Source organism: Serratia sp. CY29653 (assembly GCF_052169255.1).
GTDB classification, from domain to species: Bacteria; Pseudomonadota; Gammaproteobacteria; order Enterobacterales; family Enterobacteriaceae; genus Serratia; species Serratia sarumanii.
The window spans coordinates 1-56011 of sequence record NZ_JBJNLC010000001.1 but is presented as its reverse complement, the minus strand read 5'-3'; the positions used below and the strand labels follow the sequence as shown (position 1 = coordinate 56011).

General features: G+C 61.3%; 54 protein-coding genes and 1 pseudogene. 20 read left to right on the top strand and 35 right to left on the bottom strand.

Annotated features, from left to right (window positions below; translation table 11 throughout):
- Window positions 1-103: 103 nt before the first annotated feature.
- Both alsS and budA read right to left on the bottom strand, forming a co-directional pair.
- Window positions 104-1789: an acetolactate synthase AlsS gene (alsS, locus tag ACJ8HN_RS00275; RefSeq protein WP_033635442.1), complete on the bottom strand. Its 1686-nt coding sequence runs from the start codon at window positions 1787-1789 to the stop codon at window positions 104-106.
- A 32-nt stretch (window positions 1790-1821) separates the two neighbouring features.
- Entirely contained in the window at window positions 1822-2601 is a 780-nt protein-coding gene (gene budA / locus ACJ8HN_RS00270) for an acetolactate decarboxylase (RefSeq protein ID WP_033635443.1), read from the bottom strand.
- 451 nt (window positions 2602-3052) lie between these two features.
- On the opposite strand from budA, the gene ACJ8HN_RS00265 reads away from it, so the two are divergent.
- Entirely contained in the window at window positions 3053-3955 is a 903-nt protein-coding gene (locus tag ACJ8HN_RS00265) for a LysR family transcriptional regulator (RefSeq protein WP_033635445.1), read from the top strand.
- Here ACJ8HN_RS00265 and eutC read toward each other — a convergent pair.
- Complete coding sequence (gene eutC, locus ACJ8HN_RS00260; RefSeq protein WP_442522923.1) at window positions 3934-4725, bottom strand: ethanolamine ammonia-lyase subunit EutC; 792 nt, start codon at window positions 4723-4725, stop codon at window positions 3934-3936. The genes ACJ8HN_RS00265 and eutC overlap by 22 nt on opposite strands.
- Complete coding sequence (locus ACJ8HN_RS00255) at window positions 4722-6107, bottom strand: ethanolamine ammonia-lyase subunit EutB (protein WP_442522922.1); 1386 nt, start codon at window positions 6105-6107, stop codon at window positions 4722-4724. Before ACJ8HN_RS00255 ends, eutC begins: the two co-directional genes overlap by 4 nt.
- A 160-nt stretch (window positions 6108-6267) precedes the next feature.
- On the opposite strand from ACJ8HN_RS00255, the gene ACJ8HN_RS00250 reads away from it, so the two are divergent.
- Complete coding sequence (locus ACJ8HN_RS00250) at window positions 6268-6816, top strand: nucleotidyltransferase family protein (protein WP_033654985.1); 549 nt, start codon at window positions 6268-6270, stop codon at window positions 6814-6816.
- Between the two features lie 52 nt (window positions 6817-6868).
- Window positions 6869-7336, top strand: coding sequence for a FlxA-like family protein (locus ACJ8HN_RS00245; protein ID WP_033649835.1), 468 nt, complete (start codon window positions 6869-6871; stop codon window positions 7334-7336).
- 1 nt (window position 7337) lies between these two features.
- Here the strand turns inward: ACJ8HN_RS00245 and ACJ8HN_RS00240 are convergent, their stop codons facing one another.
- Window positions 7338-8258, bottom strand: coding sequence for a LysR family transcriptional regulator (locus tag ACJ8HN_RS00240; protein WP_033654986.1), 921 nt, complete (start codon window positions 8256-8258; stop codon window positions 7338-7340).
- A gap of 96 nt (window positions 8259-8354) precedes the next feature.
- On the opposite strand from ACJ8HN_RS00240, the gene ACJ8HN_RS00235 reads away from it, so the two are divergent.
- On the top strand, window positions 8355-9353 hold the full coding sequence (locus ACJ8HN_RS00235) for a bile acid:sodium symporter family protein (RefSeq protein ID WP_060425819.1): 999 nt from the start codon (window positions 8355-8357) through the stop codon (window positions 9351-9353).
- 26 nt (window positions 9354-9379) lie between these two features.
- On the opposite strand, the gene ACJ8HN_RS00230 is transcribed toward ACJ8HN_RS00235, so the two are convergent.
- The 3 genes from ACJ8HN_RS00230 to zipA form a co-directional block, all read right to left on the bottom strand.
- A complete protein-coding gene (locus ACJ8HN_RS00230) occupies window positions 9380-9595 on the bottom strand; it encodes a DUF3820 family protein (RefSeq protein ID WP_004936441.1) in 216 nt (71 codons plus the stop codon).
- Entirely contained in the window at window positions 9595-11616 is a 2022-nt protein-coding gene (gene ligA / locus ACJ8HN_RS00225; protein ID WP_033654989.1) for an NAD-dependent DNA ligase LigA, read from the bottom strand. Before ligA ends, ACJ8HN_RS00230 begins: the two co-directional genes overlap by 1 nt.
- 79 nt (window positions 11617-11695) lie before the next feature.
- The gene (zipA, locus tag ACJ8HN_RS00220; protein ID WP_041036178.1) at window positions 11696-12712 is read right to left on the bottom strand and encodes a cell division protein ZipA; all 1017 of its coding nucleotides are present in this window, start codon (window positions 12710-12712) and stop codon (window positions 11696-11698) included.
- 221 nt (window positions 12713-12933) lie between these two features.
- Between zipA and cysZ the strand changes: the two genes are divergently transcribed.
- From cysZ to crr, 5 genes are all read left to right on the top strand, one after another.
- Window positions 12934-13692 carry a sulfate transporter CysZ gene (cysZ, locus tag ACJ8HN_RS00215; protein ID WP_442522920.1) on the top strand — a complete coding sequence of 253 codons (759 nt, stop codon included), beginning with the start codon at window positions 12934-12936 and terminating at the stop codon, window positions 13690-13692.
- Between the two features lie 185 nt (window positions 13693-13877).
- Complete coding sequence (gene cysK, locus ACJ8HN_RS00210) at window positions 13878-14846, top strand: cysteine synthase A (protein WP_033635454.1); 969 nt, start codon at window positions 13878-13880, stop codon at window positions 14844-14846.
- A 398-nt stretch (window positions 14847-15244) separates the two neighbouring features.
- Window positions 15245-15502, top strand: coding sequence for a phosphocarrier protein Hpr (gene ptsH, locus ACJ8HN_RS00205; RefSeq protein WP_033635455.1), 258 nt, complete (start codon window positions 15245-15247; stop codon window positions 15500-15502).
- A 46-nt stretch (window positions 15503-15548) separates the two neighbouring features.
- Complete coding sequence (ptsI, locus tag ACJ8HN_RS00200; protein ID WP_004936461.1) at window positions 15549-17276, top strand: phosphoenolpyruvate-protein phosphotransferase PtsI; 1728 nt, start codon at window positions 15549-15551, stop codon at window positions 17274-17276.
- A 49-nt stretch (window positions 17277-17325) separates the two neighbouring features.
- On the top strand, window positions 17326-17835 hold the full coding sequence (gene crr, locus ACJ8HN_RS00195) for a PTS glucose transporter subunit IIA (protein ID WP_004936467.1): 510 nt from the start codon (window positions 17326-17328) through the stop codon (window positions 17833-17835).
- A 74-nt stretch (window positions 17836-17909) separates the two neighbouring features.
- Here crr and ACJ8HN_RS00190 read toward each other — a convergent pair whose 3' ends face one another.
- From ACJ8HN_RS00190 to ACJ8HN_RS00145, 10 genes are all read right to left on the bottom strand, one after another.
- Window positions 17910-19235, bottom strand: a complete 1326-nt coding sequence (locus tag ACJ8HN_RS00190) for an ATP-binding protein (protein WP_033649842.1) — start codon at window positions 19233-19235, stop codon at window positions 17910-17912.
- A gap of 6 nt (window positions 19236-19241) precedes the next feature.
- On the bottom strand, window positions 19242-19922 hold the full coding sequence (locus ACJ8HN_RS00185; RefSeq protein WP_442522918.1) for a response regulator transcription factor: 681 nt from the start codon (window positions 19920-19922) through the stop codon (window positions 19242-19244).
- A gap of 257 nt (window positions 19923-20179) precedes the next feature.
- Entirely contained in the window at window positions 20180-21061 is an 882-nt protein-coding gene (cysM, locus tag ACJ8HN_RS00180) for a cysteine synthase CysM (protein WP_033638551.1), read from the bottom strand.
- An 81-nt stretch (window positions 21062-21142) separates the two neighbouring features.
- On the bottom strand, window positions 21143-22231 hold the full coding sequence (gene cysA, locus ACJ8HN_RS00175) for a sulfate/thiosulfate ABC transporter ATP-binding protein CysA (protein ID WP_033635460.1): 1089 nt from the start codon (window positions 22229-22231) through the stop codon (window positions 21143-21145).
- Complete coding sequence (gene cysW / locus ACJ8HN_RS00170) at window positions 22221-23096, bottom strand: sulfate/thiosulfate ABC transporter permease CysW (RefSeq protein WP_033635461.1); 876 nt, start codon at window positions 23094-23096, stop codon at window positions 22221-22223. Before cysW ends, cysA begins: the two co-directional genes overlap by 11 nt.
- Complete coding sequence (cysT, locus tag ACJ8HN_RS00165; protein WP_019453852.1) at window positions 23096-23935, bottom strand: sulfate/thiosulfate ABC transporter permease CysT; 840 nt, start codon at window positions 23933-23935, stop codon at window positions 23096-23098. The genes cysW and cysT overlap by 1 nt, the downstream gene beginning before the upstream one ends.
- On the bottom strand, window positions 23936-24958 hold the full coding sequence (locus ACJ8HN_RS00160; protein WP_442522917.1) for a sulfate ABC transporter substrate-binding protein: 1023 nt from the start codon (window positions 24956-24958) through the stop codon (window positions 23936-23938).
- 200 nt (window positions 24959-25158) lie between these two features.
- Complete coding sequence (locus tag ACJ8HN_RS00155; protein ID WP_442522916.1) at window positions 25159-26058, bottom strand: Dyp-type peroxidase; 900 nt, start codon at window positions 26056-26058, stop codon at window positions 25159-25161.
- 171 nt (window positions 26059-26229) lie between these two features.
- A complete protein-coding gene (locus tag ACJ8HN_RS00150) occupies window positions 26230-26817 on the bottom strand; it encodes an RpoE-regulated lipoprotein (RefSeq protein ID WP_033635465.1) in 588 nt (195 codons plus the stop codon).
- 156 nt (window positions 26818-26973) lie between these two features.
- Entirely contained in the window at window positions 26974-27438 is a 465-nt protein-coding gene (locus ACJ8HN_RS00145; RefSeq protein WP_041036188.1) for a DUF2919 domain-containing protein, read from the bottom strand.
- A gap of 178 nt (window positions 27439-27616) precedes the next feature.
- Between ACJ8HN_RS00145 and ACJ8HN_RS00140 the strand changes: the two genes are divergently transcribed.
- On the top strand, window positions 27617-28015 hold the full coding sequence (locus ACJ8HN_RS00140) for a YgiW/YdeI family stress tolerance OB fold protein (protein ID WP_060457371.1): 399 nt from the start codon (window positions 27617-27619) through the stop codon (window positions 28013-28015).
- 39 nt (window positions 28016-28054) lie between these two features.
- Here ACJ8HN_RS00140 and ACJ8HN_RS00135 read toward each other — a convergent pair whose 3' ends face one another.
- The gene (locus ACJ8HN_RS00135) at window positions 28055-28480 is read right to left on the bottom strand and encodes a GNAT family acetyltransferase (RefSeq protein WP_004936504.1); all 426 of its coding nucleotides are present in this window, start codon (window positions 28478-28480) and stop codon (window positions 28055-28057) included.
- Between the two features lie 204 nt (window positions 28481-28684).
- Here ACJ8HN_RS00135 and amiA point away from each other — a divergent pair, with 204 nt between their 5' ends.
- From amiA to ACJ8HN_RS00120, 3 genes are all read left to right on the top strand, one after another.
- Complete coding sequence (gene amiA / locus ACJ8HN_RS00130) at window positions 28685-29566, top strand: N-acetylmuramoyl-L-alanine amidase AmiA (RefSeq protein WP_442522915.1); 882 nt, start codon at window positions 28685-28687, stop codon at window positions 29564-29566.
- A gap of 65 nt (window positions 29567-29631) precedes the next feature.
- Entirely contained in the window at window positions 29632-30552 is a 921-nt protein-coding gene (hemF, locus tag ACJ8HN_RS00125) for an oxygen-dependent coproporphyrinogen oxidase (RefSeq protein WP_442522914.1), read from the top strand.
- Window positions 30552-31007: a YaiI/YqxD family protein gene (locus tag ACJ8HN_RS00120; protein WP_041038074.1), complete on the top strand. Its 456-nt coding sequence runs from the start codon at window positions 30552-30554 to the stop codon at window positions 31005-31007. The genes hemF and ACJ8HN_RS00120 overlap by 1 nt, the downstream gene beginning before the upstream one ends.
- 30 nt (window positions 31008-31037) lie before the next feature.
- Here the strand turns inward: ACJ8HN_RS00120 and ACJ8HN_RS00115 are convergent, their stop codons facing one another.
- The 4 genes from ACJ8HN_RS00115 to ACJ8HN_RS00100 form a co-directional block, all read right to left on the bottom strand.
- On the bottom strand, window positions 31038-33278 hold the full coding sequence (locus ACJ8HN_RS00115) for a TonB-dependent receptor domain-containing protein (protein WP_442522913.1): 2241 nt from the start codon (window positions 33276-33278) through the stop codon (window positions 31038-31040).
- A 121-nt stretch (window positions 33279-33399) separates the two neighbouring features.
- On the bottom strand, window positions 33400-35526 hold the full coding sequence (locus tag ACJ8HN_RS00110) for a S9 family peptidase (RefSeq protein WP_442522912.1): 2127 nt from the start codon (window positions 35524-35526) through the stop codon (window positions 33400-33402).
- Window positions 35527-35580: 54 nt separating this feature from the next.
- Entirely contained in the window at window positions 35581-36384 is an 804-nt protein-coding gene (locus tag ACJ8HN_RS00105) for a TonB family protein (RefSeq protein ID WP_197838125.1), read from the bottom strand.
- Between the two features lie 102 nt (window positions 36385-36486).
- Window positions 36487-37326 carry a ChaN family lipoprotein gene (locus ACJ8HN_RS00100; protein ID WP_060443005.1) on the bottom strand — a complete coding sequence of 280 codons (840 nt, stop codon included), beginning with the start codon at window positions 37324-37326 and terminating at the stop codon, window positions 36487-36489.
- A 177-nt stretch (window positions 37327-37503) separates the two neighbouring features.
- On the opposite strand from ACJ8HN_RS00100, the gene mmuP reads away from it, so the two are divergent.
- The gene (gene mmuP / locus ACJ8HN_RS00095; protein WP_442522911.1) at window positions 37504-38913 is read left to right on the top strand and encodes an S-methylmethionine permease; all 1410 of its coding nucleotides are present in this window, start codon (window positions 37504-37506) and stop codon (window positions 38911-38913) included.
- Complete coding sequence (gene mmuM / locus ACJ8HN_RS00090) at window positions 38903-39841, top strand: homocysteine S-methyltransferase (protein ID WP_442522910.1); 939 nt, start codon at window positions 38903-38905, stop codon at window positions 39839-39841. Before mmuP ends, mmuM begins: the two co-directional genes overlap by 11 nt.
- Before the next feature lie 50 nt (window positions 39842-39891).
- Here the strand turns inward: mmuM and maeB are convergent, their stop codons facing one another.
- From maeB to ACJ8HN_RS00065, 5 genes are all read right to left on the bottom strand, one after another.
- Window positions 39892-42171, bottom strand: a complete 2280-nt coding sequence (maeB, locus tag ACJ8HN_RS00085) for an NADP-dependent oxaloacetate-decarboxylating malate dehydrogenase (RefSeq protein WP_033635475.1) — start codon at window positions 42169-42171, stop codon at window positions 39892-39894.
- A gap of 212 nt (window positions 42172-42383) precedes the next feature.
- Window positions 42384-42557, bottom strand: a complete 174-nt coding sequence (gene lysC, locus ACJ8HN_RS00080) for an Rz1-like lysis system protein LysC (RefSeq protein WP_338808044.1) — start codon at window positions 42555-42557, stop codon at window positions 42384-42386.
- Entirely contained in the window at window positions 42538-42918 is a 381-nt protein-coding gene (locus ACJ8HN_RS00075; RefSeq protein WP_060422075.1) for a DUF2570 family protein, read from the bottom strand. The genes lysC and ACJ8HN_RS00075 overlap by 20 nt, the downstream gene beginning before the upstream one ends.
- Window positions 42915-43316, bottom strand: coding sequence for a M15 family metallopeptidase (locus ACJ8HN_RS00070; protein ID WP_033635478.1), 402 nt, complete (start codon window positions 43314-43316; stop codon window positions 42915-42917). Before ACJ8HN_RS00070 ends, ACJ8HN_RS00075 begins: the two co-directional genes overlap by 4 nt.
- Window positions 43306-43632 (bottom strand): phage holin, lambda family, encoded by a 327-nt coding sequence (locus tag ACJ8HN_RS00065; RefSeq protein WP_004936551.1) that lies wholly within the window; start codon window positions 43630-43632, stop codon window positions 43306-43308. The genes ACJ8HN_RS00070 and ACJ8HN_RS00065 overlap by 11 nt, the downstream gene beginning before the upstream one ends.
- 292 nt (window positions 43633-43924) lie before the next feature.
- On the opposite strand from ACJ8HN_RS00065, the gene ACJ8HN_RS00060 reads away from it, so the two are divergent.
- Window positions 43925-45424 (top strand): glycosyl hydrolase family 18 protein, encoded by a 1500-nt coding sequence (locus tag ACJ8HN_RS00060; protein ID WP_033635479.1) that lies wholly within the window; start codon window positions 43925-43927, stop codon window positions 45422-45424.
- A gap of 85 nt (window positions 45425-45509) precedes the next feature.
- Here ACJ8HN_RS00060 and ACJ8HN_RS00055 read toward each other — a convergent pair whose 3' ends face one another.
- Window positions 45510-46451 (bottom strand): LysR family transcriptional regulator, encoded by a 942-nt coding sequence (locus tag ACJ8HN_RS00055; RefSeq protein WP_033635481.1) that lies wholly within the window; start codon window positions 46449-46451, stop codon window positions 45510-45512.
- 404 nt (window positions 46452-46855) lie between these two features.
- On the opposite strand from ACJ8HN_RS00055, the gene ACJ8HN_RS00050 reads away from it, so the two are divergent.
- Entirely contained in the window at window positions 46856-47449 is a 594-nt protein-coding gene (locus tag ACJ8HN_RS00050; protein WP_033635482.1) for a lytic polysaccharide monooxygenase, read from the top strand.
- Window positions 47450-47515: 66 nt separating this feature from the next.
- On the opposite strand, the gene ACJ8HN_RS00045 is transcribed toward ACJ8HN_RS00050, so the two are convergent.
- The 6 genes from ACJ8HN_RS00045 to ACJ8HN_RS00020 form a co-directional block, all read right to left on the bottom strand.
- The gene (locus tag ACJ8HN_RS00045) at window positions 47516-48478 is read right to left on the bottom strand and encodes a sugar-binding transcriptional regulator (RefSeq protein ID WP_004936575.1); all 963 of its coding nucleotides are present in this window, start codon (window positions 48476-48478) and stop codon (window positions 47516-47518) included.
- A 95-nt stretch (window positions 48479-48573) separates the two neighbouring features.
- Window positions 48574-49230, bottom strand: a complete 657-nt coding sequence (gene dhaL, locus ACJ8HN_RS00040; protein WP_033639687.1) for a dihydroxyacetone kinase subunit DhaL — start codon at window positions 49228-49230, stop codon at window positions 48574-48576.
- 3 nt (window positions 49231-49233) lie between these two features.
- Window positions 49234-50235, bottom strand: coding sequence for a dihydroxyacetone kinase subunit DhaK (locus ACJ8HN_RS00035; protein ID WP_033639686.1), 1002 nt, complete (start codon window positions 50233-50235; stop codon window positions 49234-49236).
- Window positions 50236-50264: 29 nt separating this feature from the next.
- A complete protein-coding gene (locus ACJ8HN_RS00030) occupies window positions 50265-51035 on the bottom strand; it encodes an SDR family oxidoreductase (protein ID WP_042705973.1) in 771 nt (256 codons plus the stop codon).
- Window positions 51036-51070: 35 nt separating this feature from the next.
- The gene (locus ACJ8HN_RS00025) at window positions 51071-52339 is read right to left on the bottom strand and encodes an MFS transporter (RefSeq protein WP_033639685.1); all 1269 of its coding nucleotides are present in this window, start codon (window positions 52337-52339) and stop codon (window positions 51071-51073) included.
- A gap of 66 nt (window positions 52340-52405) precedes the next feature.
- Window positions 52406-53518: an MDR/zinc-dependent alcohol dehydrogenase-like family protein gene (locus tag ACJ8HN_RS00020; RefSeq protein WP_028127773.1), complete on the bottom strand. Its 1113-nt coding sequence runs from the start codon at window positions 53516-53518 to the stop codon at window positions 52406-52408.
- A gap of 318 nt (window positions 53519-53836) precedes the next feature.
- Here ACJ8HN_RS00020 and rpiB point away from each other — a divergent pair, with 318 nt between their 5' ends.
- The 3 genes and pseudogenes from rpiB to ACJ8HN_RS00005 all read left to right on the top strand — a co-directional run.
- Entirely contained in the window at window positions 53837-54295 is a 459-nt protein-coding gene (rpiB, locus tag ACJ8HN_RS00015; RefSeq protein ID WP_004936593.1) for a ribose 5-phosphate isomerase B, read from the top strand.
- Between the two features lie 193 nt (window positions 54296-54488).
- Window positions 54489-55439: a transaldolase gene (gene tal / locus ACJ8HN_RS00010; RefSeq protein WP_442522909.1), complete on the top strand. Its 951-nt coding sequence runs from the start codon at window positions 54489-54491 to the stop codon at window positions 55437-55439.
- 18 nt (window positions 55440-55457) lie between these two features.
- A pseudogene (locus tag ACJ8HN_RS00005) lies at window positions 55458-56011 on the top strand (transketolase); the annotation flags it as partial.

Genomic DNA, 56011 nt, shown 5'->3' with positions numbered 1-56011 from the left:
GCAATAAATCATGCGGTTAGCGATGTAAAGGACAAATTCCGCGCATAAAAACGGGCAGGCGCGCATGCGGCCTGCCCGGTGAAACGGCGCGAGGATGATGAAATTAAATCATCTGGCTGAAGTTCATCTGCGCCATCAGCTTATAGTTGTCGGCGTAGTCGACCGGAATGGCCACCACCACCGGCCCCTGGATCGCCATCGCCTTGCGCAGCATCGGCCGCAGATCGTCCACCGACTGCACGGCGAAACCGACCGCGCCGCAGGATTCCGCGTAGGCCTTGAAGTCGATCGGCCCAAACTCCACGCCGGATTTACGCTGGTATTTGTTCACTTCCTGCATCTCCACCATGTTGTAGGCGTTATCGACCCAGATGACGTGCACGATATTGTTTTTCAGCCGCACCGCGGTCTCCAGCTCCATGCTCGACTGCATGAACCCGCCGTCGCCGGAGATAGACACCACTTTATCGCCGGGGCGCACCAGCGCCGCGCCGATGGCCCACGGCAGCGCCACCCCCATGGTTTGCTGGCCGTTGGAGATCAACAGCTGACGTGCGCGGAAGCTGTACAGGTAGCGGGCGATCCAGATATGGAAGCTGCCCATGTCCACGCACAGGGTTACGTCGTCGCTGACGATGTCCTGCAGCTCCTTGACGATGCGCAGCGGGTGGATCGGCATGCCGCCGCGGCGCGCGGCGCGCTCCGCCAGTTCCGTGCGTTGGCGGCCGAGATCGGTGAGGATCAGCTCCACCTCCGGCGGCACGCAGACCGCCTCAGTGAACGTTTCGGTCATCATGTTCAGCGTGGCGCTGATGTTGCCCACCAGCTCGACGTCCGGCCGATAGCAGGTGTCGATATCCGCCGGCAGCACGTCGATGTGCACCAGTTTCAGCCGCCCGTGGCTGTTCCACATGCAGGGATCGTATTCGATCGGATCATAGCCGACGCTGACCACCAGATCGGCCTTCTGCAACAGCTGATCGGCCGGCTGGTTGTTGAACAGGCCGACGCGGCCGGCGAAACGGGCGAAGTGGTTGACGTCGATCACCCCCGCCGCCTGATAGGTGCCGACCACCGGCATATGGGTGCGGTACAGCAGATGGCGCACCGCTTCGCTGTTCTCCGGCCGGCTGGCCTGCAGGCCGAGCAGCAATACCGGGCATTTGGCCTGGCGGATCAGTTTCACCGCCGCCTGAATGTCGTCCGCCGCGGCGGCCCCCATGCGCGGCAAGCGGCAGCCGGCCAGCACCGGCGCGCTCACCGGTTCATTGACGATATCCATCGGCAGGCTGACGAACGATGCCCCCGGCCGGCCGAACTCGGCGCGGCGAAAGGCGTTGGCGATCACCTCGGAAATCGCCGAACCGGCATGCACTTCGGCGCAATACTTGGTCACCGGCCGGAACATGCTGACGGTATCCATGCTCTGGTGCGTCTGCTTCAGGCTGTCGGCGCGCTTCACCGCCCCGCCGAAGGCCACCACCGCGTCCCCTTCCGAAGTGGCGGTGGCCAGCCCGGTGATCAGGTTGGAGCTGCCCGGCCCGGAGGTGACCAGCGCCACCCCGGCCTTACCGGTCAAGCGGCCGACTGCCGCCGCCATAAAGGCCGCGTTGGCCTCATGCCGCACCACCACCGTTTCAATCGATGGCGCGTCCTCCAGCGAGTCGAACACCCGGTCGATCTTGGCGCCCGGAATGCCGAAAACGTGTTTGACGCCCTGCGCTTCCAGGTTTTTCACCACCAAATCGGCGCCGCATTGCCAGTCATTGCCTGTTTTTTCCTGTGCCATGGTTCCACCTCCTAAGAAAACGATCGCCGGGGTTAGCCCTCGGCGGAACGAATCGCGCGATCCAAATCCTCTGGGCAGAGGTTGGCGCGCAAGAAATCCGCATCATGCGGCAACTGAAGATTGAGACGCGTGATGACGCCGAACTGCAGACGACCATGATCGAGCTGATAGTCCAGCACGTGGCCACCGCCGCTGCGGTCGTCGGTAACGAAGTGTTCGTGATAGCCGGCCACGCCGATGCCCTGCATGTAATCCGGCGAGCGGAAACCAACCAGCGTGCCGCGCCGCTGATGGAACGAGAAGGTCGGCTGCTCTTCTATCGCCTCCAGCATCGGGCGGTAGGGCCGCTCCTGGCGCGGCACGGTGCGGGTTTCCACGTGGCTGAACTCGCCGTCGACCCGCACCGCGCAAAACAGGTTCGGCGAGGCAACCTGCTCGTCGATGCACTGGTGCAGCTGCGCCTTGGTGATCGGCCGGTCGAACTGCTGGCTGACGCTGGGCTGGAAAAAGGTGACGACGGCGAAGGGGGTTTGCTGTTGCAGGCCGGCCGGCCGGGCGCTGCCGTCGGCGCGCAGCTGGTGTATTTCCTGGTCGAAAGCGATCAGTTCGCCGTCCAGGTGATTGAAGGTGCCGAGGCCGAAATCGCCGTGCTTGAGCAGCTCGGCAATGGTGGTTTCACCCTCGTAGACCCCGTCGATGAGCGCGCTCATCAGCGAGATTTGATAGATTTCGCCCTCCCCGGCGTTGATCGACTGCCTGGCAAAACCCTGCGCCAAATGGCGCGCACAGGCACACCCGTGTTTTTCGTTCATGACTGACTCCTCCACCAGCGCGAAACCGCGGTTCCGCGCGTTCAAAAGACCCACCGACGGTGAGCCAAGATGCCCCCCAAGGCGCGTTCATCAGTTGGAACGATTCAGCCTGAGGCGACAAAAAAACCGGCACGGCTGGCCGGCCGATAACCAGGCATCAGATCAGAATGAGATAAAGTAAAGGCTTACTAATCATTAAGACTGAACCGGTTATCAAATTGAACGGTTAATCTGGTGTTGGAGCGACAATCAACTCCGCAGGCGGCTCACGCGGCCTGGGAAAAACATCTGCTATTTGGTGCTAAGCGCCGCGAGGTTTATGCGTTTTCTCTCTATGCGGCCGGGATGGGACGGCGCCGAAGCCCGTCGTCAACCCGCAGCCAGAGTAGCCGCCGCGCCGCCGGCAGAGAAGCGGGTATTCATAAGAAACGCTTTTGCATATAATGCAAAAATGAATGACGCCCGCTATGTAGAACATCTGCCAATTTTTCTCGACGTCGCCCGCCTGGGCAGCTTTTCCGCCGCCGCGCGCCGGTTGGGCATGGTGCCCTCCTCGCTGGTGCGCCACATCGACGCCCTGGAAAGCGCGCTCGGCGCCGCGCTGTTCGTGCGCTCCACCCGTGGCCTGCTGCTGACCGACGCCGGCGAACTGCTGCTGACGCGCGCCGCCGCGCTGATGACGGACATCACCGGCCTTCGCGCCGAGCTGAGCGCGCTGAACGAAACGCCGCAGGGCACGCTGCGCATCAGCTGCCTGCCAACCTTCGGCAAAACCTATGTGCTGCCGCTGCTGCCGACGCTGGCGGAACGCTACCCGCAGCTGTCGGTCGACCTCGATCTGACCGAACGCCAGACCGATCCGACGCAGGAGCGGCTCGACGCCGCCCTCCGCATCGGCGAACAGAAGGACAGCGCGCTGTATGCCAGCCGCATCGCCACCCAACGCTGGGTGATGTGCGCCAGCCCCGCCTACGTCGCCCGCTATGGCCTGCCGGCCGATCTGGAAGCGCTGCCGCAGCATCGGCTGATCGCCCGCTACCACAAGCAGCAGCCGGCCTGCTGGGCGCAGATCCTCGACGCGGCGCTGATGAACCGCTGCACCATGGCGCTGCGCTGCGACGACTTCACCGCGCAGCGCCAGGCCGCGCTGCTCGGGCTCGGCATCGCCTTTCTGCCCAACTGGGTGGTGGGGCCGGACGTGCAGCACGGGCAACTGGTGCAGATGCTCGAAGATCCGCGCCATGAGCAGCAAGGCATCTATCTGCTGCGCCCGATGGCGAAGGTGTCCGCCCGGCTGGCGGCCTTCACCGCCCTGCTGCAGCAAACCCTCGGTCAGCCGCCCAACTGGGGGTAAAGCGGCGTTACCCGGCCGCGCAGCGCCGGGTTGTCACTCTCGTCTTTCAGTTCGACGCCGGTCAGCCGGCGCTGGAACGCCTGCTCCAGCAGCCAGGCCAATTTGAACGCCGCCTGCGGGTAATCCAGCCCCTCGGGGCGCACGTTGGAGATGCAATTGCGCTCGGCGTCCGTTCTGCGCGCGTTCGGCCCCCAGGTCATATAGACACCCAGGCTGTCCGGCGACGACAGCCCCGGCCGTTCGCCGATCAGCACCGCCACCGCCCGGGCCTGCAGGCATTCGCCGATCTTATCCCCCAGCGCCACCCGCGCCTGATGCGCCAGCACCACCGGCGCAACGGTCAGCCCCAGCGTATCGAGATAGGGCCGCAGCGCCTGCAGCAGCGGCAGCGCCTGGCGGTGCACCGCCTTGGAGGAGAGGCCGTCCGCCACTATCAGTAGCAGATCGACGCGGCGCGATGGCGAACCGAGCAGCAGGCTGCGGCTATCCGACGCCAACCGCCGCCCCAGATCCGGCCGGCGCAGATAGGCGGCGCGGTCGGCGGCCTGGCTGTGCACCGCCAGCGTGGGCCAACCGGCATCGTGCAGATCCGCCGCCAGCCGCTCGCTGTCGAAAGGCTGATGCACCGCGTCGCGCGCCTGGGCATGAGCCAGGCCGAAGCGCAGCAGTTCGTCGGTCGGCAGGCTGGCGCCGGTGCGCCCCAGCGCGATGCGCGCATCGGTAAAGGCGCGCAGCGCGTCCCAGCTGTTGGCGTGAACCGGTTTGCTCATGTGCGTTCTCCCTGCAGCGCCAGTAGCAGCGGATGATTGGCGGCGGCATCGCGCAGCCGCCCGCGTTCATCGGTAATGTTCATCGCCGCCAGCCAGGCGGCGAACTCCGGCGCGTGCTTCAGCCCCAGCAGCTCGCGGATATAGAGCGCGTCATGGAACGACGTGCTTTGGTAGTTGAGCATGATGTCGTCCGCGCCCGGCACGCCGATCAGGAACGTCAACCCGGCGGCGGCCAACAGCGTCAGCAGCGTGTCCATGTCGTCCTGATCGGCTTCGGCATGGTTGGTGTAGCAGACGTCGCAGCCCAGCGGCAGCCCGAGCAGCTTGCCGCAGAAGTGGTCCTCCAGCCCGGCGCGGATAATTTGCTTGCCGTCATACAGGTATTCGGGGCCGATAAACCCTACCACGGTGTTGATCAGCAGCGGCGAGAAATGGCGCGCCACCGCATAGGCGCGCGCCTCGCAGGTTTGCTGATCGACGCCGTGATGGGCGTTGGCCGACAGGCAACTGCCCTGCCCGGTTTCGAAATACATCACGTTGTCGCCCAGCGTGCCGCGCCTGAGGCTCAGCGCCGCCTGCTGCGCCTCCGCCAGCAGCGCCAGATTAATGCCGAAGCCGCGATTGGCCGCTTCGGTACCGGCGATCGACTGAAACACCAGATCCACCGGCGCGCCGCGCTCTATCAGCCGCAGCGTGTTGGTCACGTGGGTCAGCACGCAGGATTGGGTGGGAATGGCAAAGCGCTGGATCACGTCGTCCAGCATGTAGTTGAGCTTTTCCAGCAGCGGCAGGCTGTCGCTGGCCGGATTGATGCCGACCACCGCGTCGCCGCTGCCGTACAACAGGCCGTCCAGCATGCTGGCGGCGATGCCCTGCAGGCTGTCGGTCGGGTGATTGGGCTGCAGCCGCACGCTGAGGTGGCCCGGCAGGCCAATCGTATTGCGAAAGCGCGTCACCACCCGGCACTTCTTGGCCACCAAAATCAGATCCTGATTGCGCATGATCTTGCTCACCGCCGCCGCCATCTCCGGCGTGATGCCGGCCGCCACCTGCGCCAGCATGGCGCTGTCCGCCTGCTCGCTCAACAGCCAGTCGCGAAAATCGCTGACCGTGAGGTGCGAGATGGGCTCGAAGGCGGCGGCATCGTGGCCGTCGATAATCAGGCGCGTCACCTCGTCCTGTTCGTACGGCACCAGCGCATGCTGCAGGAACGTCTTGAGCGGCAAGTCCGCCAGCGCGATGCGCGCCGCCATGCGCTCTTCGGCGCTGTGCGCCGCCACCTCCGCCAGATAATCGCCGGAACGCGCCGGCGAAGCCTTCGCCATCAGCTGACGCAGATCGCCGAAGCGATAGCCGCGTTGGCCCACCGTTGCCTGATACATAGCCCCCCTCCCTTGCCCCGAGTGACGAGATAAAAGCCCTGCACCAAGTGTAGTCAGTGAGAGAAGAAAATTAATTTGCCTGCGATCGCCGTCATCGCGCTTCCCGCCATTTCACCCGCCGCCGCTTCGGGTTACAGTAGCCGCGAAAACAGGAGGGGTGATGGATCCGCAACGGCAAATTATCGACTGGCTGCAACAAGATGACGCGCGCATGGCCGCCCTGCGCACCGTGCGCCGGCTCGGCCTGAATGACTGGTGCCTCGGCGCCGGCTTCGTACGCAATCTGGTGTGGGATCGGCGCCACGGCTATGTGGAGCCCACGCCGCTCAACGATATCGACGTGATCCACTTCGATGCGGAGCGTGCGGACGCCGAGCGCGATCGCATGCTGGAGGCGCGGCTGCAGCAATGGCTGCCGCAGCCGTGGTCGGTCAAGAATCAGGCGCGCATGCATCTGCGCGGCGGCCGGGCGCCTTACCGCAACAGCGAAGAGGCCATCAGCTTCTGGACCGAAGTGGAAACGGCGATCGGCGCGCGCCTGAACGCCGACGACAGCCTCACGCTGGTGGCTCCCTTCGGGCTCGCGGCGCTGTTCGGCGACACCATCACCTTCAACGTGAAAAACGGCGATCGCGCTGCCTATGCCCAGCGCGTGCTCGACAAAGGCTGGCTGCAGCATTGGCCGCGCCTGCGGCAGGTAAAGATTTAGCCGCCGCTGCCGATACCCTGAACAGCGATATACCGACTCAGGGAGAGCATCCATGTCGACCAGCATCACCATGATCGTACCGATCAAAAATACCGTTCCCGGCGTCAGCAACGTCTTCAGCGCGCCGGGCCATCAGGGCGAATTGCTGATGGCCAAACCGGTCAACAACCAGCCGGAAGGCGGCAAGGCGAAGAAAAGCGAAGGTGCCAACGGCAATGACGAACCGGCAAATCTCAACGAAAGCCGCGCCTCGGCGCGCATCAAGGCGCTGAACCGGCAGATTCAGGCTCTGCAGCAAAAGCTGGTGGAGCTGAAGGACTCCAGCGCCGATCCCAAAGAGATCGAGAAGCAGAAACAGCTGATCGAAGCGCAGATCAAGATGCTGCAGGCCGAGATCGCGCGCATCCAGAAAGAAGAAATGGAAAAGCAGCAGCAGGAGCAAATGGAAAAAGCCGCGGCGCAAGCCGGCGACGGCGTAAACCGCCCGACGCCGCTCAACGCGGTGGACGTCTATATCTGAGTCAATATTCCGCGTTTTCCTGCCGGCGCTGGTGCAGCAGCGCCGCCTGCTGACGCGCGACCTGCCAGATGGCCTCCGCCGCCGGCGTCAGCGAGCGATTTTTACGCCGCACCAGCATCAGCGCGCGGTTGATCTCCGGCACCAGCCGCCGCACCCGGAGCCGCCCCCCTTCCGGCAGCGGCAGCGCCAACGCCGGGAAGATGCTGATGCCGATCCCCTCCGCCACCATCGGGAATAGCGTGGCCGGATGGCCGATTTCCTGCACCACCTGCGCCTCGACGCCCTGCTGCCTCAGCGCGCTGTCGATCAACGGCCGGCTGCCCGACGCGTAATCCTGCAACACCAGGCGGCAGCCGTTTAACGCCGACCAACGCACCTCTTGCTGCGCAGCAAACGGGTGGTCGTCGCGGCACAGCAGCAGGAACGGTTCATGCAGCACCGCTTCGCACTCCAGATCCACCGCCTGCACCGGATCGACCACGATGCCGAAATCCACCTCGGCGTTGCGCACGCTGTGCAGTACCTGCTGCTGCGCCTGATCGCGCAGCATGATGCGGATCTCCGGGTATTCGCGTTCGCCGGCGGCGATGCACTGCGGCATCAGGTGGGCGGAAATGGTCTGGCTGGTCGCCACCCGCACCGTACCGCTGCGCTGTACGCCAAAGCTGCGCGCATCCAGCAACGCGGCCTGCAGTTCGTCCAGCAGCCGTTCGACCCGGTTGGCCAGCCGCAGGCCGGCGTCGGTCAACACCACTTCACGCGTGGTGCGATCCAGCAGGCGCACGCCGACCTCCGCCTCCAGCTCTTTCACGCTGTGGCTGACCGCCGATTGCGTCAGGCCGATCGCCTCGCCGGCGCGGCTGAAGCTGCCGTGGCGGGCGACAGCGACGAACACCCGCAGCTGTTTGAGTGAGTAATTCATGTGTTTTATTCATATATAAATTAAATAAATCAATTTAATTATTATATGCCCACGCGGGAGAATAGCCCCATCGATTTTCTACCCGAGCGCATCGCCATGAGATTCCTGCCCGATCGTTTTACCCTGACGCTGATCGCCACCGTGCTGCTGGCTTCTTTCCTGCCGGCGCGCGGCGAGTTCGTCGGCTGGCTCAACGTCCTGACCATCGCCGCCATCGCCCTGCTGTTCTTCATGCACGGTGCCAAGCTGTCGCGCGAGGCCATCCTGGCCGGCAGCAATAACTGGCGGCTGCATCTGTGGGTGATGTTCAGCACCTTCATCATTTTTCCGGCGCTGGGGATGCTGTTCGCCTGGTGGGCGCCGATCGACGTCAGCCCAGAGCTGTACGCCGGTTTCATCTACCTGTGCATCCTGCCCGCCACCGTGCAGTCGGCCATCGCCTTCACCTCGCTGGCGGGCGGCAACGTGGCGGCGGCGGTGTGCAGCGCCTCCGCCTCCAGCCTGCTGGGGATCTTCGTGTCGCCGCTGTTGGTTGGCCTGCTGATGAACGTGCACGGCGATACCGGCAGCCTGCGGCAGGTGGGCTCGATCGTGCTGCAGCTGCTGGTGCCGTTCGTCGCCGGCCACCTGCTGCGGCCGCTGATCGGCGGCTGGATCGAGCGCCATCGCCCGCTGATCGGCAAAACCGACCAGACCTCGATTCTGCTGGTGGTGTACGCCGCCTTCAGCGAGGCGGTGACGCACGGCATCTGGCATCAGGTGGGGATCGGTTCGCTGGCGTTTATCGTCGGCGGCAGCATCGTGCTGCTGGCGATCGTGCTGGTGGTGAACACCTACATGGCGCGCTGGCTGGGGTTCAGCAAGGCGGACGAGATAACCATCGTGTTCTGCGGCTCGAAGAAGAGCCTGGCGAACGGCATTCCGATGGCCAATATCCTGTTCCCGGCGGCGACGGTGGGGATCATGGTGCTGCCGCTGATGGTGTTCCATCAGGTGCAGCTGATGACCTGTGCGGTGCTGGCGAAAAGGTATCAGCGCAAGCAGCGGGCGCAACAGGCGGTACCCAACGCCAACGCGCAGGCGTCGCGCGGGTAAAAAAAGACGGGCCGGGGCCCGTCAGTTCAACTTTTCTTCAGCGGCTTGACCAGGTGGTCAAGCCCTTCGATTTTAATCGCCAGCGTCATCTCCATCAGCATGCCGAGCTTGCCTTTGGGGAATTCGCCCTTGCGGGCGAACCACAGCAGGTACTCTTCGGGCAGATCGATCAGCACCCGCCCCTGGTACTTGCCGAACGGCATCACGGTATTGGCGATCTCCAGCAGGTTTTCCTTTTCCATCAGTCACCCAGCAGGCGGATCATCTCCGCTTCGTCGATCACGGCGATACCCAGCTCCTGCGCCTTCGCCAGCTTGGAACCGGCCGCTTCGCCGGCGATCACCAAATCGGTTTTCTTCGACACGCTGCCGCTGACCTTGGCGCCCAGCGCCGTCAGGCGATCTTTGGCCTCGTCGCGCGACAGCTGGCTCAGCGAGCCGGTCAGCACCACGGTTTTGCCAGCGAACGGGCTGTCTATCTCTTCGGCGACCACCACCACCGGCGCCGGCCAGTGAATGCCGATCTCGGCGCCCACCAGCTCGTTGATCACCTGCTGATTGAGCGCTTCATCAAGGAAATTGCGGGTGTGTTTGGCCACCACTTCGCCGACGTCCGGCACCTCTTTCAGCGCCTCGATATCGGCGGCGAACAGCTTCTCGAGCGATCCGAAATGCGCCGCCAGGTTGGCGGCGGTCGCCTCGCCAACCTCGCGAATGCCCAGCGCATACAGGAAACGGGCGAAGGTGGTCTGCTTGGATTTCTCCAGCGCATTGACCAGATTCTGCGCCGATTTCGGCCCCATGCGATCCAGGCCGGTCAGAATGCCGGCGGACAAGCGGAACAGATCGGCCGGATTCTTCACGTACTCTTTGTCCACCAGTTGCTCGATGATCTTGTCGCCCATGCCTTCAACGTCCAGCGCGCGGCGGGAAACGAAGTGCTTCAACGCCTCTTTGCGCTGCGCGCCGCAGATAAGACCACCGGTGCAGCGCGCTACCGCCTCGCCTTCCACGCGCTCAACGTCGGAGCCGCACACCGGGCAGTGCAGCGGGAACACCACTTCGCGCGCATCCTGTGGCCGGCGGTCTTCCAGCACCCCCACCACCTGCGGGATCACGTCGCCGGCGCGGCGCACGATCACCGTATCGCCGATGCGCAGCCCCAAACGCTCAATTTCATCGGCGTTGTGCAAGGTGGCGTTGCTGACGGTCACCCCGGCCACCAGCACCGGCTCAAGGCGCGCCACCGGCGTAATCGCGCCGGTGCGGCCAACCTGAAACTCCACTTCGCGCACTACGGTGATCTGCTCCTGCGCCGGGAATTTGAACGCCGTCGCCCAGCGCGGCGCACGCGCCACGAAGCCCAGCGTTTCCTGCAGATCGATGTCGTCAATCTTGATCACCACGCCGTCGATGTCGAAACCGAGCTGCGCGCGGTCCTGCTCGACCTGGCGATAAAACGCCAGCACTTCCTCGCTGCCGGTGCGGCGCTGGGCGCGATCGCTGACCGGCAGGCCCCAGGCCTTGAACTGCATCAGGCGCTCAAAGTGGCTGCGCGGCAGTTCGCCGCCTTCCAGCAGGCCGACGCCGTAGCAGAAGAAGGTCAGCGGGCGTTTGGCGGTAATGCGCGGATCGAGCTGGCGCAGCGAGCCGGCGGCGGCGTTGCGCGGGTTGGCGAACACCTTGCCGTCTTTGCGCCGGGCTTCTTCGTTCATCTGTTCAAAACCAGCCTGCGGCATGAACACTTCCCCGCGCACTTCCAGCCGGCGCGGGATGTTGTCGCCGGTTAGGCGCAGCGGAATGGCGCGAATGGTGCGCACGTTGGAGGTGATGTTCTCGCCGGTGGTGCCGTCGCCGCGCGTCGCCGCGCGCACCAGCTCACCGTCTTCGTACAGCAGGCTGACCGCCAGGCCGTCCAGCTTCAGCTCGCAGCAGAAGGTCAGCGGATCGCTGCTTTTGAGCCTATCCTGCACGCGCTTGTAAAACGCCAGGAAGCTTTCTTCGTCGAACACGTTGTCCAGCGACAGCATCGGCACTTCGTGGCGCACCTGGTCAAACGCCGCCAGCGGCGCGGCGCCCACGCGCTGGGTCGGCGAATCGGCGGTGATCAACGCCGGATGCGCGCTCTCCAGCTCGCGCAGTTCGCGCATCAGGCGGTCATATTCCGCATCCGGCACTTCCGGCGCATCCAGCACATGATACTGGTATTCATGATGGCGCAATGTGGCTCGTAGTTGATTGATTTGTTGGATTATCGATTCCATGGCTCACCATCAAAGATAAAAAACCCCCGGCTAGCGGGGGCTTTGTTGTTACGGATGTTCTGTGCGCGCGGCAACCCGGTCAGGCGTTGTTTTCCAACACTTCACGGATGCGCGCTTTGTAGGTTTCCAGCTTCTGCGGCGTCATCATGCGGCGCTCGTCGTCCAGCACCACGCCGCCCACGTCGTCGGCGATGCGCTGTGCCGACTGCAGCATCAGCTTGAAGTTCTGATTGGCGTCGCCGTAAGACGGCACCATCATGAACATCGACACGCCCGGCGTGGAGAAGTCGGACATCATGTCAGGATCGAACGATCCCGGCTTGACCATGTTCGCCAGGCTGAACAGCACCGGGCCGCTGCCGGCCGGGCTGATATGGCGGTGGAAGATGCCCATTTCGCCAAACTGGAAGCCGGCCTGCAACACGCTCTGCAGCAGCACTTCGCCGCCGATCACGCCGCCCTGGTGGGCCGCGACGTGCAGCACCAGCACGGTCTCTTTCAGTTTAGCCTGAATTGGCGCAGCCGCCGGCTGCGGTGCAGGTTCCGGCGCAGGCTTCACTTCCGGCGCTGGCTGCACAGGGGCCGGCTCGGCGTGGAATGCCGGTTCCGCCACCTGCGGCGCCTCATGTTCATGCGGCAGATCGTCGACGCGCGGCTCACGGCGCGCGGCCGGTTGCGGTTGCTGCGGTTCGGCCGGTTCTTCGTCCGGCGCGTAGTTGTTCAGCAGGATGTCATCATACTCCGGCCGCTGAGACAGCGGAGGCGGCGTCTGATGGGCAGCCGGCTGAACGGCGCGGGGCGCTGGCGCAGCCGCCGGAGCGGGCTTCGGCGCGGCCACGGGTTCTTCGCGTGCGGCATCGAAATGGCCGAATGACGGCTCGTCTTGCGGGTGAGCGGCGCGTACGCGCACCTCACCGACGCCTTCTTCGAGATCGTCGATCGGAGTTTGTTCACGTTCCTTTTGGGAACGTTTGGCTGGGCGATCGCGGAAGAGCGCTGACCGTTCTTTGCGACTGGTCCACAGACCGTGCAATAACAGCGCTATTATGGCGATCGCGCCAACAACGATTAATATCAGACGCAAATCCTGCATCATTGCTATCTCTGTTGTTCCAATACATTGCCACCGCGGCAAACATTCACTCTTTAACTCTATTTGCCCGCGCACACAAGTGCAAGTCCGTGCTGAACTTTATGCCAATAAAGATGATTATACTGCCTTTTTCTGCTGGTTTTTCAGCCAACCCTACCCTAGCCAGTGGAAAATCATCCCTATATGATAATGATGCCTGTTCAGACAACGAGATAACTTAAGATATGTCCTATACGCAGCCCCCTTCCCGTTCGACCAGCGGCATTCACTATTTCGCCGAGGGTTGGCGCCTGATTTCGCGCCCGGGGATTAAACGCTATGTGGTCCTGCCGTTGCTGGTCAACGTGCTGCTGATGGGTTCCGCTTTCTGGTGGCTGTTCAGCCAACTCGGCGACTGGATCCCGGCGATGATGAGCCACGTTCCCGACTGGCTGCAATGGTTGAGCTACCTGCTGTGGCCGCTGGCGGTCATTTCGGTGCTGTTGGTGTTCAGCTATCTGTTCAGCACCATCACCAACCTGATCGCCGCGCCGTTCTGCGGCCTGCTGGCCGAGCAGCTCGAAGGCAGCCTGACCGGCAAACCGCTGCCGGACACCAGCCTGCTCGGCATCGCCAAAGATTTGCCGCGCATCATGGCGCGCGAATGGCGCAAGTTGATGTATTACCTGCCGCGCGCGCTGCTGCTGCTGGCGCTGTACTTCGTGCCCGGCATCGGCCAGACGGTGGCGCCGGTGCTGTGGTTCCTGTTCAGCGCCTGGATGCTGGCGATCCAGTATTGCGACTACCCGTTCGACAACCACAAGGTGAGCTTTGCCGACATGCGCCGCGCCTTGCGCCAGCACAAACCCGCTAACCTGCAGTTCGGCGCGCTGGTCAGCCTGTTCACCATGATCCCGATCCTCAACCTTGTGATCCTGCCGGTCGCCGTCTGCGGCGCCACCGCCATGTGGGTCGATCGCTACCGCTCACAGTTCGTCCGATAACCGCCGCTTTTTACCGCCGATAGCGCGGGAATTTTCGACAGGGGGCGCATTTCGCGCCCTTATCATTGTGCTTAAAACTTATTTCCTAATAACATATAGATATACCAATTCTTTACTTCCCTGCCGGTACTGTTAGCGTATGCTTTCGATGTTCCCCACATTTTCATAGAGTTAAAGGACGGGCTATGAGCAAGATATATGAAGACAACTCATTAACAATCGGCCATACGCCGCTGGTTCGTCTGAACCGTATCGGCAACGGACGCATTCTGGCCAAGGTTGAATCACGCAACCCGAGCTTCAGCGTCAAATGCCGCATCGGTGCCAATATGATTTGGGATGCGGAACAACGCGGCGTGCTGACCGCCGGCAAAGAGCTGGTGGAGCCGACCAGCGGCAACACCGGCATCGCGCTGGCCTTCGTTGCCGCCGCGCGCGGTTACAAGCTGACGCTGACCATGCCGGAAACCATGAGCATCGAGCGCCGCAAGCTGCTCAAGGCGCTCGGCGCCAATCTGGTGCTGACCGAAGGGGCGAAAGGCATGAAAGGCGCTATCGCCAAAGCCGAAGAGATCGTCGCCACCGATCCGAACCGTTACCTGATCCTGCAGCAGTTCAGCAACCCGGCCAACCCGGCGATCCATGAAAAAACCACCGGCCCGGAAATCTGGGAAGACACCGACGGCGACGTCGACGTATTCATCTCCGGCGTCGGCACCGGCGGCACGCTGACCGGCGTCAGCCGCTACATCAAGAACACCAAAGGCAAGGCCATCACCACCGTGGCGGTCGAGCCGACCGACTCGCCGGTCATCAGCCAGGCGCTGGCCGGTGAAGAGCTGAAGCCGGGCCCGCACAAGATCCAGGGCATCGGCGCCGGCTTCATTCCGGGCAACCTCGATCTGGACCTGGTGGATCGCGTCGAGAAAGTCTCCAACGACGAGGCCATCAGCATGGCGCGCCGCCTGATGGACGAAGAAGGCATCCTGGCGGGCATTTCCTCCGGCGCAGCGGTCGCGGCGGCGGTGAAACTGGCCGAAGAACCGGCGTTCGCCGACAAGACCATCGTGGTGATCCTGCCCTCTTCCGGCGAACGTTACCTGAGCACCGCACTGTTTGCCGATCTGTTCACCGAGCAGGAATTGCAGCAGTAATTCCGCCACTGCACAAATCGCTAAAAAAGCACCCTGCGGGGTGCTTTTTTGTGGACTGGATCAAACTTTATAGCAGTCCAAGATTGCTTTTGCCCGCCGGCTTTAGTATTTAACGGTGCATTATTTCGATGCGCAAAATTAATCCCCCCTGAGCCCGGTCAAGGCTGAATCGATTTACTCATCTGTCGCCGACGCGGCGAATCGGGCATAATGGGGAGCGGATTGGAACGACGTCTAAAGCCGAGTTTTTTGATCTGAAGTGCCTAACGCGTCGTTTTCTGTTGCATCAACGTTCGCCCCTGTCCATAGTCAGGCGCTATAACCAGACAAGCTAAAGTCAGGCCCCTGGGCTAAACTTTAGCTCCACAACATTAATCCAATAAGTTGGGGAAACATCAATGTTCCAGCAAGAAGTTACTATTACCGCTCCGAATGGTCTGCATACTCGCCCTGCCGCTCAGTTCGTTAAAGAAGCCAAAGGCTTCGCGTCTGACATCACCGTGACCTCCAACGGCAAAAGCGCCAGCGCTAAAAGCCTGTTCAAACTGCAAACTCTGGGGCTGACTCAAGGGACCGTAGTGACAATCTCCGCTGAAGGTGAAGACGAGCAGAAAGCCGTTGAGCACTTGGTAAAACTGATGGCAGAGCTTGAGTAATCGGCCCGTCTTTTTAGTTAACACCAGTCAAGAGTAAGGTAGGGTTATGATTTCAGGCATTTTAGTATCACCGGGCATCGCTTTTGGTAAGGCTCTCTTGCTGAAAGAAGACGACATCGTCATCAACCGGAAGAAAATCTCTGCTGATCAAGTAGAGCAGGAAGTCTCGCGTTTTCTGGCCGGCCGCGCGAAAGCGTCCGAACAGCTGGAAGCGATCAAGACCAAAGCTGGCGAAACCTTCGGCGAAGAGAAGGAAGCTATCTTCGAAGGCCACATCATGTTGCTGGAAGACGAAGAGCTTGAGCAGGAAATCATAGCCCTAATCAAAGACGATCTGGCCTCCGCAGACGCCGCCGCCTACACCGTGATCGAAGGTCAGGCGAAAGCGCTGGAAGAGCTGGACGACGAGTACCTGAAAGAACGCGCCGCCGACGTGCGCGACATCGGCAAGCGCCTGCTGCAGAACATTCTGGGCATGCCGATCGTCGATCTGGGCTCCATTCAGGACGAAGTGATCCTGGTGGCCACCGATCTGACCCCGTCCGAGACCGCGCAGCTGAACCTGGACAAAGTGCTGGGCTTCATTACCGATCTCGGCGGCCGGACTTCCCACACCTCTATCATGGCGCGCTCCCTGGAGCTGCCGGCGATCGTCGGCACCAGCGACGTGACCAAGCAGGTGAAGAACGACGACTACCTGATTCTGGATGCGGTTAACAACCAGATTTACGTTAACCCGACCGCTGACGTTATCGATCAGCTGAAAGCCGCCCAGAACCAATACATCACCGAGAAAAACGATCTGGCCAAGCTGAAGGACCTGCCGGCGATTACGCTGGACGGCCATCAGGTTGAAGTCTGCGCCAACATCGGCACCGTGCGCGACGTCGCGGGTGCAGAGCGCAACGGCGCGGAAGGCGTCGGCCTGTATCGTACCGAATTCCTGTTCATGGACCGCGACTCGCTGCCGACCGAAGACGAGCAGTTCCAGGCTTATAAAGCCGTGGCGGAAGCCATGGGCTCGCAGGCCGTGATCGTCCGCACCATGGACATCGGCGGCGACAAAGACCTGCCGTACATGAATCTGCCGAAGGAAGAGAACCCGTTCCTCGGCTGGCGCGCCATCCGCATCGCGATGGACCGCCGTGAAATCCTGCACGCCCAGCTGCGCGCCATCCTGCGCGCCTCGGCGTTCGGCAAACTGCGCATCATGTTCCCGATGATCATCTCCGTGGAGGAAGTGCGCGATCTGAAAGGCGAAATCGAGACGCTGAAGGCGCAGCTGCGCGAAGAAGGCAAGGCGTTTGACGAGAGCATCGAAGTGGGCGTGATGGTGGAAACACCGGCTGCGGCGGTCATCGCTCACCACCTGGCGAAAGAAGTCGACTTCTTTAGTATTGGGACAAACGATCTAACCCAGTATACTCTGGCGGTAGATCGCGGCAACGAGCTGATTTCTCATCTCTATAACCCGATGTCCCCATCAGTGCTAGGCCTGATCAAACAGGTTATTGATGCATCTCACGCGGAAGGCAAGTGGACCGGCATGTGCGGCGAACTGGCTGGCGATGAGCGTGCTACACTGTTGTTATTGGGCATGGGGCTGGATGAGTTCAGCATGAGTGCGATTTCAATCCCGCGCATCAAGAAAATTATTCGTAACACGAATTTCGAAGATGTGAAGGCGTTGGCAGCGCAGGCCTTGGCACAGCCAACGGCACAAGACCTGATGAATTGCGTCAATAAATTCATCGAAGAAAAAACGCTCTGCTAAACTTCCACGACACTGGAACGCCGCCCAATTTAATGCTTAGGAGAAGATCATGGGTTTGTTCGATAAACTGAAATCTCTGGTTTCTGATGACAAGAAAGACACGGGCACTATCGAGATCGTCGCTCCCCTTTCTGGCGAAATCGTCAATATCGAAGATGTGCCGGACGTAGTGTTCGCTGAAAAAATCGTTGGCGACGGTATCGCCATCAAACCGGCCGGCAACAAAATGGTTGCTCCGGTTGACGGCACCATCGGCAAGATTTTCGAAACCAACCATGCATTCTCTATCGAATCCGACAGCGGCATTGAGCTGTTCGTCCACTTCGGCATCGATACCGTAGAACTGAAAGGCGAAGGCTTCAAACGCATCGCCGAAGAAGGCCAGCGCGTCAAGAAAGGTGACGTCGTTATCGAGTTCAACCTGCCACTGCTGGAAGAGAAAGCCAAGTCTACCCTGACGCCGGTCGTTATCTCCAACATGGACGAGATCAAAGAGCTGATCAAACTGTCCGGCAGCGTGACCGTTGGCGAAACCCCGATCATCCGCATCAAGAAGTAATCGCGAATGAGCAAGAAAACGGCGCCCTCGGCGCCGTTTTTTTATCCCCTTCGTCGTATCCCGATTTCGCTACGTTATGACGGCCAGCGCGGGATGCGCAGGGTAATGACCAGGCCTTCTTTATCGCCGTTGCGCGCCTCAACCTGGCCGCCGTGCGCCAGCACCACCTTGCGGGTAATCGCCAGCCCCAGGCCGTAGCCCTTGCCCGACAGCGCCGACTTCACGCGCACGAACGGATCGAAGATGCTCGACAGCTTCGCCTCCTCGACCCCCGGCCCCTGATCGCTGACGGCGATCTGGAACTGGTTATCGACGCGCGTCAGCGCTACCGTCACCCGCTGGCCGTGGCTGGAAAAGCGCAGCGCATTGCGCACGATGTTGTCCACCGCACGCCGCATCAGCTCCGCATTGCCCTTGACGGTGTACTCCACGTCCGACTCGGCCTGCAGCACGATATCCACGCCGGGCACCTGCGCCTCGTAGCGCGCATCGCTCACCACCGCGTCCACTAACCCATAGAGATCGAAATACTCTTCGTCCGGCAGGCTGCTGTGTTCGGTACGCGACAACGCCAGCAGCTCGCCGATCATTTTGTCCAGCCGCCCCGACTCGTGTTCGATGCGCTTGAGCGAGGTTTCGACATTGCCGGCATTCTGCCGCGCCAGACCGATCGCCAGCTGCAGGCGCGCCAGCGGCGAACGCAGCTCATGCGAAACGTCGTGCAACAGCTGCTCGCGGGCGCTGACCAGCAGCTCCAGCCGCTCGGCCATGGTGTCGAAATCGCGCGCCACGTCGGACAGCTCGTCATGGCGGCGCCGCATCTTCGGAAACAGCCGTACCGAGAGATCGCCCTGCGCCACCCGATCCAGGCCGCCGCGCAGCTGACGCATCGGCCGGGTCAGGTTCCAGGCCAGCACGGCGCTGAACAGCAAACCGCCCAGCCCGCCGACCCACAGCATCGGCGCAGGAATGTTGAAGAAGTGGGAACGCCGCTCCGGCCGATACTCTTCCCGCAGCCCGCGCACGTTATAACTCAGCCAGTATCCCTGCCCTTCCCCGGTCTGCACCCAGGCAGAGATCTCTTTCGGCATCCGCCGCCCTTCAAACGCCGGTTCTTCCGGCGCGGGCGGCGGCGGTTGGGTCATCGGCGTCACCGACAGCAAACGCCTGTCATCCTCGGGCCAGTCGCGCATCAGGGCTTCCAGCGCCGGCATGCCACCGCTGCGCAACTGGGTGGCGGCCGAGGCCAGCTGCAGGCCGATCACCCGCCGCGCCATAGCGTTCTCCGGCGGCACATAGCGATCGCCATAGAGAGAAAACGCCACCCACAGCGCCTGCGTCATGATGAGGAAAGTCAGCCAAAAGCCGAGCAAAATTTTCCAGAACAGTCTTCCGCGCATATCAGGTTACCGAATGCGATAGCCGATGCTGCGCACCGTCTCGATAATGAGCTTACTGCCGGCCAACGCGCTCAGCTTCTGGCGGATATTGCTGATGTGCACGTCCACGCTGCGGTCATAGGCCTCGCGCGGGCGCCCCAGCCCCTTCTCGGACAGTTCGTCCTTCGACACCACGCGATCCGGCGCGCGCAGCAACAGCTCCAGCAGATTGAATTCCGAAGCGGTCAAATCAAACGCCTTGCCGCGCCATTCGCTGCTGCGGGTTGAAGGGTTCAGCGTCAGCTCGCCGAAGCTGATGGCGGCCTCGTCGTCCGCCTCTTGCGGCCGCTCTTCGAAACGGCGCAGCACCGCGCGCAGACGCGCCACCAGTTCGCGCGGGTAGCACGGCTTGGGCATGTAATCGTCGGCGCCCATCTCCAGGCCAATCACCCGATCGATGTTGTCGCCTTTGGCGGTCAGCATGATGATCGGCAACCGGCTCTTTTTACGCACGTCGCGCAGCACGTCGATGCCGCTCATGTCCGGCAGCATGATATCGAGGATCATCGCGGTATAGTCGCCCGACAGCGCGCCCTCCACTCCCGCCTTGCCGGTCAGCACCAGCGTGACGTCGAAGCCTTCGCCCGTCAGGTATTCGCTCAGCATGGTGCCAAGCTCCAGGTCATCGTCGACCAGTAATATTTTCATGCCTTGCTCCTTCACCGATTTTCGTTATTTTCCCGCCAATTCCGCCGGCCCGCAGCCGGTTTTACTCAATCCTTACACATCGCCGTTCGCGTCTCGCCACCGTTAGTGTGGCTGCTGTCGCGCGATTTCTCTACTTCAGTCAGGGCATTGGCATGCAGGCAGGCGCCAGCCGCCATGCTGGCGGGGCGGATATGCCATCGGTCAAAAGGGAAGTGAGAGGGGGTTTCCCGGCGGAACGCGCCGCCGGGACGGAGCGCTCAGTCGAACACGCCGGTGGAGAGGTAACGGTCACCGCGATCGCAGACGATCGCCACCACGACGCTGCCGGGATGGGCCGCCGCGACGCGCAGGGCACCGGCCACCGCGCCGCCGGAGCTGACGCCGCAGAAGATGCCTTCACGCTGCGCCAGCTGGCGCATGGTCTGCTCGGCATCGCGCTGCTCGATATCCAGCACCTGATCCACCAGCTCCGGGCGGAAAATGCCCGGCAGGTAAGCGGGCGCCCAACGGCGAATGCCGGGGATGCTGCTGCCTTCCGCCGGCTGCAGGCCGATGATCTGCACCTGCGGATTCTGGCTCTTCAGGTAACCGCCTACGCCGGTAATGGTGCCGGTGGTGCCCATGCTGGAAACAAAGTGGGTGATGCGCCCTTCGGTCTGGCGCCAGATCTCCGGGCCGGTGGTGGTGAAGTGGGCGTAGGGGTTGTCGAGGTTGTTGAACTGGTCCAGCACCTTGCCCTGCCCCTGGCGCTGCATCTCCAGCGCCAGATCGCGCGCCCCTTCCATTCCCTGCTCACGGCTGACCAGGATCAGCTCGGCACCGTAGGCGCGCATCGCCGCCTGCCGCTCCAGGCTCATGTTCTCCGGCATCAGCAGCTTCAGCGTATAGCCTTTGAGCGCGGCGATCATCGCCAGCGCAATGCCGGTGTTGCCGCTGGTGGCCTCGATCAGCACGTCGCCGGGCTTGATCTCGCCGCGCAGCTCCGCCTGCTGGATCATCGCCAACGCAGCGCGATCCTTCACCGAGCCCGCCGGGTTATTGCCTTCCAGTTTGACCCATACCTCGCTGCCCGCCTGGGCGGCCAGCCGTTGCAGTTGTACCAGCGGGGTATTCCCGATGCATTGTTCGAGCGTTGTCACGATCTTTGCCTGTGTGTTGGTGTGCGTAAAGTAAAAAGGCAACCCGGGGGTTGCCTTGAATAAAAGGGCAGCTAAAACCTATCAGGCGCTTTTGGCTAACGCAACAGGTTGCAGCAGTTGATCGCCGGCATACAGCCGCGCATTGAGGCTGCCGACGTAATAACGGCCGCCGCGCACCGGGGTTGGGTTGCCTTCCGGCAACACCACGCCGATCGGCTCCTGATGCCAGCCGATTGGCTGCACCGTCAACTGCCAGAAGTGGCCACGCGGGCTGACTTCCAGCACCTGCACCGGCAGCGGGCAGCGCTCGCTGCTTTCGGTCGCCACTTCCATTTCCCACGGGCGCAGGAACAGATCGACGCTGCCCTGGTGCATCGGCTGGAACGACAGCGGCCACTGGTGCGCGCCGACGAACAGCTGGGAGCCGCGGATCTCGCCGTTCAGGCGGTTCACTTCCCCCATGAACTCCAGCACGAAGCGGCTGGCCGGTTCGCGCATGATCTCTTCCGGCGAGCCTACCTGTTCGATATTGCCCTGGCTCATCACCACGATGCGGTCGGCCACTTCCATCGCCTCTTCCTGATCGTGGGTGACGAACACGCTGGTGAACTTCAGCTCTTCGTGCAACTGACGCAGCCAGCGGCGCAGCTCTTTGCGCACCTGCGCATCCAGCGCGCCGAACGGTTCGTCCAGCAGCAGAATTTGCGGTTCCACCGCCAGGGCGCGCGCCAACGCCACGCGCTGTTTCTGGCCGCCGGACAGCTGCGACGGATAGCGGTTGGCCAGGTGGGCCAACTGCACCATTTCCAGCAGTTGGGTGACTTTCTGTTTGATCGCCGCGGCGTTCGGCCGCTCGCGGCGCGGCAGCACGGTCAGGCCGAAGGCGATGTTGTCGAACACCGTCATGTGGCGGAACAGCGCATAGTGCTGAAATACGAAGCCCACGCGCCTGTCGCGCGCGTGCATGTGGCTGACGTCGGTGCCGTGGAAGCCCAGCTTGCCGCCGCTCTGGCTTTCCAGCCCGGCGATAATGCGCAGCAGCGTGGTCTTGCCGGAACCGGACGGCCCGAGCAGCGCCACCATCTCACCGGAAGCAATATCGAGCGAGATATCGTTCAATACCTTGGTGCGACCGAAGTACTTGTTGATGCCGTTAATCTCAATGCTCATGATTTTCCTCCCGCTCGAGGCGCGCATTTTGACGTTCCAGACGCCACTGCAGCGCGCTCTTCAAAAATAGGGTAACGATCGCCATCAAGGTCAACAGCGCGGCGGCGGTAAAGGAGCCGACGGTGTTGTAATCCTGCTGCAACAGCTCGACCTGCAGCGGCAGGCTGTAGGTTTCGCCGCGAATCGAACCGGACACCACCGACACCGCGCCGAACTCGCCGATGGCGCGCGCGTTGGTCAGCACCACGCCGTACAGCAGCGCCCAGCGAATGTTGGGCAGCGTCACGCGGCGGAACATTTGCCAGCCGGACGCCCCCAGCAGAATGGCGGCCTCGTCTTCCTGGCTGCCCTGGCTGAGCATCATCGGCACCAGCTCGCGCACCACGAAGGGGCAGGTGACGAAAATGGTCACCAACACCATGCCCGGCCAGGAGAACATGATCTGGATGTTATGCGCATCCAGCCAGCCGCCCAGCAGGCCGTTGCTGCCGTAAAACAGCAGGTAAATCAGCCCCGCCACCACCGGTGAAACGGCGAACGGGATATCGATCAGCGTCAGCAGCAGCTGGCGGCCGGGGAAAGTGAAGCGCGTCACCAGCCACGCCAGCAACGTGCCGAACACCAGGTTGAACGGCACGGTGATCAGCGCGATCAACACCGTCAGCCAAATGGCGTGCAGCATGTCCGGATCGAGCAAGTTGCTCCACATCGCGCCGAATCCTTTGGAAAAGGCCTCGGCGAAAATCGATATCATCGGCACCACCAGCAGCAGCACCGAGAACAGCGCGCCGATGGCGATCAGCGTCCACTTGCCCCAGTTGACGCGCGGGCGCTCGGCGCCGTTGAAGGCGGAAACATCAGCCATCAGTGCCCTCCTCCCAAACGTCTGCCGAAGCGGCTTTGCAAGACGTTAATGCTGAACAGCAGCAGCAGCGACGCCGCCAGGATCACCGAGGCGATGGCGCTGGCCGCCGGATAATCGAACTCCTGTAAACGCACAAAAATCATCAGCGAGGTCACTTCCGTCTTCCAGGCGATGTTGCCGGCGATGAAAATCACCGCGCCAAACTCGCCCAGGCTGCGGGTAAAGGAGATGGCGGTGCCGGCCAACAATGCCGGCGCCACCTCAGGCAATACCACGCGGCGGAAGCTCTGCCAGCGCGTGGCGCCCAGCGTCTCGGCCGCCTCTTCGTATTCCGGCCCCAGCTCTTCCAGAACCGGCTGCACGGTGCGCACCACAAACGGCAGGCTGGTGAACGCCATCGCTACCGCGATCCCAAGCCAGGTAAAGGTGACCTTGATGTCGAAGTGCGCCAGCCACTGACCGTACCAGCCGGTGGTGGAAAACAGCCCCGCCAGCGTCAGGCCGGCCACCGCGGTCGGCAGCGCAAACGGCAGATCGATCAGGCCATCCAGCAGCGAGCGGCCGGGAAAACGGTAGCGCGTCAGGATCCAGGCCATCAGCATGCCGAACACCGCGTTGAACAGGCTGGCGACGCCGGCCGCCAGCAGCGTCACTTTATACGCCGCCACCACCTGCGGGTTGGAAATCACTTCCCAGTATTGCGCCAGGCTCATCTGCGCCAGCTGCATCACCAGCGCGGTGAGCGGCAGCAGCAGGATCAAACAGGTATAAAACAGGCTGCTGCCGAGGCTGAGGCCAAATCCGGGCAGCACCCGCTTACTGGACGACAACGCCAACATTTACTTGCGCCCTGCCGCTAACAGCTGATCCAGCTCGCCACCGGTGGCGAAGTGGGTTTTCATCACCTGCGGCCAGCCGCCGAATTGATCTTCCACGCGGAACAGTTGGGTATCCGGGAATTGCCCCTTCGCCGCCGCCATCGCTTTCTGGTCATACACGCGGTAGTAGAAGCTGGTGATCACCTGCTGCGCCGCCGGGCTGTAGAGATAGTTCAGATAGGCTTTGGCCGCCTGTTCGGTGCCGTTACGCTCGACGTTTTTGTCGATCCAGGCCACCGGGAACTCCGCCAGAATATCGACCGGCGGCACGATCACTTCGTACTTGTCTTCACCGTATTGCTTGCGGATGTTGTTCACTTCGGACTCGAAGCTGATCAGCACGTCGCCCAAGCCGCGCTCAACGAAGGTGGTGGTCGCGCCGCGGCCGCCGGTATCGAACACCAGCACGTTTTTCAGGAAGCGGGTCATGAAGGCGCGGGTCTTGGCCGCGTCGTTGCCGTCGGCCTGGCTGGCGGCGCCCCAGGCGGCCAGATAGGTGTAACGGCCGTTGCCGGAGGTTTTCGGGTTCGGGAACACCAGCTTCACGTCGTCGCGCACCAGATCGTTCCAGGTGTGGATGCCCTTTGGGTTGTCCTTGCGCACCAGAAACGCCATGGTGGAATAGAACGGCGAACTGTTGTTCGGCAGGCGCGCCTGCCAGTCCGCCGGGATCAGCTGCCCGCGATCGTGCAGGATTTGCACGTCGGTGACCTGGTTGTACGTCACCACGTCGGCGCGCAGGCCCTGCAGGATCGCCAGCGCCTGCTTGGAGGAACCGGCGTGCGATTGTTTGATGGTCAGCTTATCGTTCGGATGCTGTTGATTCCACTGCTGTTCAAAGCCGGGATTCAGCGCGACGAACAATTCACGGGAAACGTCATAAGAGCTGTTCAGCAATTCCGCCGCCGGCGCGGCGCCGCTCGCCAACAGCGCAGCCGCCAGCCAACCTTTCAGCACGAGATTTTTAACCCGGTTTTGTTTCATTCTGCACCTTATCACTGAGTCATTCCTTCAGGCTTTCGCCTTATTGACGACCAGTGTATTTATAACTCGGTGCGGAGCTGTAACGCTTTTATATACCGTTTAGTGATTTACAAGCATCAAACGCTATAAGGCAGGGAATGCGAGGCGTTTTGGGGCGGGGAAACGGACCGAAGCCGGGCGAGCCGGCTTCGGCAACGGCGTCAAAGTGACAGCAGGCGAGTCAGCGATGGCGCGAAGTAGTAGCTGCCGGTCACCGCACGGCTGAAACGCAGCATCGCGTCGCGTTTGCCGTCCAGATCGCCGAACATGCTCAGCAGCTGCTGCTCAATATTGTGCAGGCGTGCGCAATAGGCGATGAAGAACAGGCCATGCTTGCCGCTGGCGGTGCCGTAAGGCAGACTCTGGCGCAGAATTTTCAGGCCTTTGCCGTTCTCTTTCAGATCGACGCGGCTGACGTGCGAGGTATCCGGGCGCTGATCGGCCGGCAGCTCTTCGCTGTCGTGCTTGGTGCGGCCGATAATCTGTTCCTGTTGTTCGGTGGTAAAGCGCTGCCACTGGCGCAGGTTGTGCTCGTAGCGCTGCACCAGCACGTAGCTACCGCCTGCGTCCTCTTCGCCTTCGGCGATCGTCGCCACTGCCGGGCGCTGCTCGCCCTGCGGATTTTCGGTGCCGTCGATGAAGCCGCTCAAATCGCGCTCTTCTACCCAGCGGAAACCGTGGGTTTCTTCTTCAATCTTGATGGCGTTGCCGAACGCCGCCAGCACCGCCTGCCCCAGCGTGAAGTTGACGTCATGGCGCAGCGACTGGATGTGGATCAGCATGTCGCGCTGGGTGGCCGGCGCCAGCCCTTTGCCGAGCGGCGTGAACGGCTTCAGCTCTTGCGCGCCCTGGCCGCTGGAGAGATCGTGCCAAACGTCGTAGCCGAAAGCGATCACCGCGCCGAGGCGTGCATCGGGGAACTGCTGCTGCAGCTCGCTCAGCGTCTGACAAAACTGCTTGCAGCCCTGGCGCAAGTCGGCGAACTCGCCCTGTACGCTGGCTTCCATAAAAATGGCGAAACGGCAGTGCTCCAGCAGAATGCCGCTCTGAACCTGTGTCATGTTGTTATCCTCAATACCAGAATCCGGCAACAGGTAAGGTATGGCGGTTGACGCGCGGGTTCCCTGTTACAAACGCGCGCTATCATACCGCAAGCACGGGCGATTGCCTTGCAGCAGCGCAAAGAAAATAGGGGTAATGCAGGCGCCGCGAACCGACGCCCGTTGAACGCGTTACTGCTGCGGCTTGGCGTGCCAGATGATTTTGCTGACCGTCCAGCTTTTCAGGGTGTCGTCCGGCGGGATGATATCCTGCGCCCCGGCCCACTTGCCGCTGAAGATGTAGGTGACGTACTTGCTCTGCTCCGCCACGCACTCCACTTTACCGGCGTCTTCGCCGCTGCCCGGTTTACAGGAACCGAACGCCTTGCTGTACATGTCGCCGAACGGCGTGCCGAGCTTGTTGCCCCACTCCGTCGCCACTTGCGGATCCAGCACGTCTACCCGCTGCAGGCGCCCTTTCGGTTCGCCGGTGATCACCAGCTTCACCTCGTCGCCGGACAGCGCCTGGTAATAAGAGACGATCTGGCCGTTGCTGGTCGCCATGCCGCCGCGCAGGCGGTAGTTGCCGTCCAGCCCGTCGTTGATGGCGCTTTCCGACATCGGCGTGCCGGCGTTGAGCTTGCCGACGCCCTTGGCGCCGACCTCCAGGCTGCTGCCGAACCAGTTGAACGGCGACAGGCTGGACCAGGAGAAATTGGACATGCTCGAACAGCCGGTCAGTAACAGCGGAAGCCCTAACAGCAGGGGGCGAATATTCATCTCTAGCTCCTTAAACATCAATGGCACGGGGCGGTAACCCGCCCCCGCCGCACTCGGCATTTTGCTGCGTGCCAGCCTCTCACAACGGCCCGCACTACGCCAACGGTTGCCAGCTTGGAGTGCGGAAAATGCGAAAAGTGCCGCACTTCTCGGCAATTAGTCGGCGTGCTCCGCCGGCGCAAAGCAGGCTTTCAGGCGCGCATTCAGCAACAGATAGCTTAGCGCCAGCGCATCGAGCAGCGCCAACGCCAGTTCCAGCCCCGGCGCATCGCCGTCCTGGCGCCACAGACTGAACAGCGAGCCGCCGAGCGACGCCAGCAGGGAGACAGCCAGCCCCCAGCGCCAGCCGCGCCACAGCCGCGGCCATTGGTGGCGGCGGCCGCTCAGCAAAAACGCCAGCGCCGCCGGCAGGCCGAGCAGCATGCCGTACCAAAAACGTTGGGTATCCGGATAAAATAGCGCCAGCAAGCTTTCGCCCTGCTCGCGCGAAGCGCCGGCCATCACGAACAGCAGCCAGGTGCGCGCCTGCAAAATCAACACGGCCCAAAATCCCAGCGGCAGCCGCAGCGCGCCGTGCTGGTCGTAATCGTCCGGGGAAAACCGGGGTGAGAATGGCTTCAACGATCGTTCCTTGCCAACAGAATAAAGACTATGGCTACAGATGGGCGCCGGCGGCGAGAATTTCAATGCGTCGGCTTAAGAAGCTCTTAAGATCGGTGTGTTTTAATCGTTAGCACTTAACAAGCAGCCCGATATCAGCGGGATGTGATTTTCGATAACGATGATAAGGAAGCGCAACATGAAAAAACTGACTCTGGCCGCTCTGATCGCGCTGTGCAGCGCACCGGTACTGGCGCAGCAAGGCGGGTTCCTCGATCCGGCCGCGCCGCAGGCCCAAACGCAACCCGCTCCTCAGGGCGGTTTCTCCGGCCCCAGCGCGGCGCTGACCACCGTGGACAAGGTGAAATCGCTGAGCGACGACACCTGGGTGATGCTGCAGGGCAATATCGAGCAGCGCATCGGCGACGACACCTATACCTTCCGCGATACCACCGGCACGCTGACGGTCGAAATCGATCGCAAGCGCTGGAACGGCCAAACCATTACGCCGAAAGACAAGGTGCAGTTGGAAGGCAAAGTGGATAAAGACTGGAGCAGCGTCGAAGTGGACGTGAAAACCGTCAAAAAGCTGCCGTAATGCACTGCGGCGGGCGGTGCAACGCCGCCCGCCGCCCGCTCAATATTCCTGATCTTCGATCAGCCGCTTGCCCAGGCTGGTGATGCCCTGGATCTCGTAGCCGAGCTTCTCGTACATCTCGACCACCGTGTCGTTGTCTTCGCGCACCATAATCTGGATCTTCGGGCAGCCACGGGCGATCAACTTCTTCTCCAGACGGTTGATCAACGCATTGGCGATGCCGCGCCCGCGATAGTCGGGATGCACCCCGAGGTAATACGCCGAGCCGCGGTGGCCGTCATAGCCGCCCATCACCGAACCGACCACTTCGCCGCCGACTTCCGCCACCAGGAACAGCTCCGGATCGTGGTTCAGCTTGCGCTCGATGTCCATTTCCGGATCGTTCCAGGGCCGCAGCAGATCGCAGCGCTCCCACAGGGTAATGACTTCTTCAAAGTCGTCTTGTCGAAATACGCGAATTTCCATCGATGTTGGCCGCTGTTAATTAAGGTGTTTATCTGATTATCGCGTGATTATTCACTTACGCAATATCAAACTGCGATTTACCGCGCTATTTGCCCAGAAATCGCCGGTAACAGGCGTAATAAATGGAAATAGTTATCGGGTCGATTAATGATTATCAATACGATATAACGTCGCAAAATAGAAACGTCGACGGAGCGTTGCGTAATGAAAAAGCAGGGTAAACCCTTCCTCAATTTTAAACCGCTTGCCGTTTCCCCGACGCGACGCCAACTTTTGCTTTCCGGCCTGGCGGTGGCGCTGCTCGGCGTGAAAAGCCAACGCGCCAGGGCGGAAGGCCTGCTGCGCAATCAGCACAGCAAACCGGCGGCGAAACCGGCCGGCGGCAAAAAACTGGTGATGATCGATCCCGGCCACGGCGGCATCGACTCCGGCGCGGTCGGCCACGAAGGCTCGCAGGAAAAACACATCGTGCTGGAAATCGCCAACCACGTGCGCCGTTTTCTGCATGAGCATGATCACGTCGAGGCGCGCCTGACGCGCGAAGAAGACGAATTCATTCCGCTGTTCCAGCGGGTGGAGATCGCCCACCAGCACCAGGCCGACCTGTTCATTTCGATTCACGCCGACGGCTTTACCAGCCCATCGGCCTCCGGCGCTTCGGTGTTCGCCCTGTCCAACCGCGGCGCCAGCAGCGCCATGGCGCGCTACCTGTCCAACCGTGAAAACGCCGCTGACGACGTGGCGGGCGGCAAGTACAAGGATCAGGACAACTACCTGCAGCAGGTGCTGTTCGATCTGGTGCAAACCGACACCATCAACAACAGCCTGACGCTCGGCCGCCACGTGCTCGGCCAAATTCGCCCAGTACACCATCTGCACAGCGACAGCACCGAACAGGCGGCGTTTGCGGTGTTGAAATCGCCGTCCATTCCCTCGGTGCTGGTGGAAACCTCGTTCATCACCAACCCGAACGAAGAGCGGCTGCTGGGCACCACCGCGTTTCGCGAGAAAATAGCCCGCGCCATCGCGGACGGCATCGTTAACTTCTTCGACTACTTCGACGCCCACCAACGCAAACCCCGCTGATGCCGCGGGCGGCGAATAAGAGTATACTCAGCGCCTTGTTCAGCCAGACGCTATAAAGACCCCGCATGAGTTTACCTAACATCGCTGAAGTAAAATCCTTCCTGCTGGCGCTGCAGGATCACATCTGCGCGCAACTCGCCCAGGCCGACGGCGGCGGCGCGTTCACCGAAGACCAATGGACGCGTGAAGAAGGCGGCGGTGGCCGCAGCCGCGTGCTGACCAACGGCGCGGTGTTCGAACAGGCGGGGGTCAACTTCTCGCACGTCTCCGGCGCCACCCTGCCGGCCTCGGCCACCGCGCACCGTCCGGAACTGGCCGGGCGCAGCTTCCAGGCGATGGGCGTCTCATTGGTTATCCACCCGCTCAGCCCCTACGTGCCCACCAGCCACGCCAACGTGCGCTTTTTCATCGCCGAAAAGCCGGGCGAGGCGCCGGTGTGGTGGTTCGGCGGCGGCTTTGATCTGACGCCGTTCTACGGCTTCGCAGAGGATGCCGTGCACTGGCACCGCACCGCGGCCGAGCTGTGCGCGCCGTTCGGCGACGAGGTCTACCCCAAATACAAACAGTGGTGCGACGATTACTTCTTCATCAAGCACCGCAACGAAGCGCGCGGCATCGGCGGCCTGTTCTATGACGATCTGAACACCCCGGACTTCGACCACTGCTTCGCCTTCACCCGCGCGGTGGGCCAGGGCTTCCTCGACGCCTATCTGCCGATCGTGGAAAAACGCAAGGCCTTGACCTGGGGCGAGCGCGAGCGTCAGTTCCAGCTGTATCGCCGCGGCCGCTACGTGGAATTCAACCTGGTATGGGATCGCGGCACGCTGTTCGGGCTGCAAACCGGCGGGCGCACCGAGTCCATTCTGATGTCGATGCCGCCGTTGGTGCGTTGGGAATATAACTACCAGCCGGACACAGGCAGCCCGGAAGCGGCACTGGCGCGCGATTTCCTGCCGGTGCGCGACTGGCTGCAGGAGCCGAAATGATGCAGATTTGGGTCGATGCAGACGCCTGTCCGAACGTGATCAAAGAGGTGCTGTTTCGCGCCGCCGATCGTACCGCCATCACCGTAACGCTGGTGGCGAACCAGCCGCTGCGCACGCCGCCGTCGAAGTACATCCGTTCGCTGCAGGTGGCGGCCGGCTTCGACGTGGCCGACAACGAGATCGTGCGCCGCTGCGCAGCGGGCGATCTGGTGATCACCGCCGACATTCCGCTGGCGGCGGAGGTGATAGAGAAAGGCGCGGTGGCGCTGAACCCGCGCGGCGAACGCTACACGCCGGACACCATCCGCGAGCGCCTCAACATGCGCGATTTTATGGATACCCTGCGCGCCAGCGGCATCCAGACCGGCGGCCCGAACGCCCTGAACCAGCGCGACCGCCAGCAGTTCGCCAACGAGCTGGACAAATGGCTGCTGCAAGCAAAGCGGGCGCAGTGATGAATGAACTGCGCCCTGCCTCGCTGCGGTTTAGAAGCGCACCTCCCCGCCGAAGATATAGGTGCGTCCACGGGCAGTGTTGGTCGGCGTGAAGTCCTGCGACTGCGACGGCAGCGAGTTCATCTTGTTCAGCGCGTCCGAGTAGTCTTTGTCCATCAGGTTTTGCACACTGAGCTTCAGCAGCAGATTGCGATTCACCTGATAGGTGCCGTACAGATCGATAATGGTCGGAATATGCGGCGCTGGCTCCTTCATCAACTGTTCGTTTTCATCGCGAATGGAATCAGGCGACAGGCGCACCGATTTGCCGGTGTATTTCACCACCCCGCCCAGCGTTAACGTCTCGTCCAGCAGGCGCACCCCGCTGTCCAGCGTGAAGTAGAATTCCGGCAGTTCGCTGACATCGCCCGCGCCGAATTCGTTGCTGGCCTGGTTGGTCGGCTGGGAGGTATGTTCCTTGCTTAACGACAGCTTGGTGAAAGCGAAACCGGCGTCGTACAGCGCTTCCAGCTCCACCCCGCGCATTTTGACCGGTTCGGGGCCGTTGCTGTACATGGTCATGCTGGCGTTGACGTCCGCGTTATCCCACTCTTCCTGCGTCGCCTGCGAACGGTTGCACTTCTGGCGGTTTTTACACACCAGGTAGGATTGGCTGGATATGTAGTTTTTGATTCTGGTTTCGAAATAGACCGCTTTCAGCTGGAAACTGTCCTGCTTGAGCAACAGATCGTGAGCATTGGCGTTGAAACCGCCCTGCCAGGTCTCCGCTTTTTCGCCCTTCAGGAACGGGTTCATCGACTGGCCGCCGCTGTTGGCGAAGAACACCTCCTGGATATTCGGCCCGCGCATCGACTTGCTGTAGCTGACGAACGGCTGCAGCCACGGCGTCACCTGCGCCGACAGCATGACCGATGGGTTGAAGCCGTGTTCGTTGCGGTTGATATTGCCGGCGCCCTGCGGGAAGCACTCTACGCGCTCGTCACAGGCTGGCTTATAGCCGGAGAGGCGATAGGCGGTGTAGTTCAGATCGAAATTCCCCTGCCAGATGCCGTAGTTGGCCTGCAATCCGCTGTACAGGCTGGAGATATCCTGCTTGCCCGACATTCCCACCGGCGAACTTTCCGCCTGATTGTCATCCGTCACCAAGCCGGAGGCCTTTTTCTTATACTCGTTGCGCACCAGCTTGCCGCCGTAGCTGAAGGCGAAATCGACATCCTGCAGGCTGAAACGGCTGGTGTTGTTGATATCCAGCGCATCGGAGATGTTTTTCGCCGTGCTGTCGCTGAACCCCGCCATGTTGTCGGACATGAACTTTTGCTCGCCGCGGCTGGTGCTGGCGGTCAGGTTGAAATCGATCAGCTCGGAGAACGGCGCGTAGTGATATTTAAGGTAGAAATCGTCGCTGTCGACGTGGCGGCGGGTGATTTTATTCTGGTAGCTGCGCGCCGACAGTTCGATGCTGTTGAAGGCATCCGGCTTGATGTCCACCTTGAACAGCTGGGATTTCGGGTTCTGGCGGTAGGTTTTATCAACGTTAAACATCTCGCTGTCGAAACCGGCGCCGTTTTTGTAGTTGGAGGTGATGGTGCTGCCGCTGATCGCCGCCATCGCTCCCAGGCTGCCGCCGTCGGCAAAGGCGGCGGTTTTGGCGCCCACGGCGATCATGCCGCTGCGGCCGATGCCGTTATTGCCCACCGAGAATTTGGTGCGCACGCCGAACGGGTTATCGGAAAACACCACGTCGTCCACGCCGATGGTGCGGAAGTTGGCGCTGCCCGCCAGCGCGTTCACCCCAGCGGAGCCGGTGGCGTTGCCGCGTGCCACGTCGACGCCGACGATAAAGTTAGGATCGATCAGCGCCCCGAACTGGCTGGTGGGCAATCCCCCGTGCGCCGCGTCGTTCGGCGAATTGCCGTAGTAGTTTTGCGTGATGCCGTCGACCATGGTGTTGACCCGGCCAAAGCCGCTCAGGCCGCGGATATTGACGCTGACCGATCCCTGGCCGGGATCGATCTGGGTATAGGTGCCCGGCATGCTGCGCAGAATGCTGTCCACCGACTCCAGATTCTTGTTTTCGTCGCGCGAGCTGAACGCACCTGGCCGCGCCAACGCGTCTTTTTCGCTGCTGTTGCCGCTGTCGGCGGCCGAGACGTTGAGCGGGCTGAACGCCACGCGGCCTTTATTATTTTCCGCCTGTTCCTGCGCGGCCGCAGCCGGCCCGTACAGCGCCAGTCCCGCGCCGATCAGGCTCGCTATCATTTTGATTTTCATATATCCCCAGAAATAGCCAATAAGGTTTGATGGCCGACAATGCCCAGCAAAAAGCCCGCCGAAAGCGCGGTAAAAGATTGTTATTGTTTTATTGCGCCGCAGCGTGCCGCGGCGCTGAAGGTTATTTCTGCGCCTGCCGATCCGCCGCCAAAATAAAGGCGTACTCCAGCGCGCCGTTTTCCAGCCGCGCCAGGCGGCCCGATTTGCCGCCGTGGCCGGCGGTCATGTCGGTGGAGAGCAGCAGCAGCGAATCGCCCTGCTTGAAGCGCCGCAGCTTCGCCACCCATTTGGCCGGCTCCCAATACTGCACCTGTGAGTCGTACAAGCCGCTGGTAACCAGCAGGTTCGGGTAACGCTGCTTGCGCACGTTGTCGTACGGGCTGTAGGACTTCATCAGCGCATAGGCGGCCGGCTGGTGCGGGTTGCCCCACTCCTCGTACTCCCCGGTGGTGAGCGGAATGCTGTCGTCCAGCATGGTGGTCACCACGTCGACGAACGGCACCTGCGCCACCACCGCGTTGTACAGCTGCGGCGCCTGATTGATCACCGCACCCATCAGCAAGCCGCCGGCGCTGCCGCCCATGGCGTAGATGCGCCCCGGCTGGCCGTAGCCGTCTTTGATCAGCGCCTGGGTGGCGTCGATGAAATCGTTGAAACTGTTCGGTTTGTGCGTCAGCTTGCCCTGTTTGTACCAGCTCTGCCCCAGCTCGCCGCCGCCGCGCACGTGGATCAGCGCATAGACGAAGCCGCGATCCAGCAGGCTGATGCGGTTGGCGCTGAACGCCGGATCCATGCTCATGCCGTAAGCACCGTAGCCGTACACCAGCAGCGGGTTATGCCCGTTTTTGAACAGCGATGTGCGGTACACCAGCGAGACCGGCACCTTCACGCCGTCGCGCGCCGTTACCCAGATGCGCTCGCTGTGATACAGGCTCGGATCGACACCTTTCACTTCCTGCTGCTTCAGCAGGGTGCGCTCGCCCTTGTTCAGATCCCACTCATAGGTGCGGGTCGGCGTGGTCATCGCCGAATAGCCGTAGCGCAACCGATCGCTGTCCGGCTCGGGGTTATAGCCCAGCCAGGCCATGTAGCTGGCGTCGTCGAACGGGATGGCGCGCTCGGTTTTGCCGTCCCAGCTGATTTGCCGCAGCTGCACCAGCCCGTTGGCGCGCTCCTGCACCACCAGCCAGTCGCGGAACAGGCTGAAGTTCTCCACCTCGTGCTGCGCCTGCGGCGCGATCAGCGTCTGCCAGGGTTTGCCCGCCGCCGCCGTGCGGTACAGGCCAAAGTTCGGATCCTGATGGTTGGAACGCAGATAGAACTCGCCGCGGTAGTGATCGAGATAATACTCGCGGCCGTTCTGCCGGGCGGCGAACAGCTGCGGCTCGCGCTGCGGCTGATTGGCGTCGATCAGGCGCACTTCGGAGGTGGTGTTGCCGCTGATGGTCAGAATCAGGTAATCGCGCGAGGACGAGCGGCCGAGGCTGAGGTAGAACGCCGGATCGTTTTCCTGGTACACCAGCTTATCTTCCGCCGTCGGCGTACCGTACTGATGGCGATAAACCTGGTATGGCAACAGCGTTTGCGGGTGGTTGCGCACGTAGAACAGGGTTTGGTTGTCGTTGGCCCACACCATGTTGCCGGAGGTGTTTTCCAGCGTTTCCGGCGACCAGCGTTCGCTGCCTATCTCGCGCAGGGAGATGCGGTATTGGCGGCGGCCCTGCAGATCTTCGGCCACCGCCAGGCGGCGGTTGTCCTGGCTGACGTCCATAGCCCCCAAGCGATAGTAGGCGTGGCCGGCCGCGCGCTGATTGGCGTCCAGCAAGGTTTGCCACGGCGCGTCGGCGGTCAGCGCCTGGCGCTGATACAGCGCGAAATCTTTACCGGCGGCGTAGCTTTCCTGATAGCGATAGCCGTTGAGCTGATACGGCACCGAACGATCGTCAGGGTTCATGCGGCCCAGCATCTCCTGATACAGCGTGGCGCGCAGCTTCTGGTACGGCGCCATCATCTGCTCGGTGTAGCGGTTCTCCGCCTTCAGGTAGTCCAGCACCTTCTGCTCTTTTCGGCTGTCGTCGCGCAGCCAGTAGTAATCGTCGGTGCGCGTCTCGCCGTGGGCGGTCAGCGCTTTCGGCGCGCGTTCCGCCAACGGCGGCTGCGGTTGCGCCAGCGCGGCGCCGGCGACGCCTAAAGAAAGCCAGAGCGCGGCCGCGATGCGACGGCGCGGGGTGGATAACAGCGGATTCATAATCCCTCACGAAGTTTGAAAAGGCGGACGACGGCGATGCGGCGCCTGCGGGCATTAACGGCGGGCATTCAGCTCCGCCAGATTGAAATCGATCGGCATCGTCACCCTGACGGCCCCCTGCTGCAGCATCTCCGGCGGCGGCGGCGGCAACGGCTGAGCGCGCGACACCACCGCTACCGCTTCCCGATCCAGCGACGCAGTGCCGGAGCGCACCAGCAGCGTAACGTTCGAGACCCGCCCCTGCGCGTCGACGCTGAAACTGACCTGCGGCATGCCGCTGCGCCGGCGGCTGCGGGCATCCAAAGGGTAATCCTTGATGCGGTTCAGTTTGCCTTTCACCAGGCTCTCCCACGACAGTTTTGCCTGCGCGTTGCTGTTGGCGTCGCTGTTGATCGGTGCGGCGGTCTGGTGAGAGAGCGTCTGCGCCTGCGGCGCGGCGGCGCTGGACGCGGCGGCGTTGCGCGTCTCTTTGGCCTGTTCCTGCGGCTTAGGCTGCGGCTGCGTTTTTTGCGGGGGGCGGCGTTCGGCGCGCTTCTTCTGCGCCGTCACGATTTTCGCTTTCTCGGCGCGCGCCAGCTTGGGCAGATCCGGCTGTTGCTGCTGCTCCGCCGGCTGCGCCGCAGCGGATTCCGCCTGCTGCAGGCCCAGCGGCAGCGGCTTGCTTTCCGGCGCTTCAATCTGCGCCGCCCAGCTCATCATCACCGCCGGCGGTGGCAACACCACCGGCTCCAGCGCCGTCTGCGGCCAGTAAAACAGCAGCACCAACGCCGCGTGCGCCGCCAGAGCGAGCAGCAGGCCGCGCGTCCAGCGCGGCTGCGGCAGTTCAAAGGCCGGGAGGGAGTAAGACTGACTTAACATAGGGGCATTAGCTTGCTTAATTGCGAATGATTGCAGATCACATTTACTAATGATAATCATTTGCAACTATAATTAACACCCCTTTTCACTCTCTTAACGTATTCATTTCACTGATGGTGTGATCCACAGGTAGTCTGCGGTGTTCGCATCGACCTGTACGCCCGGCTCCGCCAGCATCAGCACCGTCAGCGCCGCCGCCGGTTGCAGATCCCGCACGTGCAGCGGCACCCCCACCGATTTGGCGGCGTGATAGCCACCGGCGATCAGCAGCGCGGGCGTGGGCGCCGCCAGCAGGCGCTCAGCCATGCGCCGGTCGCGCTGCTGCTGGATCGCCAACATCGCCTGCAGCTGGTCGGCCTCAATCTTGCCGCCGTGCGAAGTGCGGATGGTCTCTTCCAGCGCCTTGCGCACCGCCGGCTGCGCCGATAGCTGCCCCGCCGGGAATTGCGGCTGCTGATAGAACGCCGTAATCTCGCTGCGATCCAGGTTGGCCGACCACAGCGGATAAGGCGCGCGCATCGCCGCCATCGTCACTCCGCCATACAGCGCCCACTTCCAGCCCGGCTGCCAGGCGATCAGCTCCGCTACGCGGCCGTCGCGCACCGTCGGATCGCTCTGCAACCACTGCTTGACCTTGTCGACCTGCGCCTGTTGGTTCGGGTTGATCATCTCCATCAGCACGCTGCCCTGCGGCCGCCGCTGCGGCAGCTGCTGCACCAGCCATTGCTCAATCTGATGGTGGTAAGGATTGTCATGTTTCTCACCCAGGATCACCCGCGGCTGCTGCGCCAATCGCGTCAACAGCTGCTCCGGCGTCAGGGTCGCGCCGCTGTGCAGATCGGTGATGCTCCCCAAACTCGCGACGTCGTTGGCCGGCGCCTTCACCGGCGCCTGGCTGCAGGCGCCGAGCGCCAACGCCGCCAATAAAATCAGGTATCTCATCATGTTGCCCCATTATCGAAAATGGCGACATTATAGATAATAATTATCATTTGCATATAGATCCGGCTTAACGATTTTTTTACGCGCCGATCGCCGGCTGCGCATTGCGTTGAAAAAGCATTGCGGGTATAACCAATAGCCATTCAGATATTTAGACGTCTATACGGATAGATTATTATGCAACCATCGGTACCCGCCGCAGGACAGTTCAAACGCAGCATGAAGGCCCGGCACCTGGTGATGCTGTCGCTGGGCGGCGTGATCGGCACCGGGCTGTTTTTCAACACCGGCTACATCATCTCCACCACCGGGGCGCTCGGCACGCTGCTGGCCTACCTGATCGGCGCGCTGGTGGTGTATCTGGTGATGCTGTGCCTGGGCGAGCTGTCGGTGGCGATGCCGGAAACCGGCGCCTTTCACGTCTATGCTTCGCGCTATCTGGGGCCGGCCACCGGCTATACCGTCGCCTGGCTGTATTGGCTCACCTGGACGGTGGCGCTCGGCTCCAGCCTGACCGCCGCCGGATTCTGCATGCAGTACTGGTTCCCGCAGTCGCCGGTGTGGCTGTGGTGTTTGATCTTCTGCGTGGCCATTTTCCTGCTTAACGTGGTGACCACCCGCTTTTTCGCCGAAAGCGAATTCTGGTTTTCGCTGATCAAAGTGGTGACCATTCTGGCGTTTATCATTCTGGGCGGCGCCGCCATGTTCGGCCTGCTGCCGATGAAAGACGGTACCCCGGCGCCGTTCCTGCATAACCTGACCGCTTCCGGCTGGCTGCCGCACGGCACGCTGCCGATCCTGATGACCATGGTGGCGGTGAACTTCGCCTTCTCCGGCACGGAACTGATCGGCATCGCCGCCGGCGAAACCGAGAACCCGGAAAAAGTCGTGCCGCTGGCGATCCGCACTACGGTGATCCGCCTGATGCTGTTCTTTATCGGCACGGTCTTCGTGCTGGCAGCGTTGATCCCGATGGATCAGGCGGGGATCGTCAAAAGCCCGTTCGTGCTGGTGTTTGAACGCATCGGCGTGCCTTACGCCGCCGATATCTTCAACTTCGTGATCCTGACCGCCATCCTGTCGGCGGCCAACTCCGGCCTGTACGCCTCGGGGCGCATGCTGTGGTCGCTGGCCCACCAGCGCACCCTGCCGGCCTACTTTGCGCGCGTCAATGCGCGCGGCATTCCGATCAACGCCCTGACCTTCAGCATGCTCGGCGGCGTGCTGGCGCTGCTGACCAGCGTGATCGCGCCGGACACGGTGTTTGTCGCCCTGTCGGCGATCTCCGGTTTTGCGGTGGTGGCGGTGTGGCTGAGCATCTGCGCGGCCCACTATGCTTTCCGCCGCGCCTACCTGCGCAGCGGCCAGCCGATAAGCGGCCTGAAATACCGCGCGCCCGGCTACCCATTGACGCCGATCCTCGGCTTTGCGCTGTGCCTGCTGGCCTGTATCGGGCTGGCTTTCGATCCGGAGCAGCGCATTGCGCTTTACTGTGGGCTGCCGTTCGTCGCCCTGTGCTACCTCACCTATTTCCTGACCCGGCGCGCCGGGCAAAAAACCGCTTTGGGAGAACAACATGTCGGTTAACAACCCCGTCGCCCGTATGCTGGCCGAACATCCCACGCTGATCCTGGACGGCGCGCTGGCCACTGAGTTGGAAGCGCGCGGCTGCGATCTGACCGATCCGCTGTGGTCGGCCAAGGTGCTGATTGAAAATCCCGAGCTTATCTATCAGGTGCATCTCGATTATTTCAACGCCGGCGCCCAATGCGCCATCACCGCCAGCTATCAGGCCACGCCGCTGGGCTTCTTGCGCCGCGGCCTGGATCAGGAGCAATCGCTGGCGTTGATCGCCAAAAGCGTGCAGCTGGCGCAGCGGGCGCGCCGCGATTATCTGGCCGAACACCCGCAGGCGGCGCCGCTGCTGATCGCCGGTTCGGTAGGCCCGTACGGCGCCTATCTGGCCGACGGCTCGGAATACCGCGGCGATTACCGGCTGGCGCAGGATGACATGATGGCCTTCCACCGCCCGCGCATCGCCGCCCTGGCGGCCGCTGGCGTCGATCTGCTGGCCTGCGAAACGCTGCCGTCGTTCGCCGAACTGCAGGCGCTGCTGACGCTGCTGCAGGAATTCCCGACGCTCGGCGCCTGGTTCGCCTTGACCCTGCGCGACAGCCAACATCTCAGCGACGGTACGCCGCTGACGGAGGTCCTGTCCGCGCTGCGCGGCAACCCGCAGGTGTTGGCCATCGGCATCAACTGCATCGCGCTGGACAAGGTCGCCCCGGCGCTGCGTCAGCTGAAAGCGCTGGCCGACAAGCCGCTGCTGGTTTACCCGAACTCCGGCGAGCACTACGATGCGGTGAGCAAAACCTGGCACGCCTGCGGCGGCGAGCACGGTAGCCTGGCCGATCAGGCGACGGAGTGGCGCACGCTCGGCGCACAATTGATCGGCGGCTGTTGCCGCACCACCCCGCAGGATATCCGCGCCATCGCTGCGCGCTGCAAGGCATAAAAAAAGCCCCCGGCGCCAGCGGCGCAGGGGGCCAGTCACTCAACCCGGGCTTACAGCGGCTGGGTCTGGGCTTCCACCACCGCCAGCGCCACCATGTTGACGATGCGGCGCACCGAGGCGATCGGCGTCAGGATGTGCACCGGCTTGGCGACCCCCATCAGCACCGGCCCGACGGTCACCCCTTCCGAGCAGGAGACGCGCAGCAGGTTGTAGCTGATGCGCGCCGCTTCCATGTTCGGCATGATCAGCAGGTTGGCCGAGCCTTTCAGCGGGCTGTCCGGCATCAGATCGTGACGGATGCTTTCCACCAATGCGGCGTCGCCGTGCATTTCGCCGTCGATCTCCAGCTCGGGCGCCAGCTCGTTCACCAGTTCCAGCGTTTTGCGCATCTTGCGCGCCGCCGGGCAGTCGGAAGAGCCGAAGCTGGAGTGAGACAGCAGCGCCACCTTCGGCTCGATGCCGAAGCGGCGCACGGTTTCCGCCGCCATCAGGGTGATCTCCGCCAGCTGTTCCGGGGTCGGATCGTCGTTGACGTAGGTGTCGGCGATAAAGGTGTTGCCGCTCGGCAGCAGCAGCGCGTTCATCGCGCCGGCGACGTGCGCGCCTTCACGGAAGCCGAACACGTTCTTCACCACGTCGTAATGCTCGTGGTAGCTGCCGATGGTGCCGCAGATCATCGCGTCCGCTTCGCCGCGGTGCAGCATGATGGCGGCGATCAGCGTCGGGTTGCCGATCACCGCACGGCGCGCCTGCTCTTGCGAGACGCCGCGGCGTTTCATGATCTGGTAGTACTCGCCCCAGTATTCGTTAAAGCGCGGATCCGACTCGTTGTTCACCACTTCGAAATCTTTGCCCGGCGTCAGCTGCAGGCCCAGCTTTTTCAGGCGCATCTCGATCACGCTCGGGCGGCCGACCAGGATCGGGAAGGCCAGCCCCTGCGACACCAGCTCCTGCGTGGCGTGCAGCACGCGCTCTTCCTCACCTTCCGCCAGCACCACCCGCTTCACCTCTTTGCGCGCCTGCGAGAAGATCGGCTTCATGAACAGGTTGGTTTTGTAGACGAACTCCGCCAGCTTCTCGACGTAAGCGTCGAAGTCTTCGATCGGGCGCGTCGCCACGCCGGAGTCCATCGCCGCCTTGGCTACCGCCGGCGCGATCTTGACGATCAGGCGCGGATCGAACGGTTTCGGGATGATGTATTCCGGCCCGAAGGAGAGATCCTGATCGTCATAGGCGGAAGCCACCACGTCGCTCTGCTCCGCCAGCGCCAGATCGGCGATGGCGTGCACGCAGGCCAGCTTCATCTCTTCGTTGATGGTGGTCGCGCCCACGTCCAGCGCGCCGCGGAAGATGAACGGGAAGCACAGGACGTTGTTCACCTGGTTCGGGTAATCGGAACGGCCGGTACAGATGATGGCGTCCGGGCGCACCGCTTTGGCCAGCGGCGGCAGAATTTCCGGTTCCGGGTTGGCCAGCGCCATGATCAGCGGATCGCGCGCCATGGTTTTCACCATATCCTGCGTCAAGACACCCGGGCCGGAGCAGCCGAGGAAGATGTCGGCGTTCGGGATGGCGTCGCCCAGCGTGCGCTGGCCGTTATCCTCGATGGCGTAGGCGGCTTTGGTCTGCTCCATATTGGCGTCGCGGCCTTTATAGATGACGCCCTTGGAGTCGCAAACGGTGATGTTCTGTTGCCGCAGCCCCAGCGCCACCAGCAGGTTCAGGCAGGCGATGGAGGCCGCGCCGGCGCCGGACACCACCAGGCGTACGTCGGAGATATTCTTCTTCACCACGCGCAGGCCGTTGAGCACCGCCGCAGTGGTGATGATCGCCGTGCCGTGCTGGTCGTCGTGGAACACCGGGATCTTCATGCGCTCGCGCAGTTTCTGTTCGATGTAGAAACACTCCGGCGCCTTGATGTCTTCCAGGTTGATGCCGCCGAAGGTCGGTTCCAGCGCGGCGATAATGTCGATCAATTTGTCAGGGTTATGCTCATCCACTTCGATATCAAACACATCGATACCGGAAAACTTCTTGAACAAAACGCCCTTGCCTTCCATCACCGGCTTACCGGCCAACGCGCCGATATTGCCCAGACCCAGTACCGCCGTGCCGTTGGAAATCACCGCCACCAGGTTGCCGCGCGCGGTGTATTTGTAGGCTGCCAACGGATCTTCGGCGATCTCGAGGCAAGGCGCGGCGACGCCCGGCGAATAGGCCAACGCCAGATCGCGCTGGGTCGCCAACGGTTTGGTGGGGGAAACCTGGATCTTCCCTGGGACAGGAAACTGATGGAAATCAAGGGCACTCTGTTTGAGCTGTTCGTCCATTATGGATTCCTTTGTTTTTTGCTTTTATGTTGAGGTAAGGCTTTGAGGCTGCGCCCTGCCGTGGGCCGTGGCGCCCAAGTACAATGACAGGGCGCAGCCTTGAAGTATAGTGAGAGAAACATCACAAACTTTGAAGCGCGCCATAACCTTGGCCGAAAGACCGTTTTAAAAGTAAAAAAAGGATCGCGAGACGAGTCGAAGAAGCGCTGCCGTCAGCGTGGCGGCAGCGTGTCGCGCCAGGCGTTGAGCGTCTCCACCTGGCCGGCGCAAATGTGTAACGAGGTTTGTAACGCCAGGGTATAGCTTACCGCATCGCCCCAGGTCTCCCCTTGCAGCTGCGGTTGCTCACAGGGCGCGAACACCGATTCAGGGGGCAACAGCGGCACGGCCTGCGGCGCCGGCGGCCGGGCGCAGGAGCTCAAGCACAGCGCCAGGCAGAGGCTGAGCGGCGCAGGGATCGTTTTTAATCGCTTCACGGTATTTCCTCTGATAAGCCTCGTGTTGTTGGCGCAGCTGCCGTTCCTGCCGCTGCTGCGCCGCCATCAGCGCGCGGTTTTGCGCATCCTGGGTCTGCAGGGTGGCGATCAGCCCGGCCTGCTGCGCCAGGCTTTTCTGTAGCTCCGCCGCCTGTTGGCGCGCGGACGCCAACTGGTGCGACAGCAGCGAGCTGTAGCCGCCGAGGCTGATGGCCGCCAGCAACAGCAGCAGCAACCCGCCCTGCATCAGTTTTTGCAGCCAGCCGCTCATGCCGGATAGTCCCGGAACGCCAGCTGGAAGTGCGGGCCATCCTTGAGGGTTTTCCACTCGCCGCCCCATTCGACGTTGACCCCGCATTCACGCGCCGCGCGCCGCACCGCCACCGCAATCTGCGCGTAGTAATCCCACTCCCAGGAGACCACACCCGCCGGCATCGCCACCACGTCCACCGCGTGGCCGGTCAGATGGCGGCTGCGCAGCGTTTGGCTGCTGCCGGCGCGCACCATTTCCCGCTGGCGCGCCATGCTGCGCAGCCCCTCGCTGACGGAAAACGGCACCAGCGAATAACGCAGCGCCAGACGAATAACGCGCACCAGATCCGGGTGCACGCCGCGCAGGTTCTCTTCGCTGCGGGCGGTAAAACGAATCTCTTCGATGTCATTTAACATTTTTAAACCCCGTCTTTTTGCCGATGAATTTTTTAATTAAGGCGTTGATGTAATCTGCCCCCATAAAGCCAATCAGTACGCTGGCCAAATTCGCCCACTTTAATTCCAGGCCCATCAGCGCCAGCGCATCGCGCACCGTCCAGGCCAATAACGCGCACATCGCCGCATTCAATAAACGGCGCCGAATGCCCACGTTGCGGTAAGCGCCGTGCAATAGCGCCATGACGCCGGCCAAAATGGCGTTTAATACCGGCTGAAGATATTCACATACTCGCTGGACTATTAAGCCAACAGCGTCAGGCTCTATGCTGGACATAGCTCATCTCCTTTTTTATTTTTAATTAAATGCCAATCACGGCCGGTGGGACATCGGATAATCAGAATCTAGTTAAGGATGCTATTACAAAGCAAATGAATAAATACAGGCCCTATGGTCGAATTCATTCATGCTGAGCGTTGGCACAACGCATAAGCGCCAATGTTGACGGCAATGAATAAAATTTCATTGTTATCGTGATTTATTTCGACTTTCGTTTTCACGAAAAATAAACATTAATGGCTGCGGGAAATATGTCCCATCTTAAAAACATCCACTCTGGAGAAATACCATGTCCACACGCAAAGCCGTTATTGGGTATTATTTTATTCCGACCAACCAAATCAATAATTACACCGAGTCCGATACGTCCGTCGTGCCGTTCCCGGTTTCCAACATCACGCCGGCCAAAGCCAAACAGCTGACGCACATCAACTTCTCGTTCCTGGATATCAACAGCAACCTGGAATGCGCCTGGGATCCGGCCACCAACGATGCCAAGGCGCGCGATGTGGTCAACCGCCTGACCGCGCTCAAGGCGCACAATCCCAGCCTGCGCATCATGTTCTCCATCGGCGGTTGGTACTACTCCAACGATCTGGGCGTGTCGCACGCCAACTACGTCAACGCGGTGAAAACCCCGGCCTCGCGCACCAAGTTTGCCCAATCCTGCGTGCGCATCATGAAGGATTACGGCTTCGACGGCGTGGACATCGACTGGGAGTACCCGCAAGCATCAGAAGTGGACGGTTTCATCGCCGCGCTGCAAGAGATCCGCACCCTGCTGAATCAGCAAACCGTCGCCGACGGCCGCCAGGCGCTGCCGTATCAGTTGACTATCGCCGGCGCCGGCGGCGCCTTCTTCCTGTCGCGCTATTACAGCAAGCTGGCGCAGATCGTCGCGCCGCTCGATTACATCAACCTGATGACCTACGATCTGGCCGGCCCCTGGGAGAAGATCACCAACCACCAGGCGGCGCTGTTCGGCGACGCGGCCGGGCCGACCTTCTACAACGCGCTGCGCGAAGCCAATCTGGGCTGGAGCTGGGAAGAGCTGACCCGCGCCTTCCCCAGCCCGTTCAGCCTGACGGTCGACGCCGCGGTGCAGCAGCACCTGATGATGGAAGGCGTGCCGAGCGCCAAGATCGTGATGGGCGTCCCCTTCTACGGCCGCGCCTTCAAGGGCGTCAGCGGCAGCAACGGCGGCCAGTACAGCAGCCACAGCACGCCGGGCGAAGATCCGTATCCGAGCACCGATTACTGGCTGGTGGGCTGCGAAGAGTGCGTGCGCGACAAGGATCCGCGCATCGCCTCCTATCGCCAGCTGGAGCAGATGCTGCAGGGCAACTACGGCTATCAGCGGTTGTGGAACGACAAGACGAAAACCCCTTACCTGTATCATGCGCAGAACGGGCTGTTCGTCACCTATGACGATGCCGAAAGCTTCAAATACAAAGCGAAGTACATCAAGCAGCAGCAGCTGGGCGGCGTGATGTTCTGGCATCTGGGGCAAGACAACCGCAACGGTGATCTGCTGGCCGCGCTGGATCGCTATTTCAACGCCGCGGACTACGACGACAGCCAGCTGGATATGGGCACCGGCCTGCGTTACACCGGCGTCGGCCCCGGCAACCTGCCGATCATGACCGCGCCGGCCTACGTGCCGGGCACCACTTACGCGCAGGGCGCGCTGGTGTCCTATCAGGGTTACGTCTGGCAGACCAAATGGGGTTACATCACCTCGGCGCCCGGCTCCGACAGCGCCTGGCTGAAGGTGGGCCGCGTGGCGTAAGCCATAAAAAAACCCCGTAGCCGAGCGCTGCGGGGTTTTCATTGAGTTAACCGTTTGATTTTCGCGTCCCTTCGTCTCTATTCCTTCAGTTGTGGCACCAAGGATAGCCGCCATCCCGCACCACTTCGCGGCCCATCAGGCTGTAAACATCGCTTTTGCGCGTCAGCCGCTCATGCCACCAGTTAAACCCGGCGCCCTTGCTGGCCGGATGCCACGCCAGCCAAATCATTTCGTCGCCCTTTTGCATCTCCACCGGCACCGTCACCAGTTCGCCGCTGGCCAGTTCCTTTTCGATCAGCGACGGCGGCAGAAAAGCGTGGCCGATGCCGCGTTTGAGCAACGCCAGGTTGCTTTCCACGTCGCACACCACCAGTTGGCGCTGCAAAGGCAACGTGCCGTGATTGCGTTTGGGCAGTTCATGGCTGCTGTCGGCGATCGCAACCACGATGTCGTTCAAGCGCTGCTTCTTGCACACCGGCTTTTTCTGCGCCGCGAACGGATGCGAGGGCGACACGCACAGCACAAAGTTGAGCTTGCCGAGCATCAGGGTTTTGGCCTGTACGCTGTCGGGGATTTGGCCGATGGCGATGATCAGATCCGCCCGGTTGTTCTTCAGCGCATCCCAGGTGCCGTTCAGCGCTTCCCGCTGCACCGAGATATTGGCGTTCGGGCAATGCTGAATATAGTCGCGGATATCCTGCGTCAGGGTCTCCAACGGGAAGAAGGTATCCACCGCCAGGCGGATATTATTGTCCAGCTTGGGGATGTTTCTTACCCGGCTTTCCAGATCCTGCACCGCATTTAATATCCAGCTGCCCTCCTGCAGGAGAAATTCCCCTTCATCCGTCAGGGTAATCATGGGGCCATTGCGATGAAAAAGTTTCACGCAGAGTTTGCTTTCAATATTGGAAACCCGATAAGAGATTGCCGAAGGCGTTTTATGCAGCGCCTCCGCCGCCATAGAGAAAGAGCCGGTGCTCTTAATGGTGCTGATTATTTTAATCGCGTCCAGGGATAATCTAGTCATACAAATTCCTCTTTAAAATAAAACAAGAAAAATGACACTAAATTCCCAAGGTGGTGGCGCACAAAAATCGATCAAATCGAACAAGGATACTCAAGGCAACAAGCAATATACTTCATAAATGAGAGCGCTATCTTAAATACTATTCATCACGCCCTGATATAAAATTCATCATAGCGCTCTATTTTTGCATTGTGACAGTTAAATAAATTCAGCCTAACGATCAAAGATCGTCATCATAATAATTTTCGTTAATAGCCGTTAAAACATTCCGCTCTGCCGCACGACCAGAATGATAAAAATAAAACAAGCCGACAAGAAGGGTTATTTCCGATTACGTTATTAGCCTCTCATTTTGTCGGTGAAATACGCTCAACTTACAACATAATTTCAGTCAGGAGTGACTTATGAACAAAACTTCCCGTACCCTATTCTCTCTGGGCCTGCTGAGCGCAGCCATGTTCGGCGTTTCGCAACAGGCGAATGCTCACGGTTATGTCGAATCGCCGGCCAGCCGCGCCTATCAGTGCAAACTGCAGCTCAACACGCAGTGCGGCAGCGTGCAGTACGAACCGCAGAGCGTCGAAGGCCTGAAAGGCTTCCCACAGGCCGGCCCGGCTGACGGCCACATCGCCAGCGCCGACAAGTCCACCTTCTTCGAACTGGATCAGCAAACGCCGACGCGCTGGAACAAGCTCAACCTGAAAACCGGCCCGAACTCCTTTACCTGGAAGCTGACCGCCCGTCACAGCACCACCAGCTGGCGCTATTTCATCACCAAGCCGAACTGGGACGCTTCGCAGCCGCTGACCCGCGCTTCCTTTGACCTGACGCCGTTCTGCCAGTTCAACGACGGCGGCGCCATCCCTGCCGCACAGGTCACCCACCAGTGCAACATACCGGCAGATCGCAGCGGTTCGCACGTGATCCTTGCCGTGTGGGACATAGCCGACACCGCCAACGCCTTCTATCAGGCGATCGACGTCAACCTGAGCAAATAATCGGTCAAATGAGGAGATCGTTGAGGGTTCAGCCTGGCGCTGAACCCTTTTTTTTTGCAGGTGCCGCTATTGCGACATGTTGAGGATAGTGCGCACATTGAGCGCGCTGGTGGCGATAATGTCGATGGCGCCGGTGCGCAAAGCGCCCAAAATCGCCAACGCCTTGGTATTCTCGGAAGCAATGGCGATCACGCAAGGGATTTTGCGCAGCTCATCAATGCTCAGCCCGATCACTCTGTCATTCATCACCGTGTCGACATGCTGCCCCTGAGCATTGAAAAAGTCATAGCCGGCGATGTCGCCGATCACGCCCTGATTAAGGCTGGCGTCGATAATCTCGTGCGGCGTAAACCACCCCAATTTCACCATATAGCTGTTTTCATTCATGTCGCCAATGCCGACTAACGCCACATCGGCCTTACGCGCGCGGTCCAGCGTTTCCTTGATCGTACCGTTCTGCATGAAGGCGTCTTTCAGCGCGCGATTTTCGACGTAGGCCGGCGCGTAAAGCGTCTCGCTGCTGCCGCCGAACTTCTTCGCCAAGCGCCGACTGATATGGTCGGCGTTGATCGCATCGCCCGGACGGTGGGTGCCGCCGATGCCGCAGATGAACTTGCAGTTGCGTTCCGTCACGCTGCCGACGTGATCGGCGATCGCCGCCACGTTGCGTCCCTGGCCGACCGCCAACACCATATCGTCTTTCAGCGACATCGCCAGATAGTTGGACACCAGCGCCGCCACCTGCCGACGCTGTTCCTCTTCGTCCTGATGGTCGAGCGCGATCAACGCGCGGCTGATGGGAAAACGCTCCATCATCTGCTGTTCCAGCCGGGTGCTGAATACCGGGTGATAACGCACGTTGATCTCGACGATGCCTTCTTCCTTGGCGCGCTTGAGCAAACGACCGACTTTGATCCGTGAGATGCCGAATTTTTTGGCGATCTCTTCCTGCGTGATCTCATCCTGATAATAAGCAACGGCGATTTCGGTCAGCAGTTCGTTATCCTGGGACACAGTTTGTTTTTCCATCCGTTAGACGTTTCCCCACGGCAGGCCGGTTGATGATGGCGGAGGGACGATACACGCCCCTCCGACAAGGCTGAATGCCCGCTAGTATAACGCGTTCAAGCGGCAACGGTATTCAGTCGTTGTTCCACCTCGTCCGCCAATCGAGTCAAGAGCAGGCAGCAAGATACCGCGCCGGCGTCCAGTACGCCGCGCGAACGCTCGCCCAGACGGCTGGCGCGGCCGATTTTCGCCACCAGCTCACGCGTGGAATCGCGCCCGCGTTCCGCGGCGATCCTCATCTTTTCCAGCGCTGCGGCGAAGTCGTCACCGCGCCCCGCCGCCTGCTCAAACGCCGCCACCGCCGGTATCAGCGTATCCATCAGACACTTGTCGCCCACGCCCGCGCTGCTGATGTCCTGCAGTTCGCTCAATCCGCCGTGCAACATCGCCAAAAATGCCTGCTTATCCAGCACGCTGCGCTCACGGACGCTCTCCGCCATGCCCATGAACAGGCTGCCGTACAGCGGCCCCATCGAACCGCCGATGCCCTCCATCAGCGCATCCGATACCGCATCGAACGCCTGCGCCAGCGTGAGCTCGCGGCCGCGAATGGCATCGCCGCACATCGCGAATCCCTTCGACATATTAATGCCATGGTCACCGTCGCCGATGGCGCCGTCGATTTCGCTCAGGTATTCGCGGTTGCTGACAATGGTTTCTATCAGCCCCGTAACGATCTCACTGCCGTACCGGGTTGAAATTTGTTCCGTCATGATTCACTCCACCTGGGTTAAGCCTAAAGATTGCGCCGGCATGTCCAGCAGCGTTTTCAGTTCGTCATCCAGCGTCATCAGCGTCAGCGTCACGCCCATCATTTCCAGCGACGTGAAGTAATTGCCGACGTAGCGCCGATGCACCCGCACTCCTTTCGCCGTCAACCGGCGCTCTATTTCGGCATAATAGATATACAGCTCCATCACCGGCGTGGCGCCAAGCCCGGAGATCAGCAACGCCACCTCCTGGCCTTGTTCCAACGGCATATCGTTGAGCACAAAATCGAGCATGGTGCCGGCCATCGCCGACGCCGACTGGATCGGCGATACCTCAATGCCCGGTTCGCCGTGATGGCCGATGCCGATCTCCATCTTGCCGTCTTCGATATGAAAATTGGGTTTGCCGACCGCGGGAATGGTGCAGGAACTGAGGCCGACGCCGATCGAACGACACCGGTCGATGGCTTTTTGCGCCGCGCCGATCACGCCGTCCAGATCGTATCCCTTGGCCGCCGCCGCCGCGCCGACCTTCCACATCAGAATTTCGCCGGCCACGCCGCGTCGCTTGTCCCTCTCACTGGCCGGCGCCGAGGCGACGTCATCGTTGGCCACCACGGTTTTCACCCGTATGCCGGCCGCCGTCGCCTTCTTGATCGCCATCTTGACGTTCATGTTGTCGCCGGCGTAGTTGCCGTACAGGCAAGCGACGCCCGCACCGCTGTCCGCCGCCTTGAAGGCGTCGAGAAAAGCCCCCGCCGTAGGCGATGAAAAAATCTCGCCAATCGCGACGGCATCCAGCATGTTTTTGCCGACATAGCCCAGGAACGCCGGCTCATGGCCGGAGCCGCCGCCGGTGACGATGCCCACTTTGCCGGCGATCGGCGCAGGCGGATATTTCAACACCCGCGCATTGTCGGTGGCGGCGTAATAGTTCGGGTGGGCCAGCCTGTAGCCCTGAATGGCGTCTTCCACTACGTGATCGGGATCGTTAATGATTCTGTTCATCGCGGCCTCTCTGTCGCCTGAATAAGAAATTATTGAATGGTGTAACCGCCGTCGACCACCAGGTTGGCGCCGGTGATCATCGCCGCCGCGTCACCGGCCAAAAACAGGGCGCTGGCGGCGATATCTTGCGGCTCAGCAAAGCGCCGCAGCGGGATTTTCTGCTTCATCTGCTCAGCCACCTCGCCAGACCAGGCCTTACGGCCCAACTCCGTCAAAACGACGGTGGGTGAAATGGCGTTGACCCGCACGTTGTGCGGCCCCCACTCCAGCGCCAGCACCTGGGTCAACCCGATCACGCCCGCTTTGCTGGCGCAATAGGCCAGGTGATTAGGCAAAGCCACCACCCCGGCCTGCGAGGCGAGATTGATGATGCTGCCGCCGCGCTGACTAATGAAACGGCGCCCTACCGCCTGGCAGGTAAGAAACACGCCTTTCAGATTGACCGCCAGGGTTGCATCCCACGCCGTTTCCGGCAGCTCCTCGGCCGGATGCAGCGCGACGATGCCGGCGCTGTTGACCAGCACGTCCAGCCGCCCGAAATGCGCCTCAATCTGCGCCACCGCCCGCTCCACCGACGCGGCATCGGTGACGTCGGCCACGACGCCCAGCGCCGCCTCGGCGTCCAGCTGTCGCGCCACTTCCGCAACCTGCGGCGCCCGATCGAGCAGCGCCACGCGCGCGCCGTTTTGCAGATAGCGTTCGGCAATCGCGAGACCGATCCCTGCAGCACCGCCGGTAATCAGCGCCACCTTGCCCTGCAGCGAGAGCTCGCGCGGCGCCGTAGTTTGATGATTAATCATAAATTTCCCCTTAAAACTGTGAACTTCACGATCGGTCAGGATATTTTCGCCAAACTCGCGCCGCGTTCTTCCTGCGCCGTCGCGCTTTCTTTCGGCAGCGTGACAAATTTCATCAGCACGCCGCTGAACAGGTACAAGCCGGTAAAGATCCAGATCACGCCAACGGCGCCGAGGCTGCCGATAAACAGCCCCACCACCGCCGGGCCGACAAAGGTGCTCAGGCCGGCGCCCAGATTGAGAATCGACATCGCCGCGCCCTTATTGTCCGGCGCCAGCGACGGCATGATGGCCGACAGCGGCACGAACGCCGCCAGGCAGGCGCCGAACAACCCGGCGGCGCACACGGTCAGCAGGTAGTTGGCGCCAAAGAATTGCGGCACGTAGTAGAACATCAGCGTGGTCAAGGCGCAGCCGACGCAGCCGAACCACATCACCACATTGCGCCAGCCGAGCCCGTCGCTGATCACGCCGAAAATCAGGTTGAAAATGATGTTGACCGTCCACAGCGCGGCGTACATCTGCAGCCAATGCGTGCGGGTGAACCCCATATCCATCATGTACATGGGCATGAATACGACGAAGCCGTAAGCCGCAGAGGTATTAATGGTGCGCACGATGCCGCCCAGGCCGATCTTCGGGTTTTCAAACGCGATGGTGATGCCTTTCAAGACGTAACCCAGCGACGCTTTTTCCCGGTTGCCGCGCTGTGCCGCGCCGTCGTCGCGATTGAGCATCAGCGCAATCACCGCGCCCAGCACGACGAAAATCAGCGCGCTCCACAGCGTGTGGATCTCGCCGAGATAAGGCAGCATGATGCTGGAATACAGCACGCCCAGCACGCTGAGCCCGCCGCTGTAGACGAACCAGAAAATCCCCACCGCCGACCCCAGCCTTTCCGGCGGCGCCTCATACGCCACCCACACCAGAAAACCGTAGGCAAATAGCGGATAGCCCAAGCCGCGCAGCGCATAGGTCGGCACCATGATCGCCAGGTTGTTGCTCGGCAGGCCGAACGTCAAAAAGCACACCGAACCGAATAGAAACAGCAGCAGGCCGGCCAACATCACCCGCCGGGCGGTAAAGATTTCCGCCAGCACGCCGGAAAACCAGGCGGCGATCGCGGCCGCAAAGCCATAAACGCTGAACAGCAGCGCCGATTCCTGAATGCTAAGCCCTTTGCCAATCAAATAAGGCGACAGCCATCCTTGTTCCAGCCCTTCGCCCATCATGAACACCAACACGCCGGCATAGCCCAGCAGCAGTTTCGGTGACAGACCAATGCGATGAATCAGTCCATGCAACATAGAACACCCCAGCACATGTGATTATGGAGGCGCAGGCTCGCCCGCACCCGAGGAACGACGCAGGTTTCAGAGGTTTGGATTAAGCACCACTTTGATTGAACCGATGCCGCGCTTCATCAGCTCGAAACCTTCGGCGAACTGTTCCAGCGGCAACGTATGCGTCACCACGCCTTCGGTCGGCAGATCGCCATTGGCGATGCCTTCGATCACCAGCGGGTAGCAGTAAGGGCCGAGGTGCGAACCGAGCACGTCCAGCTCCTTGCGGTCGCTGATGATGCTCCAATCGACGGTCACCGGATCCTTGAACACGGAAAATTCGACGAAGGTGCCGAGCTTGCGGATCAGCGTCAGGCCCTGTTCCACGGACTTCTGTGCGCCGGTCGCCTCGATGTAGATGTCGCAGCCGTAGCCGTCGGTCATCGCTTTAACCGCGGCGGGCACGTCGTCACGGGTGGGATTCAGCGTCACATCCGCGCCGAAGCGCTTCGCCAAGGCCAGACGTTCGTCGGACAGATCCAGCACCACCAGCTTCGAAGGCCCGGACTTTTTGATCGCCCCGATCATGCCCAGCCCCAGGGTGCCGGCGCCGGCCAACACCACCACATCGCCCAGTTTGATATTGGCGCGTTGCACCGCATGGAAGGAGCAAGCATAGGGTTCGATCAGAATGGCTTTTTCGATCGGCAGGTCGGCCGGCACATGGTAGTTAATCGCCTCTTTGGTGAACTTCATGTACTCGGCCATGCCGCCGTTAACGTTTTTCTGGAAACCGTACAGGTCATGCTTTTCGCACATCCAATACTGACCGCGGTTGCAGAAGCGGCATTGCCAGCAGGGAACGATTTGTTCTGATATCACGCGATCGCCGAGATTGAAGCCCTCGACGCCTTCGCCATACCCCACGACATGGCCGATAAATTCATGACCGGGGATCATCGGCGCCTTGATGTATGCCGGTTGTTTTTCATCGCCCCAGAAGCTGGGCGCCCCTTCGAACGCTTTAACATCACCGGCGCAGATGCCGCAGGCCTCGATCTTCACCAGGATCTCTTTCGGGCCGATCTTCGGTACCGGCACCTGTTCCAGGCGGTAATCTTTCGGGGCGTACGCCACAACCGCCTTCATGATCTCGGGGATACCGGCCGCCATTTTCGCCTCTGTTATGCAGGTCTGACACATAGCACTCTCCTCTGGTAGGGGAACTTATTTTGATCATTAATACAAACAAAGAACAAATGAACACTAACGCCGCGCGTTCAATTTGCCCACAGTGAACTTATCAAAGTGTGATATCGCTCAAAAACCCGTCTCAACTAGGGTGAACAACGATTGAAAGCCCTTTTTTAGTGACTGATATCACCTTTTACAGTGGCAAACTGAAAAATCCAGCAAAAAACAAAAGAACATCAATTGAACATTTGATTAAACAGGGATACGGTAATGAACGTGGCGCCACCGAGGATCGCCACCCTTTTCGTTACCAATCAGGAGACCGCTATGCTGCCTATCGCCATCGGCGCCGATGATGCCGCCATTGAACTGAAGGATCTGATCGTTGCCCACCTGCAACAACGGGACATCCCCGTCATTGACTACACGACGGATCGCGCCGCAGAAACGGGGATCTATCCCGATATCGCCTATCGCGTCGCGCAGGCGATACGGGAGGAAAAACATCGGCGGGGCATCCTGCTGTGCGGCACCGGCATCGGTATGAGCATCGTGGCCAATAAAGTGCCCGGCATTCGTGCGGCGCAATGTCACGATACCTACTCCGCCCAACGGGCGCGCAAAAGCAATGATGCTCAGATCATCACGCTGGGCGCGCGGGTCATCGGTGCCGAACTGGCGAAAACCATCGTCGATGCCTGGCTGGAATCGGAGTTTGAGGGGGGAGGATCGGCGCCGAAAGTCGAGCGAATCGGCTATTACGAAAACGCGGCCGGACGGCGTTAAACCGCCTGCAGTCTCGATGGCGGTCGCGCGCAAGCCGCGCTCCGCCTGGGTTTATTCGGCATTCATTGTTATTATCCATCGCAACAATCAGAAAAAGCGCATTTTCATTCCCGACCCGATGATGCAGTGTGTTCCCCCTATGATGAAAAAGGTTCTCATTTCCCTACGTTGAGCTTGGTCAAGGAGCTTATCAATGAATCAATTAGACGCACTCAAGCAGCTGACCACGGTGGTCGCCGACAGCGGCGATATCGAATCCATCCGCCAGTTCGAACCCCAGGACGCTACCACCAACCCTTCGCTGATCCTGAAAGCCGCCGCGCTGGCGCAGTACAAGGCGCTGATCACCGAAGCGCTGGACTATGCCCGCCGCCAAGGCGGCAGCAAGGAAACCCAGCTGATCAACGCCAGCGATAAGCTGGCGGTCAATATCGGCGTCGAGATCCTCAAAAGCGTGCCGGGCCGCATCTCCACCGAAGTGGACGCCCGCCTGTCGTTCGATCGCGGCATGTGCGTCGCCAAAGCGCGAAAGCTGATCGCCATGTATCAAGAACAGGGCATCGACAAATCGCGCATCCTGATCAAACTGGCTTCCACCTGGGAAGGCATCAAAGCCGCCGAGGAGCTGGAAAAAGAAGGCATCAACACCAACCTGACGCTGCTGTTCTCCTTCGCCCAGGCCCGCGCCTGCGCCGAAGCCGGCGTGTATCTGATCTCGCCGTTCGTCGGCCGCATCTATGACTGGTATCAGGCCAAACAGCCTGCCGCCGACTACGATGCCGAGCAGGATCCGGGCGTGAAATCGGTGCGCACCATCTATGAATACTACAAGCGTCATCGTTACCAGACGGTGATCATGGGCGCCAGCTTCCGCAAGGTTGAGCAGATCCTGGCGCTGGCCGGCTGCGATCGCCTGACCATCGCGCCGAACCTTTTGGAACAGCTGAAAAATAGCGACCGGCCGGTCGAGCGCAAGCTGACCCCGTCCACCGAGGGCTTCCACCAACCGGCCCCGCTGGCCGAAGCGGAGTTCCGCTGGCTGCACAATCAGGACGCCATGGCGGTGGAGAAACTCGCCGAAGGCATTCGCCTGTTCGCCGTCGACCAGCAGAAGCTGGAAGACATGTTGGCCGCTCAACTGTAACCGCACTGGAGTTTCGTTATGTCTTCTCGTAAAGAGCTTGCCAACGCCATCCGCGCACTCAGCATGGACGCCGTACAAAAAGCCAATTCCGGCCACCCCGGTGCCCCTATGGGCATGGCGGACATCGCCGAAGTCCTGTGGCGTGACTACCTCAACCACAACCCGACTAACCCGCACTGGGCTGACCGCGACCGTTTCGTGCTCTCCAACGGCCACGGCTCCATGTTGATTTACAGCCTCCTGCACCTCACCGGCTATGACCTGCCGATGCGCGAGCTGGAAAACTTCCGTCAGCTGCATTCCAAAACCCCAGGGCACCCGGAGTACGGCTACACCCCGGGCGTTGAGACCACCACCGGCCCGCTGGGCCAGGGCATTGCCAACGCCGTCGGCTTCGCCATCGCCGAACGCACCCTGGCGGCGCAGTTCAACCGCCCGGGTCACGACATCGTTGACCACCACACCTACGCCTTCATGGGCGATGGCTGCATGATGGAAGGCATCTCGCACGAAGTCTGCTCTCTGGCCGGTACCCTCAAGCTCGGCAAGCTGACCGCTTTCTACGATGACAA

Bases quoted from the DNA above. Each gene is read 5' to 3' on its own strand.
- alsS (WP_033635442.1), bottom strand. From the start codon at position 1,789: ATGGCACAGGAAAAAACAGGCAATGACTGGCAATGCGGCGCCGATTTG.
- budA (WP_033635443.1), bottom strand. From the start codon at position 2,601: ATGAACGAAAAACACGGGTGTGCCTGTGCGCGCCATTTGGCGCAGGGT.
- ACJ8HN_RS00265 (WP_033635445.1), top strand. From the start codon at position 3,053: ATGAATGACGCCCGCTATGTAGAACATCTGCCAATTTTTCTCGACGTC.
- eutC (WP_442522923.1), bottom strand. From the start codon at position 4,725: ATGAGCAAACCGGTTCACGCCAACAGCTGGGACGCGCTGCGCGCCTTT.
- ACJ8HN_RS00255 (WP_442522922.1), bottom strand. From the start codon at position 6,107: ATGTATCAGGCAACGGTGGGCCAACGCGGCTATCGCTTCGGCGATCTG.
- ACJ8HN_RS00250 (WP_033654985.1), top strand. From the start codon at position 6,268: ATGGATCCGCAACGGCAAATTATCGACTGGCTGCAACAAGATGACGCG.
- ACJ8HN_RS00245 (WP_033649835.1), top strand. From the start codon at position 6,869: ATGTCGACCAGCATCACCATGATCGTACCGATCAAAAATACCGTTCCC.
- ACJ8HN_RS00240 (WP_033654986.1), bottom strand. From the start codon at position 8,258: ATGAATTACTCACTCAAACAGCTGCGGGTGTTCGTCGCTGTCGCCCGC.
- ACJ8HN_RS00235 (WP_060425819.1), top strand. From the start codon at position 8,355: ATGAGATTCCTGCCCGATCGTTTTACCCTGACGCTGATCGCCACCGTG.
- ACJ8HN_RS00230 (WP_004936441.1), bottom strand. From the start codon at position 9,595: ATGGAAAAGGAAAACCTGCTGGAGATCGCCAATACCGTGATGCCGTTC.
- ligA (WP_033654989.1), bottom strand. From the start codon at position 11,616: ATGGAATCGATAATCCAACAAATCAATCAACTACGAGCCACATTGCGC.
- zipA (WP_041036178.1), bottom strand. From the start codon at position 12,712: ATGATGCAGGATTTGCGTCTGATATTAATCGTTGTTGGCGCGATCGCC.
- cysZ (WP_442522920.1), top strand. From the start codon at position 12,934: ATGTCCTATACGCAGCCCCCTTCCCGTTCGACCAGCGGCATTCACTAT.
- cysK (WP_033635454.1), top strand. From the start codon at position 13,878: ATGAGCAAGATATATGAAGACAACTCATTAACAATCGGCCATACGCCG.
- ptsH (WP_033635455.1), top strand. From the start codon at position 15,245: ATGTTCCAGCAAGAAGTTACTATTACCGCTCCGAATGGTCTGCATACT.
- ptsI (WP_004936461.1), top strand. From the start codon at position 15,549: ATGATTTCAGGCATTTTAGTATCACCGGGCATCGCTTTTGGTAAGGCT.
- crr (WP_004936467.1), top strand. From the start codon at position 17,326: ATGGGTTTGTTCGATAAACTGAAATCTCTGGTTTCTGATGACAAGAAA.
- ACJ8HN_RS00190 (WP_033649842.1), bottom strand. From the start codon at position 19,235: ATGCGCGGAAGACTGTTCTGGAAAATTTTGCTCGGCTTTTGGCTGACT.
- ACJ8HN_RS00185 (WP_442522918.1), bottom strand. From the start codon at position 19,922: ATGAAAATATTACTGGTCGACGATGACCTGGAGCTTGGCACCATGCTG.
- cysA (WP_033635460.1), bottom strand. From the start codon at position 22,231: ATGAGCATTGAGATTAACGGCATCAACAAGTACTTCGGTCGCACCAAG.
- cysW (WP_033635461.1), bottom strand. From the start codon at position 23,096: ATGGCTGATGTTTCCGCCTTCAACGGCGCCGAGCGCCCGCGCGTCAAC.
- cysT (WP_019453852.1), bottom strand. From the start codon at position 23,935: ATGTTGGCGTTGTCGTCCAGTAAGCGGGTGCTGCCCGGATTTGGCCTC.
- ACJ8HN_RS00160 (WP_442522917.1), bottom strand. From the start codon at position 24,958: ATGAAACAAAACCGGGTTAAAAATCTCGTGCTGAAAGGTTGGCTGGCG.
- ACJ8HN_RS00155 (WP_442522916.1), bottom strand. From the start codon at position 26,058: ATGACACAGGTTCAGAGCGGCATTCTGCTGGAGCACTGCCGTTTCGCC.
- ACJ8HN_RS00150 (WP_033635465.1), bottom strand. From the start codon at position 26,817: ATGAATATTCGCCCCCTGCTGTTAGGGCTTCCGCTGTTACTGACCGGC.
- ACJ8HN_RS00140 (WP_060457371.1), top strand. From the start codon at position 27,617: ATGAAAAAACTGACTCTGGCCGCTCTGATCGCGCTGTGCAGCGCACCG.
- ACJ8HN_RS00135 (WP_004936504.1), bottom strand. From the start codon at position 28,480: ATGGAAATTCGCGTATTTCGACAAGACGACTTTGAAGAAGTCATTACC.
- amiA (WP_442522915.1), top strand. From the start codon at position 28,685: ATGAAAAAGCAGGGTAAACCCTTCCTCAATTTTAAACCGCTTGCCGTT.
- hemF (WP_442522914.1), top strand. From the start codon at position 29,632: ATGAGTTTACCTAACATCGCTGAAGTAAAATCCTTCCTGCTGGCGCTG.
- ACJ8HN_RS00120 (WP_041038074.1), top strand. From the start codon at position 30,552: ATGCAGATTTGGGTCGATGCAGACGCCTGTCCGAACGTGATCAAAGAG.
- ACJ8HN_RS00115 (WP_442522913.1), bottom strand. From the start codon at position 33,278: ATGAAAATCAAAATGATAGCGAGCCTGATCGGCGCGGGACTGGCGCTG.
- ACJ8HN_RS00110 (WP_442522912.1), bottom strand. From the start codon at position 35,526: ATGAATCCGCTGTTATCCACCCCGCGCCGTCGCATCGCGGCCGCGCTC.
- ACJ8HN_RS00105 (WP_197838125.1), bottom strand. From the start codon at position 36,384: ATGTTAAGTCAGTCTTACTCCCTCCCGGCCTTTGAACTGCCGCAGCCG.
- ACJ8HN_RS00100 (WP_060443005.1), bottom strand. From the start codon at position 37,326: ATGAGATACCTGATTTTATTGGCGGCGTTGGCGCTCGGCGCCTGCAGC.
- mmuP (WP_442522911.1), top strand. From the start codon at position 37,504: ATGCAACCATCGGTACCCGCCGCAGGACAGTTCAAACGCAGCATGAAG.
- mmuM (WP_442522910.1), top strand. From the start codon at position 38,903: ATGTCGGTTAACAACCCCGTCGCCCGTATGCTGGCCGAACATCCCACG.
- maeB (WP_033635475.1), bottom strand. From the start codon at position 42,171: ATGGACGAACAGCTCAAACAGAGTGCCCTTGATTTCCATCAGTTTCCT.
- ACJ8HN_RS00075 (WP_060422075.1), bottom strand. From the start codon at position 42,918: ATGAGCGGCTGGCTGCAAAAACTGATGCAGGGCGGGTTGCTGCTGCTG.
- ACJ8HN_RS00070 (WP_033635478.1), bottom strand. From the start codon at position 43,316: ATGTTAAATGACATCGAAGAGATTCGTTTTACCGCCCGCAGCGAAGAG.
- ACJ8HN_RS00065 (WP_004936551.1), bottom strand. From the start codon at position 43,632: ATGTCCAGCATAGAGCCTGACGCTGTTGGCTTAATAGTCCAGCGAGTA.
- ACJ8HN_RS00060 (WP_033635479.1), top strand. From the start codon at position 43,925: ATGTCCACACGCAAAGCCGTTATTGGGTATTATTTTATTCCGACCAAC.
- ACJ8HN_RS00055 (WP_033635481.1), bottom strand. From the start codon at position 46,451: ATGACTAGATTATCCCTGGACGCGATTAAAATAATCAGCACCATTAAG.
- ACJ8HN_RS00050 (WP_033635482.1), top strand. From the start codon at position 46,856: ATGAACAAAACTTCCCGTACCCTATTCTCTCTGGGCCTGCTGAGCGCA.
- ACJ8HN_RS00045 (WP_004936575.1), bottom strand. From the start codon at position 48,478: ATGGAAAAACAAACTGTGTCCCAGGATAACGAACTGCTGACCGAAATC.
- dhaL (WP_033639687.1), bottom strand. From the start codon at position 49,230: ATGACGGAACAAATTTCAACCCGGTACGGCAGTGAGATCGTTACGGGG.
- ACJ8HN_RS00035 (WP_033639686.1), bottom strand. From the start codon at position 50,235: ATGAACAGAATCATTAACGATCCCGATCACGTAGTGGAAGACGCCATT.
- ACJ8HN_RS00030 (WP_042705973.1), bottom strand. From the start codon at position 51,035: ATGATTAATCATCAAACTACGGCGCCGCGCGAGCTCTCGCTGCAGGGC.
- ACJ8HN_RS00025 (WP_033639685.1), bottom strand. From the start codon at position 52,339: ATGTTGCATGGACTGATTCATCGCATTGGTCTGTCACCGAAACTGCTG.
- ACJ8HN_RS00020 (WP_028127773.1), bottom strand. From the start codon at position 53,518: ATGTGTCAGACCTGCATAACAGAGGCGAAAATGGCGGCCGGTATCCCC.
- rpiB (WP_004936593.1), top strand. From the start codon at position 53,837: ATGCTGCCTATCGCCATCGGCGCCGATGATGCCGCCATTGAACTGAAG.
- tal (WP_442522909.1), top strand. From the start codon at position 54,489: ATGAATCAATTAGACGCACTCAAGCAGCTGACCACGGTGGTCGCCGAC.